This window comes from Mesorhizobium montanum, from assembly GCF_033977145.1.
GTDB lineage: Bacteria > Pseudomonadota > Alphaproteobacteria > Rhizobiales > Rhizobiaceae > Mesorhizobium > Mesorhizobium montanum.
This window is the reverse complement of the sequence record NZ_JAVIJF010000016.1, coordinates 1-55,771: the sequence shown is the minus strand read 5'-3', so window position 1 is coordinate 55,771 and position 55,771 is coordinate 1. Positions and strand designations below refer to the sequence as shown.

54 protein-coding genes and 1 tRNA gene (1 of these 55 cut by a window edge) are annotated in these 55,771 nt (G+C 64.4%); 32 read left to right on the top strand and 23 right to left on the bottom strand.

What is annotated here, in order from left to right; genetic code table 11:
* The 5 genes in view from RFM68_RS21560 to RFM68_RS21540 are tightly spaced (at most 26 nt apart) and all read right to left on the bottom strand, a layout consistent with a single transcriptional unit that may run on beyond the window.
* On the bottom strand, positions 1–123 hold the start of the coding sequence (locus RFM68_RS21560; protein WP_320235025.1) for an urease subunit beta. Its footprint begins 183 nt before the window's first position; the window shows 123 of its 306 coding nt (coding positions 1–123); its start codon is at positions 121–123; the stop codon falls past the left edge of the window.
* Positions 124–130: 7 nt separating this feature from the next.
* A complete protein-coding gene (locus tag RFM68_RS21555) occupies positions 131–721 on the bottom strand; it encodes a HupE/UreJ family protein (protein ID WP_320235024.1) in 591 nt (196 codons plus the stop codon).
* 26 nt (positions 722–747) lie between these two features.
* Positions 748–1,002 (bottom strand): DUF1272 domain-containing protein, encoded by a 255-nt coding sequence (locus RFM68_RS21550; RefSeq protein WP_320235023.1) that lies wholly within the window; start codon positions 1,000–1,002, stop codon positions 748–750.
* A 10-nt stretch (positions 1,003–1,012) separates the two neighbouring features.
* The gene (locus RFM68_RS21545) at positions 1,013–1,315 is read right to left on the bottom strand and encodes an urease subunit gamma (RefSeq protein ID WP_112097128.1); all 303 of its coding nucleotides are present in this window, start codon (positions 1,313–1,315) and stop codon (positions 1,013–1,015) included.
* 19 nt (positions 1,316–1,334) lie between these two features.
* A complete protein-coding gene (locus tag RFM68_RS21540; RefSeq protein ID WP_430694902.1) occupies positions 1,335–2,177 on the bottom strand; it encodes an urease accessory protein UreD in 843 nt (280 codons plus the stop codon).
* A gap of 244 nt (positions 2,178–2,421) precedes the next feature.
* Between RFM68_RS21540 and RFM68_RS21535 the strand changes: the two genes are divergently transcribed.
* The 3 genes from RFM68_RS21535 to RFM68_RS21525 all read left to right on the top strand — a co-directional run bounded on the left by RFM68_RS21535 (position 2,422) and on the right by RFM68_RS21525 (position 4,722).
* Entirely contained in the window at positions 2,422–2,676 is a 255-nt protein-coding gene (locus RFM68_RS21535; RefSeq protein ID WP_027167033.1) for an acyl carrier protein, read from the top strand.
* A 4-nt stretch (positions 2,677–2,680) separates the two neighbouring features.
* Positions 2,681–3,889 (top strand): beta-ketoacyl-[acyl-carrier-protein] synthase family protein, encoded by a 1,209-nt coding sequence (locus RFM68_RS21530; protein WP_320235021.1) that lies wholly within the window; start codon positions 2,681–2,683, stop codon positions 3,887–3,889.
* Positions 3,890–4,017: 128 nt separating this feature from the next.
* Positions 4,018–4,722, top strand: a complete 705-nt coding sequence (locus RFM68_RS21525; protein ID WP_320235020.1) for a glutathione S-transferase family protein — start codon at positions 4,018–4,020, stop codon at positions 4,720–4,722.
* A gap of 124 nt (positions 4,723–4,846) precedes the next feature.
* Here RFM68_RS21525 and RFM68_RS21520 read toward each other — a convergent pair whose 3' ends face one another.
* The 3 genes from RFM68_RS21520 to RFM68_RS21510 all read right to left on the bottom strand — a co-directional run bounded on the left by RFM68_RS21520 (position 4,847) and on the right by RFM68_RS21510 (position 7,413).
* Positions 4,847–5,173 carry a hypothetical protein gene (locus tag RFM68_RS21520; RefSeq protein WP_320235019.1) on the bottom strand — a complete coding sequence of 109 codons (327 nt, stop codon included), beginning with the start codon at positions 5,171–5,173 and terminating at the stop codon, positions 4,847–4,849.
* Positions 5,174–5,365: 192 nt separating this feature from the next.
* The gene (locus RFM68_RS21515; RefSeq protein ID WP_320235017.1) at positions 5,366–5,977 is read right to left on the bottom strand and encodes a nucleoside triphosphate hydrolase; all 612 of its coding nucleotides are present in this window, start codon (positions 5,975–5,977) and stop codon (positions 5,366–5,368) included.
* A gap of 335 nt (positions 5,978–6,312) precedes the next feature.
* Positions 6,313–7,413: a hypothetical protein gene (locus RFM68_RS21510; RefSeq protein WP_320235016.1), complete on the bottom strand. Its 1,101-nt coding sequence runs from the start codon at positions 7,411–7,413 to the stop codon at positions 6,313–6,315.
* Positions 7,414–7,792: 379 nt separating this feature from the next.
* Here RFM68_RS21510 and RFM68_RS21505 point away from each other — a divergent pair, with 379 nt between their 5' ends.
* Complete coding sequence (locus tag RFM68_RS21505) at positions 7,793–8,821, top strand: D-alanyl-D-alanine carboxypeptidase family protein (protein ID WP_320235015.1); 1,029 nt, start codon at positions 7,793–7,795, stop codon at positions 8,819–8,821.
* 492 nt (positions 8,822–9,313) lie between these two features.
* Here the strand turns inward: RFM68_RS21505 and RFM68_RS21500 are convergent, their stop codons facing one another.
* Positions 9,314–9,763 carry a universal stress protein gene (locus RFM68_RS21500; RefSeq protein WP_320235014.1) on the bottom strand — a complete coding sequence of 150 codons (450 nt, stop codon included), beginning with the start codon at positions 9,761–9,763 and terminating at the stop codon, positions 9,314–9,316.
* 493 nt (positions 9,764–10,256) lie between these two features.
* Between RFM68_RS21500 and RFM68_RS21495 the strand changes: the two genes are divergently transcribed.
* The 5 genes from RFM68_RS21495 to RFM68_RS21475 all read left to right on the top strand — a co-directional run bounded on the left by RFM68_RS21495 (position 10,257) and on the right by RFM68_RS21475 (position 12,704).
* Entirely contained in the window at positions 10,257–11,180 is a 924-nt protein-coding gene (locus tag RFM68_RS21495) for a DUF1003 domain-containing protein (RefSeq protein ID WP_320235013.1), read from the top strand.
* A 214-nt stretch (positions 11,181–11,394) separates the two neighbouring features.
* Positions 11,395–11,471: transfer RNA gene (locus RFM68_RS21490), tRNA-Arg, on the top strand.
* 133 nt (positions 11,472–11,604) lie between these two features.
* Positions 11,605–11,841, top strand: a complete 237-nt coding sequence (locus tag RFM68_RS21485) for a hypothetical protein (protein ID WP_320235012.1) — start codon at positions 11,605–11,607, stop codon at positions 11,839–11,841.
* 188 nt (positions 11,842–12,029) lie between these two features.
* Positions 12,030–12,380, top strand: coding sequence for a hypothetical protein (locus RFM68_RS21480; protein ID WP_320235011.1), 351 nt, complete (start codon positions 12,030–12,032; stop codon positions 12,378–12,380).
* A 42-nt stretch (positions 12,381–12,422) separates the two neighbouring features.
* Positions 12,423–12,704 carry a hypothetical protein gene (locus RFM68_RS21475; RefSeq protein WP_320235010.1) on the top strand — a complete coding sequence of 94 codons (282 nt, stop codon included), beginning with the start codon at positions 12,423–12,425 and terminating at the stop codon, positions 12,702–12,704.
* 1,910 nt (positions 12,705–14,614) lie between these two features.
* Here the strand turns inward: RFM68_RS21475 and mocR are convergent.
* The gene (gene mocR, locus RFM68_RS21470; RefSeq protein WP_320235009.1) at positions 14,615–16,087 is read right to left on the bottom strand and encodes a rhizopine catabolism transcriptional regulator MocR; all 1,473 of its coding nucleotides are present in this window, start codon (positions 16,085–16,087) and stop codon (positions 14,615–14,617) included.
* Between the two features lie 538 nt (positions 16,088–16,625).
* Here mocR and iolE (RFM68_RS21465) point away from each other — a divergent pair.
* The 7 genes from iolE (RFM68_RS21465) to RFM68_RS21435 are packed head-to-tail and all read left to right on the top strand — an operon-like array spanning position 16,626 to position 23,719.
* The gene (iolE, locus tag RFM68_RS21465; RefSeq protein ID WP_320235008.1) at positions 16,626–17,537 is read left to right on the top strand and encodes a myo-inosose-2 dehydratase; all 912 of its coding nucleotides are present in this window, start codon (positions 16,626–16,628) and stop codon (positions 17,535–17,537) included.
* A gap of 27 nt (positions 17,538–17,564) precedes the next feature.
* A complete protein-coding gene (locus tag RFM68_RS21460; RefSeq protein ID WP_320235007.1) occupies positions 17,565–18,665 on the top strand; it encodes an ABC transporter ATP-binding protein in 1,101 nt (366 codons plus the stop codon).
* Complete coding sequence (locus RFM68_RS21455; protein WP_320235006.1) at positions 18,662–19,975, top strand: extracellular solute-binding protein; 1,314 nt, start codon at positions 18,662–18,664, stop codon at positions 19,973–19,975. Before RFM68_RS21460 ends, RFM68_RS21455 begins: the two co-directional genes overlap by 4 nt.
* Positions 19,975–20,880, top strand: coding sequence for a carbohydrate ABC transporter permease (locus RFM68_RS21450; protein WP_320235005.1), 906 nt, complete (start codon positions 19,975–19,977; stop codon positions 20,878–20,880). The genes RFM68_RS21455 and RFM68_RS21450 overlap by 1 nt, the downstream gene beginning before the upstream one ends.
* Positions 20,877–21,695 carry a carbohydrate ABC transporter permease gene (locus RFM68_RS21445; protein ID WP_320235004.1) on the top strand — a complete coding sequence of 273 codons (819 nt, stop codon included), beginning with the start codon at positions 20,877–20,879 and terminating at the stop codon, positions 21,693–21,695. Before RFM68_RS21450 ends, RFM68_RS21445 begins: the two co-directional genes overlap by 4 nt.
* Before the next feature lie 59 nt (positions 21,696–21,754).
* Complete coding sequence (gene iolG, locus RFM68_RS21440; RefSeq protein WP_320235003.1) at positions 21,755–22,747, top strand: inositol 2-dehydrogenase; 993 nt, start codon at positions 21,755–21,757, stop codon at positions 22,745–22,747.
* Positions 22,748–22,780: 33 nt separating this feature from the next.
* Complete coding sequence (locus RFM68_RS21435; RefSeq protein WP_320235002.1) at positions 22,781–23,719, top strand: sugar phosphate isomerase/epimerase family protein; 939 nt, start codon at positions 22,781–22,783, stop codon at positions 23,717–23,719.
* A 166-nt stretch (positions 23,720–23,885) separates the two neighbouring features.
* Here the strand turns inward: RFM68_RS21435 and RFM68_RS21430 are convergent, their stop codons facing one another.
* On the bottom strand, positions 23,886–24,995 hold the full coding sequence (locus tag RFM68_RS21430; protein ID WP_320235001.1) for a Gfo/Idh/MocA family protein: 1,110 nt from the start codon (positions 24,993–24,995) through the stop codon (positions 23,886–23,888).
* 250 nt (positions 24,996–25,245) lie between these two features.
* Here RFM68_RS21430 and RFM68_RS21425 point away from each other — a divergent pair, with 250 nt between their 5' ends.
* From RFM68_RS21425 to phnN, 9 genes are all read left to right on the top strand, one after another.
* Positions 25,246–26,091 (top strand): MurR/RpiR family transcriptional regulator, encoded by an 846-nt coding sequence (locus RFM68_RS21425; RefSeq protein WP_320235128.1) that lies wholly within the window; start codon positions 25,246–25,248, stop codon positions 26,089–26,091.
* A 154-nt stretch (positions 26,092–26,245) separates the two neighbouring features.
* Positions 26,246–28,180, top strand: a complete 1,935-nt coding sequence (locus tag RFM68_RS21420) for a bifunctional 5-dehydro-2-deoxygluconokinase/5-dehydro-2-deoxyphosphogluconate aldolase (RefSeq protein WP_320235000.1) — start codon at positions 26,246–26,248, stop codon at positions 28,178–28,180.
* 21 nt (positions 28,181–28,201) lie between these two features.
* The gene (iolD, locus tag RFM68_RS21415) at positions 28,202–30,046 is read left to right on the top strand and encodes a 3D-(3,5/4)-trihydroxycyclohexane-1,2-dione acylhydrolase (decyclizing) (protein WP_320234999.1); all 1,845 of its coding nucleotides are present in this window, start codon (positions 28,202–28,204) and stop codon (positions 30,044–30,046) included.
* Positions 30,047–30,089: 43 nt separating this feature from the next.
* Positions 30,090–31,007, top strand: coding sequence for a myo-inosose-2 dehydratase (gene iolE / locus RFM68_RS21410; protein WP_320234998.1), 918 nt, complete (start codon positions 30,090–30,092; stop codon positions 31,005–31,007).
* Between the two features lie 64 nt (positions 31,008–31,071).
* Positions 31,072–31,284, top strand: coding sequence for a DUF3329 domain-containing protein (locus RFM68_RS21405; protein WP_320234997.1), 213 nt, complete (start codon positions 31,072–31,074; stop codon positions 31,282–31,284).
* A 249-nt stretch (positions 31,285–31,533) separates the two neighbouring features.
* Positions 31,534–32,346, top strand: coding sequence for a 5-deoxy-glucuronate isomerase (iolB, locus tag RFM68_RS21400; protein ID WP_320234996.1), 813 nt, complete (start codon positions 31,534–31,536; stop codon positions 32,344–32,346).
* 241 nt (positions 32,347–32,587) lie between these two features.
* Positions 32,588–33,295, top strand: a complete 708-nt coding sequence (locus RFM68_RS21395) for a DUF1045 domain-containing protein (protein ID WP_320234995.1) — start codon at positions 32,588–32,590, stop codon at positions 33,293–33,295.
* Positions 33,296–33,329: 34 nt separating this feature from the next.
* Positions 33,330–34,469 carry an alpha-D-ribose 1-methylphosphonate 5-triphosphate diphosphatase gene (locus RFM68_RS21390; protein ID WP_320234994.1) on the top strand — a complete coding sequence of 380 codons (1,140 nt, stop codon included), beginning with the start codon at positions 33,330–33,332 and terminating at the stop codon, positions 34,467–34,469.
* Complete coding sequence (phnN, locus tag RFM68_RS21385; RefSeq protein ID WP_320234993.1) at positions 34,466–35,092, top strand: phosphonate metabolism protein/1,5-bisphosphokinase (PRPP-forming) PhnN; 627 nt, start codon at positions 34,466–34,468, stop codon at positions 35,090–35,092. The genes RFM68_RS21390 and phnN overlap by 4 nt, the downstream gene beginning before the upstream one ends.
* Positions 35,093–35,270: 178 nt before the next feature.
* On the opposite strand, the gene RFM68_RS21380 is transcribed toward phnN, so the two are convergent.
* The 3 genes from RFM68_RS21380 to RFM68_RS21370 all read right to left on the bottom strand — a co-directional run bounded on the left by RFM68_RS21380 (position 35,271) and on the right by RFM68_RS21370 (position 38,913).
* Positions 35,271–36,266: an ABC transporter permease gene (locus tag RFM68_RS21380; RefSeq protein ID WP_320234992.1), complete on the bottom strand. Its 996-nt coding sequence runs from the start codon at positions 36,264–36,266 to the stop codon at positions 35,271–35,273.
* Positions 36,263–37,828, bottom strand: coding sequence for a sugar ABC transporter ATP-binding protein (locus RFM68_RS21375; protein ID WP_320234991.1), 1,566 nt, complete (start codon positions 37,826–37,828; stop codon positions 36,263–36,265). The genes RFM68_RS21380 and RFM68_RS21375 overlap by 4 nt, the downstream gene beginning before the upstream one ends.
* 122 nt (positions 37,829–37,950) lie before the next feature.
* Entirely contained in the window at positions 37,951–38,913 is a 963-nt protein-coding gene (locus tag RFM68_RS21370; RefSeq protein WP_320234990.1) for a sugar-binding protein, read from the bottom strand.
* A gap of 614 nt (positions 38,914–39,527) precedes the next feature.
* On the opposite strand from RFM68_RS21370, the gene RFM68_RS21365 reads away from it, so the two are divergent.
* The 3 genes from RFM68_RS21365 to RFM68_RS21355 all read left to right on the top strand — a co-directional run bounded on the left by RFM68_RS21365 (position 39,528) and on the right by RFM68_RS21355 (position 42,772).
* On the top strand, positions 39,528–40,643 hold the full coding sequence (locus RFM68_RS21365; protein WP_320234989.1) for a LacI family DNA-binding transcriptional regulator: 1,116 nt from the start codon (positions 39,528–39,530) through the stop codon (positions 40,641–40,643).
* Between the two features lie 66 nt (positions 40,644–40,709).
* Complete coding sequence (locus tag RFM68_RS21360) at positions 40,710–41,789, top strand: NAD(P)H-dependent flavin oxidoreductase (RefSeq protein ID WP_320234988.1); 1,080 nt, start codon at positions 40,710–40,712, stop codon at positions 41,787–41,789.
* 182 nt (positions 41,790–41,971) lie between these two features.
* Positions 41,972–42,772 (top strand): class I SAM-dependent methyltransferase, encoded by an 801-nt coding sequence (locus RFM68_RS21355; protein ID WP_320234987.1) that lies wholly within the window; start codon positions 41,972–41,974, stop codon positions 42,770–42,772.
* 77 nt (positions 42,773–42,849) lie between these two features.
* Here RFM68_RS21355 and RFM68_RS21350 read toward each other — a convergent pair whose 3' ends face one another.
* On the bottom strand, positions 42,850–43,551 hold the full coding sequence (locus RFM68_RS21350) for a helix-turn-helix transcriptional regulator (RefSeq protein ID WP_320234986.1): 702 nt from the start codon (positions 43,549–43,551) through the stop codon (positions 42,850–42,852).
* Positions 43,552–43,677: 126 nt separating this feature from the next.
* Here RFM68_RS21350 and RFM68_RS21345 point away from each other — a divergent pair, with 126 nt between their 5' ends.
* Positions 43,678–44,313 carry a LysE family translocator gene (locus tag RFM68_RS21345; protein ID WP_320234985.1) on the top strand — a complete coding sequence of 212 codons (636 nt, stop codon included), beginning with the start codon at positions 43,678–43,680 and terminating at the stop codon, positions 44,311–44,313.
* Between the two features lie 26 nt (positions 44,314–44,339).
* Here the strand turns inward: RFM68_RS21345 and RFM68_RS21340 are convergent, their stop codons facing one another.
* From RFM68_RS21340 to RFM68_RS21310, 7 genes are all read right to left on the bottom strand, one after another.
* Positions 44,340–45,431, bottom strand: coding sequence for a 3-deoxy-7-phosphoheptulonate synthase (locus RFM68_RS21340; RefSeq protein WP_320234984.1), 1,092 nt, complete (start codon positions 45,429–45,431; stop codon positions 44,340–44,342).
* A 194-nt stretch (positions 45,432–45,625) separates the two neighbouring features.
* On the bottom strand, positions 45,626–46,420 hold the full coding sequence (locus RFM68_RS21335; protein WP_320234983.1) for an SDR family oxidoreductase: 795 nt from the start codon (positions 46,418–46,420) through the stop codon (positions 45,626–45,628).
* 367 nt (positions 46,421–46,787) lie between these two features.
* Complete coding sequence (gene iolG / locus RFM68_RS21330) at positions 46,788–47,780, bottom strand: inositol 2-dehydrogenase (protein ID WP_320234982.1); 993 nt, start codon at positions 47,778–47,780, stop codon at positions 46,788–46,790.
* 81 nt (positions 47,781–47,861) lie between these two features.
* Positions 47,862–48,632: an ATP-binding cassette domain-containing protein gene (locus RFM68_RS21325; protein ID WP_320234981.1), complete on the bottom strand. Its 771-nt coding sequence runs from the start codon at positions 48,630–48,632 to the stop codon at positions 47,862–47,864.
* A 2-nt stretch (positions 48,633–48,634) separates the two neighbouring features.
* Complete coding sequence (locus RFM68_RS21320; protein ID WP_320234980.1) at positions 48,635–49,711, bottom strand: ABC transporter permease; 1,077 nt, start codon at positions 49,709–49,711, stop codon at positions 48,635–48,637.
* Positions 49,712–49,897: 186 nt separating this feature from the next.
* Positions 49,898–50,839 carry a sugar ABC transporter substrate-binding protein gene (locus RFM68_RS21315; protein ID WP_320234979.1) on the bottom strand — a complete coding sequence of 314 codons (942 nt, stop codon included), beginning with the start codon at positions 50,837–50,839 and terminating at the stop codon, positions 49,898–49,900.
* Between the two features lie 593 nt (positions 50,840–51,432).
* On the bottom strand, positions 51,433–52,464 hold the full coding sequence (locus RFM68_RS21310) for a LacI family DNA-binding transcriptional regulator (protein WP_320234978.1): 1,032 nt from the start codon (positions 52,462–52,464) through the stop codon (positions 51,433–51,435).
* Between the two features lie 173 nt (positions 52,465–52,637).
* Here RFM68_RS21310 and RFM68_RS21305 point away from each other — a divergent pair, with 173 nt between their 5' ends.
* The 3 genes from RFM68_RS21305 to RFM68_RS21295 are packed head-to-tail and all read left to right on the top strand — an operon-like array spanning position 52,638 to position 55,322.
* A complete protein-coding gene (locus RFM68_RS21305; RefSeq protein WP_320234977.1) occupies positions 52,638–53,744 on the top strand; it encodes a fatty acid desaturase family protein in 1,107 nt (368 codons plus the stop codon).
* A 28-nt stretch (positions 53,745–53,772) separates the two neighbouring features.
* Complete coding sequence (locus tag RFM68_RS21300) at positions 53,773–54,087, top strand: MocE family 2Fe-2S type ferredoxin (protein ID WP_320234975.1); 315 nt, start codon at positions 53,773–53,775, stop codon at positions 54,085–54,087.
* Between the two features lie 5 nt (positions 54,088–54,092).
* Positions 54,093–55,322: an NAD(P)/FAD-dependent oxidoreductase gene (locus RFM68_RS21295; RefSeq protein ID WP_320234974.1), complete on the top strand. Its 1,230-nt coding sequence runs from the start codon at positions 54,093–54,095 to the stop codon at positions 55,320–55,322.
* Between the two features lie 151 nt (positions 55,323–55,473).
* Here RFM68_RS21295 and RFM68_RS21290 read toward each other — a convergent pair whose 3' ends face one another.
* Complete coding sequence (locus RFM68_RS21290) at positions 55,474–55,761, bottom strand: GIY-YIG nuclease family protein (protein WP_320235127.1); 288 nt, start codon at positions 55,759–55,761, stop codon at positions 55,474–55,476.
* Between the last annotated feature and the right edge of the window lie 10 nt (positions 55,762–55,771).

Below are 55,771 nucleotides of genomic sequence, written 5' to 3'. Positions count from 1 at the left end.
ATGATAGTGGCTGCCGACCTGGATTGGCCGGTCGCCGCTGTTGGCGACCTTGAGCGTGACGGTCGGTCGGCCTTTGTTGAGTTCGATGTCGCCTTTGGCCGGGATAATTTCGCCGGGGATCATCGCACCCTCACAACATGCCGAAGGCCAAGCCGATGCCGGCCGCCGCGCAAGCGGCTCCGGCGGCGCGCGCCAGACCGCGGAAGCGCGGGCCAAGGCCGAGACCGGCCGCAATGCCGATGCCGTGGAGCAGCGCCGTGGCCATCGCGAAACCGGCCATATATTCAAGCCCGCCGGCATTTTCGGGCACTTCGGTGTCATGGGCGTGACCGTGGAACAACGCGAGCAGGGCGATGATGGCGACACCGGCGGAGACCGGCAGGTCGACCGCCAGCCCCACAAGGAGACCGAGCGCCACGACGGAAGCCAGGATGCCCGGCTCGACGAAAGGCAGCGGCGCATGCAGCATGCCAAGTGCTGCACCGACCAGCATGGCGCCGAGGAAGGCGAGCGGCCAGGCCCAGACCGCGCTGCCGCCCTTCATCGCCGCCCACAGGCCGACGGCGAGCATGACCGTCATGTGGTCGAGCCCCGACAGCGGATGCGCGAGACCGGCGGCGAAGGAAGAGGGCGTGCCAACGCCGACATGGGCGTAGGCGGGCATCGCCGCGGCCAACAGAATGGCGGCAAGCGAATTGCGTTTCGTCGAGGCGGAGATCATCGGTCTGCCCTTTCCAATTGACGTGGCTAAGCGGCCTTGCGCGGGCCGCAGCCTTCGGCCTTGAACACGCGTTTGGTCGATGGCGGATATTTCGAGAGCTTGGCCGCCGGCCGGATCGGCCGCGGCGAGAAATTGCCGCCGCAATTCGGGCAGACGCCGCCCAGCACATTGTCCACGCAGTCGGCGCAGAAGGTGCATTCGAAGGTGCAAATCAGCGCATCGGTCGCTTCCGGCGGCAGATCCTTGTCGCAGCACTCGCAATTGGGTCTCAATTCCAGCATCGGTCTCTCCTCAGCGGATCGGTTCATGCACGGTCACCAGCTTGGTGCCGTCGGGGAACGTCGCCTCGACCTGGACGTCGTGGATCATCTCGGCGATGCCGTCCATGACCTGGGCGCGGGTGATGACATGGGCGCCGGCCTCCATCAGCTCGGCGACCGGGCGGCCATCACGCGCGCCTTCGACGACGAAGTCGGTGATCAAAGCGATGGCCTCCGGATGGTTGAGCTTGACGCCACGCTCCAGCCGCTTGCGCGCCACCATAGCCGCCATGGCGATGAGCAGCTTGTCCTTTTCACGCGGCGTCAGATTCATGCGATTCCTGGCATTCGGATCAGAGTGACCATAATTTGGGCAGGCCCGCCCGCCCGTTGAGCAATTCGACGAGCGGAACCAGCCGCTCGCGCAACTGGTAGCCGTCGCTGGCACAGAGCCTCGCAAGAAGCTTGCCAGATCGGCCGACGCTCAAGAAACTGGCGCCGCCCCAGCCACCGATGCCGGGGTCGCCGACGATGGCGCGGGCCGGCTCCAGCAGGTTTTCCGCTTGCGGCGAAACGAGCAGCAACGTGGCGATGGCCAGCGCACCGCCGGCCGCCGCCCGCCGCTGGAGCGTTGCCGCGATATCCGGGCCGACCCGGAAATCCTCGGCATGGATCAGCGTGCCGTCCTGGTGGACCCGCCAGCGATCATGGAAACTGCCGTCGACTGCACGCTCGCCCATCGCAAGCCGGCCGAACAGCGTGGCTTCGAGCACCAACGCCTCGGCATCCCGCGCGAGTTCGACATCCAGCCTGCGGGCGAAGGCGGCACGATTGAAAACGATGGTTTCCTGCGGCAGCCAGGCGATGCGGCCGCCCGGAGCGACGCGCAGGCCGACGCTTGTCTCGGCCCGGTCGGCGGCGGCGCGATAGACCTTTTCGCAGGCCTGGGTGGTGATGCAGGCGGAAGCGTCGGCGCCAACCTCGATCGTCCAGCCGAGACGGTCGCCGCCGGTCAGCCCGCCGGCCGTGTTGATCAGCACCGCCTCGAGCGGATCGCCTTGCACCGCCGGAAGGCGGATCTTGGCCGACCCGTCCTGATAAAGCCGCCGCAAGCGCGTCCGGCCACCGCTTTTGCCGCACAAAAGCCTGCCCAGGCCGGCAACACGTTGCGCGGCAGGCAAAGGAGGGACAGCCAAAGGAGGCGCAGGTTGGGATGCCAAGGTGTTCTCGATCGTGTCCACGGCCCCAGGTTAAGCACTCCGACGGCTTTGTCGATATATCGCTTGTTGCTTGACATCGTTTCGGTTTCTATAGAGGGAAAGCCACCCTGGAGCGGTCGCGCGGTGCCTGGCGAGGTAAGGGCAATGGCGTTTGTTCGGATCCGGGGATCAAAAAGGGCGCCGATCAGTTGGCGTCGGGAAATGACAGGGAAGGAACCGAATGGCTGACCAGCTGACGACCGAGATCATCGAAAAGATCAAGGCGCACGCCGATACCGGCGGCGAGGAGATCACCACCAGCACCGATCTCAGCACGCTCGGCATCCATTCGCTGGAGCTGACGGAGATCATCTTCGATCTCGAGGAAAAGTATGGCATCGAGATCGAGATGAACACGGTCGACGCCTGGAGCAACCTCAAGAACGTCGGCGACATGGTCGAGGCGGTTCGCGAACTGATCGCGAAAAAAGCCTGACTGCATGCAAAAACGCGTCGTCATCACCGGCATCGGCGGGATTTGCGGGCTCGGCAACGATGTGCCGGCGATGTGGGACGCCATGCGCGCCGGCCGCTCGGCCATCGGCGCGATCGAGAACTCGTCCCTGCATGACCTCAAGGTCAAGGTCGGCTGCGAAGTCAAGACGTTGCCGGACCACGGCATCGACCGCAAGCAGCTGGTGTCGATGGATCGCTACAGCCTGCTGGCGGTGATCGCCGCCCGCGAAGCCATGCGACAGTCCGGATTGACGGCGCATGCCGACAACACCTACCGGATGGGCGCTGTCATCGGCGTCGGTGTCGCCGGTTTCGAGACCATCGAGGAGAATTACCGCGCGATCCTGGTCGAGGGACGCAACCGCGCCGCCATCTTCACGGTGCCGAAAGTGATGCCGGGCGCGGCGGCCGGCCAGGTCAGCATGAATCTCGGGCTGCGCGGCCCTGTTTTCGGCGCCACTTCGGCCTGCTCGTCGGCCAACCATGCGATTTCCTCGGCGATCGACCAGATCAGGCTCGGTCGCGCCGATGTGATGGTCGCCGGCGGCACCGAGGCGCCGCTGGTGTGGGGCGTGCTCAAGGGCTGGGAGGCGCTGCGCGTGCTCTCGCCCGATACCTGCCGGCCCTTCTCGGCCGACCGCCAAGGCCTTTCGCTCGGCGAAGGCGCCGGCATGGCGGTGCTGGAGAGCTACGATCACGCGATGGCGCGCGGCGCCACCATCTTGGCCGAGATCGCCGGCGTCGGCCTCTCGGCCGATGCCTCCGATATCGTCGCGCCGACCGTCGAAGGGCCGGAAGCGGCGATGCGTTTCTGCCTGGCGGATGCCGGGCTCAATCCGGAAGACGTCGACTACCTCAACGCGCACGGCACCGGCACCAAGGCCAACGACCAGATCGAGACCGCGGCGATCAAGCGCGTCTTCGGCGAGCATGCCCGGTCGCTTTCGGTGTCCTCGACCAAGTCGATGCATGCGCATTGCCTCGGCGCTTCCGGCGGGCTGGAGATGATCGCCTGCGTGATGGCGATCCGCGACGGCATCGTGCCGCCGACCGCCAATTACCGCGAGCCGGACCCTGAATGCGACCTCGACGTGACGCCCAACACGGCGCGGGAGCGCAAGGTGCGCGCCGCGCTCAGCAACAGCTTTGCCTTCGGCGGCACCAATGCGGTGCTGGCCTTCAAGGCGGTCTGATCACAGCCGCCCGGTGTGTGCATAGGGGGCCGGTTGCCGGGTGTATTGATCCCGGCCGGCCGGGATCCTAATTCTTTCCTCACCCGCCGTGAGCGCCGCCCGGCGCCGATCCGCATCCGGAGTTTCCGATGACCGACCTGTCCGCCTTTCCGATCGCCAAGCGCTGGCCGGCCAAGCACCCCGAGCGCCTGCAGCTTTATTCCGCCACGACGCCCAATGGCGTGAAGGCTTCGATCGCGCTGGAGGAGATCGGCCTGCCTTACGAGCCGCATTACGTCGACATCGGCAAGAATGAGAGCTGGACGCCGGAATTCCTGTCGCTCAACCCGAACGGCAAGATACCGGCGATCATCGATCCGGATGGCCCCGGCGGTAAGCCGATCGGCCTGTTCGAATCGGGCGCCATCCTGCTCTATCTGGCCGACAAGACCGGCAAGCTCATTCCCGCCGATCCGGCGCGGCGCTACGAAACGATCCAGTGGGTGTTCTTCCAGATGGCGGCGATCGGCCCGATCTTCGGTCAGGTCGGCTTCTTCCACAAATTCGCCGGGCGCGAGATTGCCGACAAGCGGCCGCTGGAACGTTACCGCGACGAGTCGCGGCGGCTGATCGGCGTGCTGGAGACGCGGTTGAAGGGCCGCAAGTGGATCATGGACGACGACTACACCATCGCCGACGTCTCGATGCTGGGCTGGGTGCGCAACCTGATCGGCTTCTACGAGGCGCGCGAACTGGTCGGCTTCGATGATTTCCCGACCGTCGCCGAATGGCTGGAGCGCGGTCTGTCACGGCCGGCGGTCAAGAGAGGTCTGACAATCCCCGCGAGAGGCTGAGCCCGCTTGGAGCGCCGTTTCGCGGAAACGCCAAACCCGCTCTCCTTGTTTTGACACAGTTCCGGACGGAAGGGCTACGGGGTAGGCGCCGAGCCAAACCGTTTCACATTTTCCCGGAGGTGCTTTATTTCGCCTTGGCCTTGGCGCCACCTCGGCCGAACACCGAGGCCGCAAGTCGTGCGGTAGCGACGACCGCCCCTGTCGCGACACTTGCCACCGTGCGGATCGGACCAGACTTCTTCGCCGCCGGCTTCGGATGCTTCACGCTCTTGGCCGCCACCTTGTGAGCCGCGCCAGGCGTCACTTTCTTCGGCGCCGCCTTGCCGAAAGCCGGCTTGGCATCTTTCGATCGCTCCGCAATCGCCGGGCCGGCGGCAGCCTTGACCTGCGTTGCCCTTGATTGGTTGGCCCTGGTTTTTTTGACCGCGGGTTTTCTGCTGTTGGTTGCCATCTGACGGCTCCTGCTATTTCTTTTCGCAATTCCGGACGGAAAGCGGTCGCTGCTCTCCTGGAATTGCTCCGGCGACGGACAATTCGGAATAGGGTCATAACGGTGTGAAAACCTTAAAGTTCCCGCCGGAAAATATTGAAAATTGAGCGGGTTAACCAATCACCACCAGGGTTATTGACCAATGACCAGTCATTAACCAATGACCATGTCGGCCGGCCGGCGCCGCGCCAACACCCGCTCGATGTTGGGCATGTCATTGGATGCGATCCATGCCAGGGCGTCCTCATCGGACTTGCCATGGGCGCGCCAGCGCTCCATCAGCCGGCGCTCGAGCTCGTTGCGCGGCACGTCGACAAAGATGGTGAAATCGAACAACGGCGCCAGCCGCGACCACGGCTCCTCGTCGAGCAGGAGATAGTTGCCCTCGACCAGGATGAACTTGGTGTCGGCGCCGATGATTTCGGCCGCCGCGCGCGACAGTTCGATGGTGCGATCGAACACCGGGATGGCGATGTCGGGTTCGCCGGAGCGGATGCGCTTCAACAGTGTCTCGAAGCCGGCGAAATCGAAGGTTTCCGGTGCGCCCTTGCGCGAGCGCAAGCCACGGCGGTCGAGAATGATGTCATCGAAATGGAAGCCGTCCATCGGCACGACCTCCGCGCTGCCCTCCGGCAGCAGCTCATGCAGCGAGGCGGACAATGTCGACTTGCCGGCGCCGGGCGGACCGGCAATGGCGACGATAAAGCGCTTGGCCTTGCCGGCGCGCTTGAAGATGGCGGCTGTGATATGGGCGATCTCGGACATCGGCGCCTTTCCGGTGCGGTTCGGCCCACATCTTGGCGGTGAAAGATGGAAATTTCAAACCTGGTTAGTCTGATGCCGAAGTTTCTGCGGCTTGCCGCCTTCGGGATTAGCCGAGGTTCCCATCCCATCGTCATCCACGGGCGAAGCAAGGAGCGAAGCGAAGCGCGCAGACCCGAGGATCCATTCCGTGACCTTGAGGTGTTGCGACGGCGCAGAATTCTGCTCCGCTGCACTCTTCGGCTAAAGTCACGGAATGGATTCCAGGGTCTGCGCGCGTCGCTTCGCTCCTTGCTCCGCCCTGGAATGACGAACTCTCCGGCGCTCTGACCCAAACCTCAGGCCGTACGCCCGATGCGCAGGAAGTCGCCGTCGAAAGGCACCTCCTTGGTCGTGCCGTTCGAAGCAAGCACACGCATGCGGTCGTGCGCAGTTTCGATATCGCGCGGAGGCTCGGCTTCTCCGAACGGAACGGCGCCGATGACGTGGCGGAACGAGACCGACCGTCCTTCGGCCAGCGCGAAGGCCGTCGCGACGCCTTCATGCTTCAGCCAGTTGTCGCCGAGCGAAGCGGCGTGGCCGACCGCGGCGCGGCCATCCTCGATGCCGAGCACCCCGAGATGGCGCCCGCTCCAGGGCGCGTAGTCGCGGCCGCCATTGCTGAACCACAACATGGTGACCGGCAGTTCGGCCGGGTTCTTCAGCACCAGCACCAGATCCTGCTCGGCGTGGCGGGCTATCGCCGTCCAGCCCGGGCCGCCGTGATCCGCCTCGACCAGGGTGATGAAATCCTCGCGTTTGTCCTCCATGCGATAATCGGTGAGGTCGGCGGTGCCTTCGGCGGCGAGCGGGAACCGGTTGAGATCGGTGGCGCGGGCGGGATAGGCCAGCATGAAGCGGCCGCGCGCCGGATCGGGCTCGAGCGGCGTGCCGGGCGTGACCGCCATGCGCTTTTGCGAGAAGGCGAGCCGACCGCCGTCCTGCATCGCCGTCATCGGGTGATGAGCGACGGAGATGGCGCCGGAGCCGCCGGAAAAGATGTGCTCCTGGTAGAGGAAGGGGTGGCCGTCACGCAGGGTGAAAACCTTGTCGATCGCCGCGCCCATCACCTTGCGGCGCAGCCGGAAGACGGCGCGCCAGCCGCCGGCAATGGCGCTGTTTTCGACGACGTCCCACTCGCTGTTGGCCGGCCAGCCATGCAGGGGTGCGGCCTCGACATCGCTGGCGGAGAACGGCGCGCAGAGGAAATCGCCGGACAGGCGCACGGTGCCTTCAGGGATGTTCGCGGGCAATGTCTCGCGCGGCGAGCCCACCCAGGGCGCGCGATGCAGCGGCTTCAGGATATGGCCGTCGATTTCGACCTGCATGGCGGCGATATGGCCGACGGCGAGATCAAGCGAAACCGAGACGCCCTTCGCGCCGATCGTGACCGTGTCCATGAATGCCTCCCGCGAATCTTTTCAGGACGGCAGAAAAGCCTGCCTGACGTTGGGTTTGCAAGCACGGTGATTGGCATTTCGCATCATTGCCGGGTCGCCAATCGTCGATATCGGCGCTGCCTCTCATCGCCCGCCGGGTCCCTTCTTACAACGTTGGCGATTGGCGAAACCCCGGACGACGGCGCCCCTCTCCCCGTCCCTATACGGGGAGAAAGGGCTGGCCGCAACGACGGCTCACTTCTTGCAACGCCGGCGGCGAAGGAAGGTGCAAATCCACGAAAACCTGGGCAAATGCCTTATTGCCGCCATTAACCAGTTGGACGCGGCGTATGCGGTACATTAGGTTCGCCGCATCTCAGCAACAGCTTTAGAAACGTCCTTGCCCGCTCCCTTCCCTATCCTCGTCAAACTGATCGCCGCGCTCGCGGTGTTGCTGCTGCTTGCCGGCTGCACGACGGCCGCGCCGCCTGAAAGCGTGCTGAGCGTGCCGGCGCAGCCGCAGAAATACGCGGCGATCGTGGTCGATGCCTCGACCGGCAAGACCTTGTTCGAGGTCAATTCCACGGCGCAGCGCTATCCGGCCTCGCTGACCAAGATGATGACGCTCTACATGCTGTTCGAAGCGATGGAGAGCGGCCGCGTCACCAAGCAGACGCAGATCCCCGTTTCCGAGCACGCCGCCTCGCAGCCGCCGACGAAACTGCGTTTCCGGCGCGGCGAAACGATCGACGTCGATTCCGCCATCCGCGCCATGGTGGTGAAGTCGGCGAACGACGTGGCGGTGGCGGTGGGCGAGTATCTGGGCGGCGGCAGCGAGGACCGGTTCGCCGCCATGATGACCGCCAAGGCGCATCAGCTCGGCATGAGCAGCACCAGTTTCCACAATGCCTGCGGCCTGCCCGACGATGCGCAGGTGACCACGGCGCGCGACATGGCGGTGCTGGGCCTGGCCCTTGAGCACCGCTTCCCGCAGCATTTCCACTATTTTTCCGAAAGCGACTTCATGTTCCGCGGCCGGCTGGTGCGCGGCCACAACGACATGCTGGGACGGGTGCGCGGCGTCGACGGCATCAAGACCGGCTACATAAGAGCCTCCGGCTACAACATCGTCACCTCCTACAATGCCGACGGCAGGCACCTGATCGCGGTGGTGATGGGCGCCGACAGCGCGCGCCAGCGCAACGCCCATGTCGAGCAACTGATCCAGCGCAGCCTGGCGCCGACAAGTGCCGATGCCAAGACGACGCTGATGTATGCCCAGCAACAGCAGGCCGCGACGCCGCTGCCGGGTTTGCCGGCGGCTGGTGCGACGGCGCCAGGCTCGTCGCTGCCGGGTTTGTCGGCGTCCGATCTGCCGTCGCCGGATTTGGCGTCGCCCAGCGCGCCGCTGATGCTGCCAGCGCAATAGAGCGTCGCGAAGGCTGTGCCTGCACGGGCTAACCTATCAGCCTCGTCATCCTAGCAGGGCAATCGCATATGATTCTTGCGAAGAAGGACCCCCACCCTAACCCTCCCCACAAAGGGGAGGGAACGCTGCCGCGCGCCTTTATTGACCATATCAGCGTCGAACTTTGGTAATTTGCCGAGATCAGCGTCCGCGAGGTGGGTGGGGGTATTCGTGGGGCGAAGGCCTCGGCCTTCCATGTGCGATTGCCCTCGTCATCCTAGGGCGGAGCAAGGAGCGAAGCGACGCGCGCAGACCCTGGGGTCCATGCCGCGACCTATGAGCGATGCGACGGTGCGGAGCTTGGCACCTGGCTGGCTGCGTAGACCTCTTCTTTCTGCTCCGCTGGTGTTCTGCGACAGGCGTCACGGCATGGATTCCAGGGTCTGCGCGCCGCTTCGCGTCGCTCCGCCCTGGAATGACGAGCTGACAGGAGGCGTCGCCCCACCGACCGTTTTACCTCACCACCAGCACCGGGATCTCCGTCAGCGACACCACCTCCGCCGTCTGGCTGCCGAGCACCAGGCGGCCGATGCCGCGGCGGCCGTGCGAGGCCATGACGATCAGGTCTGAGCCTTCGCTGCCGGCGACCTCGAGGATCGCTTCGGCGGGCGTCCGGTTCTCGACATGGAGGCCCTTGGAGCTGACAGCCTTCGCATCGGCCTCGGCCTTGCATTTGTCCAGCACCTCGCGGGCATATTTGCGCGCGCTTTCCTCGTAATTGGTGAGTTCGTCGGCGGCGACATAGCCGGCCATCGCGCCGCCCCAGGCGAGCGTCGGGAACTGCTCGGAGACGGTGACGAAGGTGACGGCGGCGCCGAGACCCTTGGCGAGTTCCAGGCCATGGGCGACGCCCTTGTGGGCGAGTTCCGAGCCGTCGGTGGCGATCAGGATTTTCCTGTACATGATGACGATCCCTCTTTCTTGCGTTGGCGGAAGCCCGGTGGGCAGGCTTAAGCTTGATGTAGTTCGCCGACCGGCGCGACCACAGGGCCAGGATGGTGCCAGCCGGTGGGGATCGTGGCGCCAGCGGGGGCGAGAAATCGCGAAAGGCGCTGCCCCCACTCCGTCTCGGGCTTTGCCCGAGCCACCTCTCCCCCACCAAATGGTGGGGGAGAGGAAATAAGGCCGAGCCTCGGCGATTGGCATTTCCTCTCCCTCGCGAAGCGGGGGGTCCGAAGGACGGGCGAGACCCGTGGCTCGCCCCGGAATGGTGGCTCGGCGAAGCCGAGACGGAGTGGGGGCGGCGCCGCCCTGTGCGATTGCACGCGTATCGCCGGGCGCCCTGCCCCCAGCCCCATCACAAGAACTTGTTCGGTCACACTAGATTCACACTCGGCATGGATATGCCGCCGGCTTGGCGTATCGTATCGCCAAGCCGGGAACAGGAGCACCGAGCATGGCCAGCGACCCCAAGGCGCAGAAGCAAGCCGACAACGAGAACGACATCGCCGGCGAGTATCTCGAGGCGGAGACCGTGGCGGAGGACCCGCACGAGGCGGCGGACGAGATCCTCGAAGCGCCGGAGGTGCCGGATTCCGAACCGCACGTTCCCGGCACATCCAGGGTCAAGCCGAAGAAGAAGCCCTCGGCGATCAGCGGCCGCAAATTCCGCAAGCGCGACCTGGTGCGGATCGACGACCTGAGGCCCAGCCTTGCCGACCGCATCCGCGCCGACCATCCGGACCTGCCGCGCGGCGCCCGCGTCAGCCGCGCCGAGCTCGGCCGCTACCGCATGCGCTACATGGAGGAATTGCTGCAGCAGGAGCATGGCGAATTCTCCGAGCTCGACCGCCAGGTGGTCGAATCGATCGCCAGGCAGGACACGATCTCGGAAAACTCGGAAGAGGAGTTCGAGGAGCATCGCTCCTTCGCCGACCGTGTCTCCGACGGCATGGCCGAATTCGGCGGCAGCTGGTGGTTCCTGATCTCGTTCGGCGGCGTGCTGCTGGTGTGGATCGGCATCAACCTTTTCGAGGGCATGTCGGGCGCCTTCGACCCCTACCCGTTCATCCTGCTCAACCTTTTGCTCTCCTGCATCGCAGCCATCCAGGCGCCGGTGATCATGATGAGCCAGAGGCGGCAAGAAGCCAAAGACCGGCTGCGCTCCTTCAACGACTACCGGGTGAACCTCAAGGCGGAGCTCGAAGTGCGGCACCTGCACGAAAAACTCGACTATCTGATCTCACGCCAATGGCAGCGGCTGGCCGAAATGCAGCAAATGCAGCTCGACGCGATGCACGAGCTGGCGAGCGCGAAGAAGCAGAAACGGGCGACGCACGGGGTGAGGCGCAGGGTGGCGAAGAGCGAGGTGCAGGGGTGAGGGGGAGGTGCTTGGGTTCCTCGCCCCCACGAAGTGGGGGAGAGGTGGCTCGGCGAAGCCGAGACGGAGAGGGGGAGCGCCATCTCCGATAGCCGATCGGTCAGAGAATCGACCCGTCAGACCGCCGCCATTCCAATTGGCCGTTGAAGCCCGGAGCGGCTTCCGCTAAGAAGCCGTGGCTGGCCAGCTCACCGGCCGGTTCGTTTTCCCGGAAGCACCCGTAGCTCAGCTGGATAGAGCGCTGCCCTCCGAAGGCAGAGGTCACAGGTTCGAATCCTGTCGGGTGCGCCAATCAAATCAATAAGTTACCCCGACTCTTCTATCATTTTCCGACTGCATCCCACATTGGCGTCCCACACAATCGCCGAGTTTTACGGGCCTACGGCCAGGACAGCGCGAGCCCGGCAAGCCGGCGTTCGCTCTGATGGCCGAGCGTGGGACCGGGCGCTATGTAGGAGCGGCTTTCATCACCTTGAACCGGGAAATACGCGAACGGCTCTGGCAGCGGGTGCAGGAGTATTCCGGGCCAGCGCCGGAGGGCATAAAGCGGCCGGCGACACAATGGGTCAAACCTGGCCTGGTCGGCCGCGTGAAGCATATGTGCGGCGAAGAGCATCTGCGCCACGCCTCCCTGCAGGACTTCCGCGAAGATGGAACATAAGGCACATAGCCGCCTTACTCCTCTCGGGTGGCGCACCGTCGCCAGATGGACGCGCTATCCTCAGGCTGCCCACAGCCTGAGAGCCCGCTATCGCCCCTCGCGGTGGCGGGCTCATGAGCGGAACCTAATGTTCACGTGCCGCTTATGCCGAGATGAGCACACGCGGCGCAAATTTCCTGGACAAATGGATGGCAGAGCATCTGCCGGATGTGGTGACCGACGACCCGGCCGCGATAAACGATCTAGCTGACCAAGCGATGGAAGCTGCGGACCAAGAGGGCATCGCGGTAAGCGAGATCTATGAGGAAGTCGGCAGTGTCTTCGAAGTGATCGCGGAGGCGATGCAGCACCGCGATGGCAGTTTGCCCGAGGCCGATCTCGCCGCCGTTGATCTCTTGGCCGGCCGGTTATCCCAAGAAGCAAACATCTCCAAGGAGCAGGCCCACGATCTGATCGGGCGTTTCGGCACCGATTGGGAATCGCTGCTCAACGAAGCCCATTTTATGAAAGAACTTGAAGACCGACTGGGGGAGGAATAAATCCCTAGGTGGTGCGGCGACCCCATTTCACGAGGATCGCCAATGTCGAACAAATATCCCTTCGTCGAAGACACGCTCGGTAAGAAGCTGGAGGCGGGTACGGGCCTTTCAGTGAACTGCCTCACGTGCAAGCGGCGTGCCGTCCTTGGCGTCGCCGAGTTGGTGAGCCGACTCGGGCCCGATCAGCCTTGCCTGCATTGGGATCTGATCAAGGCGATCTTCTGCCATGAATGCAGGGCGGCCGGCCGCGACGACAGGAACCTCCAGTTCACCAATCACGCCATGACGCCGGAGCAGCGCAAGAGCCGGACGCCGTGCCCGTAGCGGCCCGACAGTTCCGCGTTGGGGTGCGTTGGGTTGAACCGCCGGGCCTAACCGACTCATTACGGGGGGAGTCGGCTAAAGGCAGAGGCTAAATTAGCATTCCTGCATGGATGATAACTTTTGATGTCTTTCCACCGCTTTCGCCGACACCGGATAAGCGCAAAGGCCAGACGCCTTGCCCCGAACTCCGCGAGTGGCCCGGCCGGCAGCAGGGTGGGCCGCAAGCCGGCCTTTGACCGGTGGGCGGCAACTCAGGACATGCACCGGCTGAGGCCATTCTGTCAGCAGTCTCTAATATATCGCCATATGAACGGATGACGTGTATCAGCCCGAAACATCAAGCCCGGCATCGATTTTGCTTCACCATCTGATCGGCGGAGCAAGACGATGGTCCTTTCACGAGACCTGTTCGAATCTGACATAACCTTTCATTGCCCGGAGTGCCAAACCGCCGTGGTCCGAAAAGGATCGTGGATCAAGAGCGCCAAGCTCTTCATCTGCGACACCTGCAACACGCGAACCCGCCTCACATATGGACTCAAGCTCGCCATCTTTGATGCGCATCTGCATCCCAGTGCACAAGCTGCTAGCTTGCCAGTGCAAAGAAAGCCAAGCGGGCGATAATCCCGCTTCTCACGGTCCGCCAAGTGTCGCCTATTTTGCGACCTTGGCGAAGATCAGGCCGCCGACCCTAGTCCCAATCCTGATCTCTGGCGCGATGAACCGCCCACACTTTTCCCGGAATGCTCTGGCAGCGGGTGCAGGAGCATTCCGGGCCGGCGCCAAGGGAAGAAGAGCCTTGCCAGAGAGGGTATCAAGCCCGCGCGCAAGTCCGCCTAAGGGCCTGTCGCGCCAGAGCAATCTGTAAGTCCCTAGCATAGGGGAGGTCTGGCCGATTGGCGGTTTCAACCAAAACTGCCACCGCCTGCTCAACCTCGTCGACCGAATGGGCGACCTTATCCATACGCTTCACTACGCGGTTGCGCAGCATCGATAGCCGCGCGGCTCTATGGAGATCCATTCGTTTTTGGAATTGCATATCGAGGGGCTCAAACATCATGGGATGGATTCCTCAACAGTGGCGATCAACGATTCCGTCGAGTAATCAATCGCCGCTTACAGCTTTGGTTCCTGCGACACATCTCCAGGGGAAGGGTAGTCGCTGCCCAGCCTTGGGCGCGCGCTACAACGTCTCGCGCTACTACAAGCCATCCGAGCTTAGGGACGGCAAGGTCACGATCGACGAGATACGGGCAAAGATGCGCTGTCAGCAGTGAGGGAAGCGGGAGCGGGTGAGCGCGCAGCTATTTCATCCGACCGGAGAGCAAGCGCATACGATTCGGTTCCGGCGCCTGGTGGCTATCCGATGGGAGAAGCGCGTTATCTGACGCGATGGGGGAGCGGCCCGGCAGGCTGGCAGGGAGGCCAGCAAACGCCGGGCCTAACCGGCGGGGGCACCGGCTGACGGCAAATATCCGCCCCTCGTGAAATGATCGACACATGGGCGTAGCCCAAAGGCAGAGCTATCGCCCAAAGCACCAGCGTCGTTAATTCCCGCGCGATCTTGTTCTTGGTCCCGGCAGGCTTTCACACGGATTTGCGGCCAATCTGGCGGTTCGCGGATCGCTTAGCCACAATGTTTTCTTTCTTCTTTCCAGTATCTCGTTGCGATCGACATCAATGGCCGGTCGGCCTTTCGCCGCGGCGATCGCATAGTCAGCTCTGTTCGTTCGATAGTCTTCTTTTTTTGGGGCAGACATCGTTTTTCTCCCGGTCCGCAGCTTCCCTCCGATAGCCGGGACGGAGGCACTAGCTGCCGATGCATCACAGGAGTCTACAAATTGGAGATTGTATTAAAATGATACACTCCGCCCCCGGCGCCCACGAGAACGGCGTTGACCGATTTTCCCTCACCCCAGCGTCTCGCGTATCGCCGCCGCCAGCCTTTCCACCCCGTCCCGCATCTGCGCGGCGTCACACGCGGCGTAGCCCAGCACCAGCCCCTGCGTCGGCGCCGTGTTCTGGAAATATTTCGACAGCGGCGAGACGTTGATCGCCCTTCTTGCCGCCGCCTGGCTGACCTCGATGTCGTCGATGCCTTCCCTCAGATAGCCCACCACCTGGATGCCGGCTTCGGCGGGGGACAGCGTGATCTCGTCGCGCAGGCGCTCGGTCACGATCTCGCGGAAAAGCTGGCGGCGCTGGGCGTAGATGCGGCGCATGCGTTTGAGGTGCCGGCTCATATGGCCTTCGGTGATGAAATCGGCCAAGGCGGCCTGCAGCAGCAGCGGCGCGAACTGGCCGGTGGTGGAGAGCGCGTTGACGATGGGGCCGGCGAGCTCCGGCGGCAGCACCATGAAGCCCAGGCGCAGTGCGGGGAACAGCAGCTTGGCGAAGGTGCCGACATAGATGACGCGGCCGGAGCGGTCCATGCTCTGGATCGCCGGCACGGGGCGGCCTTGAAAGCGGTATTCGCCGTCGAAATCGTCCTCGATCACCCAGGAATTGCCGGTCTCGGCGATGTCGAGCAGGCGCAGCCGCTCCTCCATGCGCATGGTGATGCCGAGCGGATGCTGGCAGGCCGGCGTCACATAGATGAGGCGGGGCGAGAAGCTTGGTGTGTCGAGGCGCCAGCCGCGCTCCTGGTCGACCGGGATCGGCAGGATTTTCGCGCCGGCCACGGTGAAGGCGGCCTTGGCGCCGTAATAGCCGGGCTCCTCCATCCACACCGTGTCACCGGGGTCGAGCAGCAGGCGGGCCAGAAGATCGAAGGCGGCCTGCGCGCCGGTGGTGACGACGATCTGCTCTGGCCGGCAGCGCACGCCGCGCGCGGAATAAAGATAACCGGCGATCGCCTCTTTGAGCGCCGGATGTCCGGTGACGTCATAGGTGCCGAACAGGGTCTCGCCGCCATGGCTGGCGCGGCGCGCCACCAGCCGGCCCCAGACGCCGAAGGGAAAGCTCTGCGCATCCGGCATGCCGGGGTGGAAGGCGACGTGCCCCGGCCTGCCGTGATGATAGGGCTGGCGGAGCAGTTGCTGGCCGCGCAGCGAGGGCGCGCGCAAGGGCACGGGCGGCGCCTGTGTGAGTGTTTCGCGCGGACCATCCGGCAGGTCGACGATGACCGGGCGCGCGCCCTGGCGGTTGGCGAGATAGCCTTCGGTAGCGAGTTGGTCGTAGGCGGTGACGATGGTGTTGCGGCCAAGGCCGAGCTCGGCGGCCAAAGCGCGGGTGGAGGGAAGCTCCGAGCCGGGCGCCAGCGTGCGGTTGCGGATGATGGCGACGAGGCCGTGATAGAGCTGGCGGGAGAGATGCTCGGGGCTCGCGCGGTTCACGGCGAGCATGTCGAGGGGGAAGGCCTGGGGTTTGGGGTGGTGGCGCATGGTTTACACCCGCCCATAGGTGCGCTGGCGATGGCGTGCCGCGACACGCATGCCTGGCATAGTCGAGTTCCTTCGCGCCCCTCTCTGTCCTGCCGGACATCTCCCCCTCAAGGGGGGAGATCGGATGTCGCGCCGGCCTTCGCCAATCGCCAACGTCGCAAAGGGGCGCGCGACGGCGAAGCTGCCAATCTCCCCTCTTGAGGGGGAGATGCCCGGCAGGGCAGAGAGGGGGCCTCGCGCCACCGCTTGATGATTTCCAGATTTCCCATCTTCTCTCATCCTGCCACAGCCGCTGGCCGACGCAAACTGGTTCCTTCATTTTCCCGAAAACTGGACCTCGCGATGGAGACAGAGGGGGGTAGACTTCTCCTGCTGACGTTGGGGTAAGACGTCGACCAGGACATGTCGGGCAAGATGCCGGGAGGGCGCCTTGCCGGGCAGAAACGGCAAGGGCTTTGTGCCCCCGCCAGAACCGCAGCCATATCCTCCCGAGACCAACACCCCGCAGCCATCCCGGCTGCGGGGCGGAAAGCGAGCAATGACGACAGTTCGACTTGGCATCAATCCGATCACCTGGACCAATGACGACGTGCCGGAACTGGGCGGCGACACGCCGCTCGAGACGTGCCTCAGCGAGACAGCCGAGGCGGGCTATGCCGGCACCGAGCTTGGCGGCAAATTCCCGCGCGACAGCCGCGCGCTGAGGCCGATCCTCGACCGTTACGGGCTGGCGCTGGTCTCCGGATGGTATGACGGCCGCATCTGCGAGAAGGATGTAGACGAGGAATTCGAGGCGATCCGGCCGCATCTGACGCTGCTCAGGGACCTCGGCGCCAGGCGTGTCGTCTATGCCGACACCTCGCGCGGCCGGCATGGCGCCATCCACGACCCGATCTCGCAGCGGCCGAAGCTCATGGCGGAGGAATGGAAGGCCTACGGCGCCAAGATCACGCGGCTCGCGGAACGTTTTTCCGATTTCGGCGTCGGCATGGCCTTCCACCATCACATGGGCACGATCGTCGAGACCGACGATGAGATCGACAGGCTGATGCATAGCACCGGCGAGGCGGTCGGGCTGCTTTACGACACCGGCCACTGCGCCTTTTCGGGCGGCGACCCGGAGCAATTGCTGCGCCGGCATGTCGGGCGCGTCGTGCATGTCCATTGCAAGGATGTACGCCCGGCGATGCTCAAGAAGGCGCGCGCGGCCGACATGAGCTTCATGGGCGCGGTCATGGAAGGCATCTTCACCGTGCCCGGCGACGGCGCGATCGACTATGCGACGCTGCTCAAGATCCTCGCCGACAAGGGCTATTCCGGCTGGCTGGTGGTCGAGGCCGAGCAGGACCCGGCCAAGGCGCATCCCTTGACGTATGCCACGATGGGGTATCGCAATCTGAAGAGGCTGGCGCAAGGCGCGGGCTTCTACGTGCACGAGCGCAAGGCCTGAAGGCAGGATGGGGCGCCAGGGAGGGAAATGAGCTCGGTTCTGTACCAGAAGGTGGTCAAGAATTTCGGCGCGCTCAACGTGTTGCGATCGCTCGACCTTGCCGTGCCCGACCACAAATTCCTCGCGCTGCTCGGCCCGTCGGGCTGCGGCAAGACGACGGCGCTGCGCATCCTGGCGGGGCTCGACATGCCGACCGAAGGCAAGGTCTTCATCGGCGAGCGCGACGTCACCCGGCTGCAGCCGCGCGACCGCGACATCGCCATGGTCTTCCAGAGCTACGCGCTTTACCCGCAGATGACGGTCGCCGAGAACATCGGCTATCCGCTGTGGATCCGCGGCACGCCCGACGCCGGGCGCAAGGCCAAGATCGGCGAGGTCGCCGCCATCCTCGAGATCGGCCATCTGCTCGACCGGCGGCCGCGCCAGCTCTCGGGCGGCCAGCGCCAGCGCGTGGCGCTGGCGCGGGCGATCGTGCGCGACCCGGCCGCCTTCCTCATGGACGAGCCCCTGTCCAACCTCGACGCGCGGCTGCGGCTCACCATGCGCGGCGAGATCAAGCGGCTGTGCCAGCGCCTCAGCGCCACCACGATCTACGTCACCCACGACCAGGTCGAGGCCCTGACGATGGCCGACTTCGTCGCCGTCATGCATGGCGGCGAGCTGCAGCAGATGGCGCCGCCCATCGAGATATACGACCGCCCGGCAAACCGTTTCGTCGCCACCTTCGTCGGCAATCCGCCGATGAACATCCTGCCGGTCGCGCTTGCCGAGCAAGGCGTGATGACGGGCGGAAAGATCGTTGCGCTGGAGCGGACGCGGCTCGCCGAGTGCCGCCTTGCCGAGATCGTCGAGATCGGGCTGAGACCGGAAGATTGCAGCGTCGCCCAATCCGACGCGCCGAACGCGCTGCCCGGCGAAATCTATGTCGTCGAGCCGATGGGCAACGAGACGCTGGTCAACGTACGCCTGGACGGCGGCAACGTCCAGGTGCGCGCCGGGCGCGATTTCCGGGGTTTGGTGGGTGAAAGCATCGGCGTCGCCTTCGACCCGGCGAACGCCTGTTTCTTCAATTCGGCGGGCCTTACCGCCGTCCACAGGGTCGACAACAACAATGGGAGAGTGAAATGACGCATTCCAGCAGACTTACTCGCCGCTCCGTCATCAAGGGCGGGCTCGGCCTGCCCTTGGCCAGCACGGCCCTCACCATGCTCGGCATGCCGATGCCGGCGCGCGCCGCCAACAAGAAGGTCATCATCGGCGCCTTCGCCGATGGCGGCCTGACACCGTTCAAGCAGAAGATCATCCCGCTCGCGAAGGAGCAGGGCTTCGACATCGAGTTCCTCGAGGATGAATATGGCGTGACGCTGGAGAAGTGGTTCGCCGACGCCCAGAGCGGCGCCGGCCAGTACGACCTCTATCTCCTCGACGATCCATGGGTGCCGCAGTTCGGCGCCGCCAACGTGCTCGAAGATCTGGGCGCTGGCGGCATCGACGGCGCCGACAAGGACTGGATCGGCCCGATGATCGACATGGGCTACTGGCCGCCGCAGCAGGGGCCGCGCGTCAAGGGCTTCGAGAACGCCAAGCCGACGCTGATCTGCGTGCCCTTCGTCGGCGATTTGCAGACGCTCACCTACCGCAACGACGTCTTCACCGGCGGCGCGCCCAAGACCTGGGACGAGGTGATCGCCAAGGGCAAGGAAGGGGTGGCGGCCGGCAAGATCAAATACCCGGTCGTCTTCCGCGGCGTTACGGGCAATCCGATCGTCACCAGCTGGTATCCGATCTTCCTGTCGTTCGGCGGCTCCTTCTTCGACGACAAGTGGAACCCGATCTTCAATTCGGCGGAAGGCAAGGCATCGGCCGATTTCTTCGTCGGCACGATGAAGCAGAACGCGCCGAGCGGCGTGGTCGAGTTCGACTCCGACCAGGAGGGTGCGGCGATCCTCGGCGGCGACGCGGGCGCCATCATCCAGTATTCGGGCAACGCACTGAAGGCCGACGATCCGGCGCAGACCAAGGTCGCCGGCAAGCTCGATTTCGGCGTCGTGCCTAGCCAAGAAAAGGCGATCGCCCAGATGGGCATCTTCATCGCCGGCGTGCCGAAATCGGCGCCCAACAAGGCGAACTCGATCGAGTTCCTGAAGTGGTATGTCAGCGCCGAGGCGCAAGCGAAGCTGTCGGAAGCGGGCTCGATCCCGGTCAAGCGCAGCGCCTTCGGCATCGCCAAGCCGGGCAACCGGCTGATCCCGGTCGCCCTGCAGCAGCTCGACGCCGGCGCGCTGCCGAGGCCGCGCACGCCCGACTGGGCCAAGGTCGAGGAACTGCTCGGCATCGAGCTCAACAAGGCTCTGCAGGCCGGTTCGGGCGGCGGTGCCGCGCTCGACACGGCCGCCAAGCAGGTCAAGGACTATCTCGCCACTGCCGGTTACTACTGATGCAAAGCGCGACGCAGGCACGCAAATATCGCCTGCGGGGGGCGGGGCTCGACCTCGCCCTCCCGTATCTCATGCTGGCGCCGGGCCTGACGATCGTGCTCGGCGTTCTGGTCTATCCGCTCTGGGACGGCCTCAGGGCCAGCACCAGAGCCTACCGCTACGGCTCGCCCATCTCCGATGTCGGCCTGCAAAACTATGTGCATCTTTGGAGCGACGCGCAGTTCCTGAATTCGCTCTGGGTCACGGTGAAGTTCGTCGCGCTGTCGGTGTCCTTCGAGGCGGTGCTCGGCTTTGCGCTCGCGCTGTTTTGCCTGCGCGAATTTCGCGGCATCCGTCTGCTCAGGACAGTGCTCATCATCCCGATGGTGGTCACGCCGGTCGTTGTCGCCATCGTTTTCCGCCTGATCTACGCCAGCGACGCCGGCATGCTGACGGCGCTCTCGCAAGCCATGGGCGGCGGCGGGGTGCAAATCCTCGGCAACCCGCTCAACGCCTTCATCGGCCTTGTCGTGCTCGATGTCTGGGAATGGACGCCGCTGATGTTCCTGATCCTGCTCGCCGGGCTGCAATCGCTGCCGCACGAGCCGTTCGAGGCCGCGCGCGTCGACGGCGCCGGCGCGTGGCGCGTCTTCGCCGACCTCACCTTCCCCATGATGCGGCCGGTGCTGGCGGTGGCGATCGTTCTCAGGACCATCGATGCCTTCGGCACCTTCGACCAGGTCTTCGTGCTGACCCGTGGCGGGCCGGGCGAAGCGACGAGGCTGATCTCGATCTACGGCTACGACACCGCGTTCAAGTTCCAGCAGACCGGATATGCGGCGGCGCTGTTCGTGACGATCGGCCTCGTCGTGCTCGCGCTCGCCTTCAGCGCCATCAGGCTGCTGCGCAGGATCGACGCGTCATGAGCACTCGTCTCGCCCGCATCCTGACGACGATCCTGGTGCTGGCGGTCGTGCTCTTGCCGATCTACTGGCTGGTCTCGACCTCGCTCAAGTCCAACCGCGAGATCACGCAGGAAGGCACGCTCTACCCGCATGTGCCGACGCTCGACAACTATGTCAGGCTGTTCACCGAAAAGCAGTTTGGCTCCTACCTGACGAACTCGCTGGTGGTGACTTTCTTCTCCGTCACCATCGCGCTGGTCGTCGGCGCGATGGGCGCCTATGCGATCGCCCGATTCCGCCTGCCTTTCGCCGCGGAGCGCAAGGTCGGCCTGTTCCTGCTGACACTGCGCATCATCCCGCCGGTCGTCATCCTGATCCCCGTCTATCTGCTGATGCTCCGCCTCGGCCTATTGGACAGCTGGCTTGGACTGATCGCCACCTACACAGCCTTCAACGTCACCTTCTGCGTCTGGATGATGGAGAGCTTCTTCCGCGAGATCCCCGTCGATCTCGAGGAGGCGGCCATGGTCGACGGCGATTCCCGCTTCGGCGCGTTCCGCCGCATCACGCTGCCGCTGGCCGCGCCGGGGCTGGCGGCCACCGCCATCTTCGCGGTGCTGGTCACCTTCAACGAATTCCTCTTCGCGCTGGCGCTGACCGCGACGCCGCGGGCGATGACCATGCCGCGCGGCACCGCCACGCTCATCGGGCGCATCGATACCGACTGGGCCTCGATGGCGGCCGCCGGCGTCATCGGCGCGCTGCCGATCGTCTTCTTCGCGCTGCTGGTGCAGCGGCACCTGGTTCGCGGCCTGACGATGGGCGCCGTCAAGTGACCGCGGGCCTGGCATGTTGAACTGGCCGTTCCGGACGGCCGCACAGGAAAGTTGAACGCATGATGGATGTTTGTCTGTTCGGGGTGGGACTGATCGGAAGGGTGCATGCCGGCAACCTCGCGCGTCACTCGAAGGTGCGGCTGCGCTACATCGTCGATCCCAATCAGGAGGCCGCGGCCAAGGTCGCGGCCGCGACCGGTGCCGAGATCGCCGACACCTGGTCCGTGATGAACGATCCGTCGGTGAAGATGGTGTTCATCGCATCGGCGACGCGCACGCATGCCGAGCTCGCCATGGCCGCGGCGGCGAAAGGCAAGGCAATCTTCTGCGAGAAGCCGATCGATCTCGATCTCAAGCGCACAGACGAGTGCCTGGCCGCGGTCGAGAAAGCGGGCGTGCCGTTCCAGATCGGCTTCAACCGCCGCTTCGATCCGAGCTTCCGGGCGCTGAAGGAGCGCCTTGACGGCGGCGAGATCGGGGCCGTCGAGCAGGTCATCATCACCAGCCGCGACCCCGAACCCGAAACCGAGGAAGCGCTGGCGGGAGGCGGCGGCGTCTTTCGCGAGATGACTATCCACGATTTCGACATGGCGCGGAACCTGCTCGACGAGGAGCCGGTCGAACTCTTCGCGACCGGATCCTCGCTGGTAGCGCCGCAGTACAGGAAGCTCGGCGACTACGACACCGCGATGTTCATCCTGCGAACGGCCTCCGGCCGGCAATGCCACATAAACAACAGCGTCAGGGCCGCCTATGGCTACGACCAGCGCATCGAGGTCCATGGCGCCGACGGCATGCTGCAGGCCGGCAACCGGCTGCCGACCTCGGTGGAGATGTATGGGGGCAAGGGCATATCGCGTGACAAGCCCTACTATTTTTTCGTCGAGCGCTATGCGGAATCCTATGCAGCCGAGGTCGATCACTTCATTTCCTGCGTGGAGACGGGGAGGAAGCCCGCCGTCACGGCGAGCGATGGCCGCAAGGCGATGATCCTTTGCGAGGCAGCGCTTGCCTCCGCCAGGTCCGGCAGGTTCGAGCCTGTAAGGCTCTGAGCGGATGGTCTGAAATGAACCGGGAGCCCCGAAATGAAGATTGGCATGATCACCGACAGCCTGGGCAATCTGTCGTTTGACGAGATGCTGCGCGCGTCGGCCGAGCTCGGCCTGGAGACGCTGGAGTTCGCCTGCGGCAACTGGTCGTCCGCGCCGCATATCGATCTCGCGGCCATGCTGGACAGTGCGGCGACCCGGGCTGACTTCGTCGCCAAGGTCCGCGACCACGGGCTGACGATCGCGGCGCTCAACTGCTCGGGCAATCCGCTGCATCCGGGACCGCAGGGCAAGAAGCACCATCAGGTTACGCAGGACACGATCCGGCTGGCGAGCCTGATGGGCATCGATCGCGTGGTGATGATGTCCGGGTTGCCCGGCGGCCCAGGCGATGCCAACCCCAACTGGATCATCACCGACTGGCCGCCCGAATGCGCCGACATCCAGCGCTACCAGTGGGACGACCGCATTATCCCCTACTGGCGCGATCTCGTTAAGTTCGCGAACAATCTCGGCATAGGCAAATTGTGTCTGGAACTGCATGGCCATCAGGCAGTCTACAACGTGCAGACACTGTTTAGGCTTCGCGATGACGTCGGCGAAACCGTTGGCGCGAACTATGACCCCAGCCACCCGATCTGGATGGGCGCAGATCCCATCGCCGCCATACGCAAGCTTGGCTCGGCCATCTACTATGTGCACGCCAAGGACACGCGCATCGAGCCGATACCGGCGGCCATCGACGGCATGCTCGATGCGCGTCCGCCAAACCACTATGCCGACCGGGCCTGGAATTACATCACGCTGGGCTACGGCCACGGTGAGACCTGGTGGCGGCAGTTCTGCACCGCGCTGAAGCAGGTCGGTTACGACGACGTGCTCTCGATCGAGCACGAGGACATGATGCTTTCGCCCATGGAAGGCATGCGCAAATCCGTGGCGTTGCTGCGCAACGTCGCCATCAACCTGGCTTGAAATGGGCCAATACGACCGCCTGAAGACGGTCCGCCCCGGGGCTCACGCCGCACGCAATCCGCAGGTTTGAAAGCGAATGTCGAGTTGCGCGCACCAGCTTCGGCATCCCGCAGACCGCTGCCGCCACCGGCGCCTGTCGTTGCGCCGGTTTGGGCATCCGGCTGGACTATCTCACATCCACCCAGCGCTGCTCCTGGAACGAGCGCGCCATCGCATGCACGGTGCGCTCGATCTCCAGTCCTTCATCGAAGTCGATGATCCGGGCCGGCTTGCCGGCGATGCGCATCAACAGTTCGCGGCATTCGATCATCTTGAGGTCGTTGAAGCCGAGGCCATGGCCGGGCGCCGGCAGGAAGGAATCGTAAGGCTTGTGGTGCGGCGCCACCAGGACGGTGCGGTAGCCCTGCTCGGTCGGCCGGTCGGCGGTGAGGTAGAGCTGGAATTCGTTCATCCGCTCCTGGTCGTAGAGGATCGAGCCCTTCGAGCCGAAAATCTGGATGGCGATGCGGCCCTTGCGGCCCCAGGCCGAGCGGTTGACCAAGAGCGTGCCGGCGACGCCGTTTTCGAGGTGCATGAGCACGCTGGCGATATCGTAGGTCTCGACCGCGCGGCGGCCGCCGGAAGCGACCTTGCGGTCGGCATAGGGTTTTGCCATGTCGCACATGACGCGGACGACGCGGCCGAACAGCGCCTTGATCAGCGACAGCGGATGTACAGCGAAATCGTCGAGCGCGCCGTAGCCGGAAGCCGCCTCATGCTTCCAGAAGAACAGCGCTTCCGGGTCGGCCATGAAATCCTCGTCCATCTCGATGCGCACGAGGTTGACGTCGCCGATGATCTTTTCCTCGAGCAGCGCGCCGATATGGCGGATGGCGGGGTTCTGGATGTAGTTGTAGCCGAGCACGGCGACCTTGCCGGATGTCTTCGCCGCCTTCGCCATCGCCTCGGCCTCGGCAAAGCTCGGCGCCATCGGCTTCTCGCACCACAGATGCTTGCCGGCTTCCAGAATGGCGATCGCCATTTCCGGGTGGAACTGGTTGGGCGTGGTCAGCGAGACGATGTCGACGTCCGGATCGTTGACCACGGCGCGCCAGTCGCCGGACCCTTTGGCGAAGCCGAACTCGCCGGCCTTGTGCCGGGCAAGCTCGTCATTCACCTCGCCCAGATGCACCAGCCTCGGTTTTTCGACATCGGGAAAGACGGTACCGACCGCGTTCCAGGCAATGGCGTGGCACTTGCCCATGAAGCCCGTGCCGATGAGGCCCACTCCGACCATGTCGATTTGTCTCCGCGACCGAGCAATTCCAGGAAAAGTGTCAAGCGGTTTTCCGTCCGGAATTGCGTCAACAAACAGATGGAGCGGTTCCGTGGAAGCGGAATCGCTCCGGGGAAGAAATTGATATGGATGAATTAGTCCATTTCAGCAAAGAATGGAACATCCAAATCATTTTTTATGGTGTTCTTGCGCGAACTCGCTATGATGAGGCAGGAGAGGGACAGATTTCATGGCCGTGGTCGGAGCGACGATGGACGAACGGGTGCCTCGCGATTTCGAAACGCTGCGCGCGACGATCCTGGACAGGCGCGCGAGCCTGCCCAAGCGTATCGCGCAGATCGCGGCTTACGCGCTTGACAATCCCGACGACATCGCTTTCGGCACGGCGGCAAGCATTGCCGCTTCGGCCGGCGTCCAACCCTCGACGCTGATCCGTTTTGCCCAGCAGCTCGGCTTCGACGGCTTCACCAGCCTGCAGCAGGTTTTCCGCGAGCGGCTGCGCGAGCGCAATTCCTCCTATGACGAGCGGCTGGCGGCGCTGCGCGCCAAGGCCGAGGAAGGCGCCGGTCACCGGGCGATCTTCGACGGCTTCGTCGCTGCCGCCAGCACCTCGCTCAGCGACATTTCGCGTTCGCTCAACGATGCGCATTTCGAGGAGGCGGTCACCCTGCTGGCGAAAGCCGAGACCATCTATGTGCTGGCCAAGCGCCGCTCCTATCCGGTCGCGTCCTACATCGCCTATGCGCTGGGCAAGCTCAAGATCCGCAACCAGCTGGTGGAATCGGCCGCCGGCCTGAACGCCGAGATGATCGGCTTCGCCACGCCGCGCGACGCCGTCATCGCCATCAGCTTCTCGCCCTATGCGCCTGCGACCATCGAGGAGACGCGCTCGATCGCGGAACAGGGCGTGCCGATCGTGGCCATCACCGACTCATCGTTTTCGCCGCTGGCGCAATTCGCCAAGGTCTGGTTCGAGGTCGCCGAGGCCGATTTCGGCGGCTTCCGCTCGATCTCGGCAACCATGGCGCTGGCCATGGCGCTGACTGTCGCCGTCGGCGAGAAGCGCCGCGAGGCCGGGCGCCGGCGCAAGGGCTGAGCCTCGCCGTCGAGCGCTTTTCGCCTTGGGAACGCTCATTCCATATTGACCGTAGATTGGAATTAATATTTCATATTGACGGCACCACGTCGTCGCTTGCGCGTGCTGTCCAAAACGACGCTGCTCTGCACAACAAGGCCGATGGGAGGTTCGAATGGGCGAAGCCGTGGAAGGGAAATACCCGCCGCTCGACGTCATAACCATCGGCCGCGCCTCGGTCGACCTCTATGGCCAGCAGATAGGCTCGCGGCTGGAGGACATCACCTCCTTCGCCAAGTCGGTCGGCGGCTGTCCGGCCAATATTTCCGTCGGCACGGCAAGGCTCGGGCTGCGCTCGGCGCTGCTCACCCGCGTCGGCGACGAGCAGATGGGACGCTTCATCCGCGAACAGCTGCGACGCGAGGGCGTCTCGGTCGACGGTTTGAAAACCGACACGGAGCGGCTGACCGCGCTGGTTCTGCTTTCGGTCGAGAGCGAGGGCGTCTCGCCGATGATTTTCTACCGTTCCGACTGCGCCGACATGGCGCTGGCCGGAGGGGATATCGACGATGCATTCATCGCCTCGGCGCGCTCCGTCGTCGTCACCGGCACGCATTTCTCGCGACCCAACTCCGATGCCGCGCAGCGCAAGGCGATCCGCCTCATGAAGGCCAAGGGCGGCAAGGTAGTGTTCGACATCGACTATCGCCCGAACCTCTGGGGCCTTGCCGGCCATGCCGAGGGTTTCGAGCGGTATGTAAAATCCGACCGCGTCTCGGCGCAGCTGAAGACGGTGCTGCCCGATTGCGATCTCATCGTCGGCACCGAGGAAGAGATCATGATCGCGTCGGGCGCCGACGATTGCCTGAGCGCGCTGAAGACGATCCGCGCGCTGTCGTCGGCCACCATCGTCCTGAAGCGCGGTGCCATGGGTTGCATCGTCTATGACGGGCCGATCAGCGACGACCTGGAGGACGGCATCGTCGGCAAGGGTTTTCCGATCGAGGTCTACAATGTGCTGGGCGCCGGCGATGCTTTCATGTCGGGTTTCCTGCGCGGCTGGCTCGGCGGCGAAAGCTTTGCCACCGCCGCCACCTGGGCCAATGCCTGCGGCGCTTTTGCCGTGTCGCGCCTGCTCTGCGCACCGGAATATCCGACCTTCGAGGAGCTGCAGTTCTTCCTCAAGCACGGCAGCAGGCATCTGGCGCTGCGCAAGGACGAGGCGATCAACCACATCCATTGGGCGACGACGCGCCGGCGCGACATTCCTTCGCTGATGGCTTTAGCCTGCGACCATCGCGTCCAGCTGGAGGATGTCGCGGCAAAAGTCGGCGCCGACGTGGCGCGCATTCCCGACTTCAAGGTGCTGACCGTCAAGGCCGCGGCAAAAGTCGCGGCCGGCCGCGACGGCTACGGCATGCTGGTCGACGAGAAATACGGCCGCGACGCGATGTTCGAATTCGCCCGCCATCCGTTCGCCTGGCTCGGTCGTCCGGTCGAGCTGCCCGGATCGCGGCCGCTGCGCTTCGAATTCTCGCAGGATATCGGCTCGCAGCTCACTGAATGGCCGGTCGACCATTGCATCAAATGCCTGTGCTTCTACCACCCGGACGACCCGGAGGCGCTGAAGGCGGAACAACAGCAGAAGCTGCGCGCGCTGTTCGAGGCCGCGCGGAAAGTTGGCCGCGAACTGCTGGTCGAGATCATTGCCGGCAAGCACGGCAAGCTCGACGACACCACCATTCCGCGCGCGCTGGAGGAGCTCTATGCGCTTGGCATCAAGCCCGACTGGTGGAAGCTCGAGCCGCAGGCTTCGGCCAATGCCTGGGCGAAGATCGAACAAGTGATCGTCAGGAACGATCCATGGTGCCGCGGCGTCGTGCTGCTCGGGCTCGAGGCACCGCAGGACGAGCTGGTCGCTGCCTTTGCCGCAACCAGCAATGCGCCCATCGTCAAAGGATTTGCCGTCGGTCGCACCATCTTCATCAACGCGGCCGAAAAATGGCTGGCCGGCAGGATGTCGGATGATGAGGCTATCGCCGACATGGCCGCGCGCTTCGAGCAGCTGACCGAGGCATGGCTTGCCGCGCGCGGCCGCAAAGCGGCATAAGGAAAGCCGGAGGAGACGACAATGACCAAGACCGTTCGCCTGACCATGGCGCAGGCGCTGACCCACTTTCTCAGCCGGCAAATGACCGAGATCGATGGCGAGAAAATGCCGATCTTCGGCGGGGTCTGGGCGATCTTCGGCCACGGCAATGTCGCCGGCGTCGGCGAAGCGCTCTACCAGGTGCGCGACGAGTTGCCGACCTTCCGTGCCCATAACGAGCAGGCGATGGCGCATGCGGCGATCGCCTATGGCAAGGCGAATTTCCGCCGCCGCTTCATGGCCGCCACCACCTCGATCGGTCCAGGCGCGCTGAACATGGTGACGGCCGCCGCGCTCGCGCATGTAAACCGGTTGCCCGTCCTGTTTTTGCCGGGCGATGTCTTCGCCAACCGCCTGCCGGACCCGGTGCTGCAGCAGGCCGAGGATTTCTCCGACGGCACGGCAAGCGTCAACGACTGCTTCCGCCCGGTATCGCGCTATTTCGACCGCATCACGCGGCCGGAGCAGATCATCCCGGCGCTGAACCGCGCCATGCAGGTGCTGACCGATCCGGCCGAATGCGGCCCGGTGACGCTGTCGCTCTGCCAGGACGTGCAGGCCGAAGCCTATGATTATCCCGAAAACCTGTTCGCCGAGCGTGTCTGGACGCCGCGCCGGCTGCGTCCGGATCGCCAAGAGTTGGCCGCCGCCATTGCAGCGTTGAAGGGCGCCAGGAAGCCGCTGGTGATCGCCGGCGGCGGCGTTCTCTATTCGCAGGCCTCGGACGAGCTCGCCAAGCTGGCGCAGGGCGCCGGCATTCCGGTCTGCGAAACGCAGGGCGGCAAATCCTCCTTGCCCGATGACCATCCGCTCAACATGGCGGCGGTCGGCGTCACCGGCACTTCGGCCGCCAACCGGCTGGCGGAAGAGGCCGATGTCGTGCTGGCCGTCGGGACGAGACTGCAGGATTTCACCACCGGCTCCTGGGCGCTGTTCAAGAATGCCGGCCGCACCATCATCGGGCTGAACACGCAAGGTTTCGATGCCGGCAAGCATTGGGCGCGGCCGCTGGTCGCCGACGCGGCCGAAGGCTTGGCGGAACTGTCCGAAGCGCTGAAGGGCTGGAAGGCGCCGGCCGCCTGGACCGACAATGCGCTGAAGGGCAAGGAGGAGTGGCGGGCCGCGGCCGCCAAGGTGACGGCATCGACCAATGCCGCCTATCCTTCCGATGCGCAGGTGATCGGCGCCGTGCAGCGCGCCATGGGCTCGGGCGTCACTCTTCTGCATGCCGCGGGCGGACTGCCGGGCGAGTTGCATAAGCTCTGGCAGGCAGGCGAGCCCGGCTCCTACCACGCCGAATACGGCTTCTCGACCATGGGCTACGAGATCGCCGGCGGGCTCGGCGTCAAGATGGCGAAGCCCGACCAGGAGGTCGTCGTCATGGTCGGCGACGGCTCCTATCTGATGCTCAATTCCGAGATCGCGACCTCGGTGATGCTTGGCCTCAAGCTCACCATCGTGCTGCTCGACAATCGCGGATATGGCTGCATCAACCGGCTGCAGATGGCGACCGGCGGCGCCAACTTCAACAATCTCTTGAAGGACGCCCGTCACGAGGTGATGCCCGACGTCGACTTCGCCGCCCATGCGGCCAGCCTCGGCGCCATTGCCGAGAAGGTGGCGTCGATCGCCGAGCTGGAGACGACGCTGGCCAAGGCCAAAAACAACGACAAGACCACCGTGCTGGTCATCGACACCGATCCGCTGGTGTCGACCGAGGCAGGCGGCCATTGGTGGGACGTCGCCGTGCCGGAAGTCTCGTCGCGGCCACAGGTGAATGCCGCGCGCAAGAAATATGAGGAAGCCGTGGGCGGCCGGCAGGGCTGAGCTGCGTCGGCCTCGCAACGAACCGACACATTGGAGTGACGACTTGAAAGCCAAACTGGGCATGTCCCCCATCGCATGGTGGAACGACGATCTCGTGGAATTGAGCGATGACGTGTCGCTGGAGGAGTGCTTGGCGCAGTCGCGCTCGGCCGGCTTCACCGGCATGGAGATGGGCCGCCGCTTCCCCAACGATCCGAAGGTGATGCTGCCGATCCTGAAAGAGGCCGACGTCACGCTTTGCGGCGGCTGGTTCTCCGGCACGCTGGTCAACGAGGATATGTCCAGGAACAAGGACCGCATCCAGCCGATGATCGACCTGTTCAAGGCCGTCAACGCGCCCTGCATCGTCTATGGCGAGGTCGGCCGCTCCATCCAGGGCGATCGCTCGAAGCCTCTAGCCACCAAGCCGAAACTCACCGGTGACGAGATGAAGGCCTATGGCCGCCGTGTCACCGAGTTCGGCGAATGGTGCGCCGAGCAGGGCATGCCGCTCTCCTACCACCATCACATGGCGGCGGTGGTCGAGACTGAGCCGGAACTAGACGCCTTCATGCGCCATTCCGGCGAGGGTATTCCGCTGCTGCTCGACGCCGGTCATCTCGCCTTTGCCGGAGGCGACGTGCTGCGCGCCATCGACAATCATCACAAGCGCATCAACCATGTCCATGTGAAGGACGTGCGCATGGGCGTGATCGATGGTCTCGACCGCGCCAAGCAGTCCTTCCTCGACGCCGTGGCGCTCGGCGCCTTCACCGTGCCGGGCGACGGCTCGCTCGATTTCGGCGCCATCGTCCAGCGCTTCGCCGATCACGGCTATGAAGGCTGGTTCGTGGTCGAGGCCGAGCAGGATCCGAAGAAGAACCCGCCGCTGAAAATGGCGCAGGTCGGCCACAAGGAGCTGATGCGGGTGATGACGGCCGCCGGCTACACGGTTGAGACGCAAGGCTTCCCTAATACCTGAACGGTGGATTCGCCACGGCGGTCGGTTTATCTGATGCGCTTTGGACAAATCCTGGATTGGCGCGATGAAAGACTATGAGCACCCCTTCTTCCGGCCGCTGTGGCGCCGCATCGCCGTCGTCGCGGTTTGCCTGGTCTGGTCGGTGATAGAGTTCGCCTCCGGCACGCCGTTCTGGGGCGTCATTGCGCTCGGCTTCGCCGGCTATGCGGTGTGGCAGTTCTTCTACCTCTACAAGCCGGCCGAGGGAGCGAAGCCCCCGGCCGAGCCGAAGGAATGACTGGAATGCACGGAGCAGAGGTTTTGGGGATCGGATACTGCGTGCATGGCGGATCGCATACGGTTGGCCGGAACGCCCCTCGCTTCGTCATCCTAGGGTCTCCGCGACGGAGCTTCGCTCCTGCTTCGCCCTAGGATGACGACGTTGAGAGAGATCCGGCCAATCTCCGAGGTTTCGCGACAAGTCCATCGACTGGAATGGTTGCAAAAAGCCTGAGAATCGAAGTGTCGGGTAACCAGGGAGACAAAAATGTCGAAACTGCTCGTCAAGGCCGACAAGGGCCACGGCCATGTCGCTCACGTCACGCCGCAAAGCGCCGGCTGGACCTATGTCGGCTTCGATCTGCATCGGCTCAAGCCTGGCGAGACGGCCTCCGGCAAGACCGGCGACCGCGAGGTCTGCCTGGTGTTTGTCACCGGCAAGGGCAAGGCCTCGGCCGGCGGCAAGGAACTTGGCCTGCTCGGCGGGCGCATGTCGCCCTTCGAGGGCAAGCCATGGTCGGTCTATGTGCCGCAAGGCGCCGACTGGTCGGTGACCGCCGACACCGAACTGGAGCTCGCCGTCTGCTCCGCGCCGGGCCTCGGCGGCGGCCTGCCCGTCCGCGTCATCCGGCCTGACGATCTCGGCCAGGAGGTGCGCGGCAAGGGCACCAACACGCGCTACGTCACCAACATCCTGCCCGAGGGAAAGCCGGCCGACTCGCTGCTGGTGGTCGAGGTGATCACCCCCGGCGGCCACACATCGAGCTATCCGCCGCACAAGCACGACCAGGACAATCTGCCGGCGGAGTCCTATCTCGAGGAGACTTATTACCACCGGCTCAACCCGCCGCAGGGCTTTGCCTTCCAGCGCGTCTACACCGACGCCGACCGCAACGGCGTGCGCGAGCTGGACGAAGCGATGGCCATCGAGGACGGCGACGTCGTGCTGGTGCCGAAGGGCTATCATCCCTGCGCCGCCTGCCACGGCTACGATCTCTATTACCTCAATGTCATGGCCGGACCGAAGCGGACGTGGAAATTCCACAACGCGGCCGAGCACGAGTGGCTGATGAAGGCCTGATCGGGCAGCACGGCCAAGCCGTTGGTCCAGTCCCGGAAAAATCGTCGGCTAACGACCTTGAGACTGGACCTGCCTTCGAAAACCCATGAAAGCTTCGTCAATCCGTCATGGAAATCACCTATGGCAGCGGGTCTGATGCACGTTGCCGAAGCGCCTGAGCGTTTTTGGGACTTGCCAAAAACCAGGACTTGAAGCGCGTCGCATAATCCTTCGGGCGCAGCGCGCTTGATGAGGAACGCCCATGCGCTACGCCATCTACTTCACCCCGAGGCAGGACGAGCCACTGGCGCGCATTGCCGCCAACTGGCTGGGCCGCGACCCGTTTGGCGCGGCGACACGGCCGGTCGAGGCGGTGGGTGATTTGTCGGCCGCGGAAGTCGCCTTTCACACCGCCTCGGCCAGGCGTTACGGGTTCCATGCGACGCTGAAGGCGCCGTTCCGGCTGGCGCCGAGCGAGACGGAAGCTTCGCTGCGCGCCGCGCTCGACACTTTTGCCGAGGCGACGCCGCCGGTCGTCATTCCACGCCTCGTCATCGGCCAGATCGACGACTTCTTCGCGCTGGTGCCGGAAACGCAGTTTGCGCCGCTCAACAGCTTCGCCGGTGAGGTGGTGCGTGCCTTCGACCGGTTCCGCGCGCCCTTGACCGAGGCCGAGATCGAGCGGCGCAGCCCGGACGCGCTGAGACCGGACGAGTTCCGTAACCTCTGCCAATGGGGCTATCCTTACGTCTTCGACACATTCCGCTTCCACATGACGCTTTCGGGGCGCGTCGGGCCACAGGAAAGCCCACGTCTTCGTGCAGCGATCGACAGCCTGTTCGCCGATGTGCTGCGGCGGCCGGTGGCGGTCGATGCGCTGACATTGTTTGTCGAAAACGAGCCCGGTGCCCCGTTCATGGTGCTTTCCCACCATGCGCTTGGCCGCGGCCCGGCCCGTAAGACCGCCTGATAGATCGCCGACCGCTCGAGATAGGACCGCCGAGATGACCGCCGAAACCGTTCTCACCAATGCCTGCATCGTGCTGCCCGACGAAATCGTCGAGGGTTCGCTGCTGTTGCGCGATGGCCTGATTGCCGCCATTGAGCCGGGTGCTGCCCGCACCGGCGAGGATATGGGCGGCGATTATATCATCCCGGGTCTGGTCGAGCTTCACACCGATCATCTCGAAGGCCATTATGCGCCGCGTCCCAAGGTGCGCTGGAATCCGATCGCCGCCGTGCTTGCCCATGACGCTCAGATCGCGACCGCCGGCATCACCACGGTTCTCGACGCATTGCGGGTCGGCATGGACGAAGATGCCGACCTGACTTCCGACGACATCCGCAAGCTCGCCGACGCGATCGAGGACAGCGTGCGCGAAGACCGCCTGCGCGCAGATCATTTCATCCACCTGCGCTGTGAAGTCTCGGCGCCGGACTGCCTCAAGGCCTTCGCCAATTTCGAAACCGACGACCGGGTGAAGCTCGCCTCGCTGATGGATCATGCGCCTGGACAGCGCCAGTTCGTCAACCTCGAGACCTATGCCTACTACTACCAGCGCAAGCTGAAGCTGACGGATCGCGACTTCCAGAAATTCTGCGAAAAGCGGATGGGCGAATCGGACCGCAATTCCGGCCCGAACCGCGTCTTCATCTCGGCCGCCTGCCATGAGCGCGGCATCGTGCTGGCGAGCCATGACGACGCCACCACCGGCCATGTCGAGGAAGCGATCGAACAGGGTGTGCGCGTCGCCGAGTTCCCGACCACCGAAGAGGCGGCCAAGGCCTCCAAGGCGGCAGGCCTCGGCGTGCTGATGGGCGCGCCGAACGTCATGCGCGGCGCATCGCATTCCGGCAATGTATCGGCCCGCACGCTTGCCGCCGACGGCCTGCTCGACATCCTGTCGTCCGACTACATTCCCTTCAGCCTGATCCAGTCGGCCTTCTTCCTCGGCGATGTCGTCGAGGGCATCACCCTGCCCCAGGCTGTCGCGATGGTGACGAAGAACCCGGCCGAGGCGATCGGCCTCGCCGATCGCGGCGTCATCGAGCCCGGCCGGCGCGCCGACCTGGTGCGCGTGCGCGTCGACGACCATGTGCCGGTCGTGCGCACCGTGTGGCGTCAGGGCAGCCGGGTCGCATGATGGTCTCGGCCCTCATCGAGCGCGAGCTGGCCGAGAGCCTGCCGATCCGCAACGGCGTCTTCGTCGCGGTCGTCGGCCCGAGCGGCGCCGGCAAGGATACGGTGATCGGCTATGCCAAGGCGCGCTTTGCCGGCGAGACGCGGCTGGAATTCGTGCGCCGAGTCATCACCAGGCCGAGCGACGCGGCGAGCGAGGACCACGATACGCTGGCCGATGCCGCCTTTGCCGAAGCGGAGGCCGACGGCGCCTTCTCGCTTTGCTGGGACGCGCACGGCCTGCGCTACGGCTTGCCGGCCGATGTCGACTGGGCCGTGGCGAACGGTCATGTGGCGGTCGCCAATGTGTCGCGCGCAGTCATCCCGGCGCTGCGTGAACGCTACGCCAATCTGGCGGTGGTCGAGATCACCGCGGCGCCTGAGATCCTCGCCGAACGGCTGGCGGCGCGCGGCCGTGAATCGCGCGGCGAAGTGCTTGCCCGGCTGGCGCGCAGCACGAGCGTCAAGCTGACGGGGCCGGATGTCACCTCGATCGACAACGGCGGCGACAAGGAAATCGCCGGCGAACGCTTTGCCGAGGTGCTGCGCAAGGCGATGGCGTTTTCGGATTTGTCGGACATGATCTAGAGCCTTCCCCTTCTCCCACTTGTGGGAGAAGGTGGATCGGCGCGAAGCGCCGAGACGGATGAGGGTGCTCCAGCTTGGCGACAGGCTTGAAATTGGCCCCGCCTCACTTCGTCCAGCACCCCTCATCCGGCCGCTTCGCGGCCACCTTCTCCCACAAGGGGAGAAGGGGGATGCAGAGCTACTCCGCAGGCGCGCCGGCAACGTTGCGGCGCGTCGCTTCCATCATGCGGCGGCGGGCACGGAAGACACCCCATTGCTGGTCGACCAGCACGCCGATCAGGATCACGCCGCCCATCACCGCGAAGTTGAGCGAGGACGGGATGCCGAGCAGGTTGACCAGGTTCTGCAGTTCCTGCAGCAGCACCGTGCCGAGGATGACGCCGACCAGCGAGCCTTCGCCGCCGCGCAGCGAGAAGCCGCCCAGCACCGCCGCGGCGATGGCATAGAGCTCGTAGAACTGGCCGTGGCTCGCCGGCGAGATCGAGCGCGTATACATGGCGAAATAGATCGCCGACAGCGCCGTCAGCACGCCGCAGATGACATAGGCTGCGATGATCACCCGGCCGGTGCGGATGCCCGAGTATTTCGCCGCTTCCTCGTTCTTGCCGATCGCATAGAGGTAGCGGCCGAACACCGAGCGGTGCAGCACCACCCACGTGACGACGGCGATGACGATGAGCGCGATGAAGCTGTTCGGCACGCCGTAGGAACGGCCGGCCGTCAGGAATTCAAGGTCCGGAAAATTCTGACCGAAGGCGAAGCCCGCCGTGCCGTCGGCGGTGTAGAAGCGCGCCACGCCGCGATAGATGAGCAGACCGCAGAGCGTCACCACGAAGGGCTGCAATTTCAGCCGCGTGATGAGCCAGCCATGCACGAAGCCGATGATCGCGCCGAGCACGATGATCAGCATGAAGGCCAATGGCCAGCCCACCTCGCGCACGGCGATGAAGTCGATGAACAACGTGCCGAGCAGCGCGACCAGCGAGCCGACCGAGAGCTCGATGCCGCCGGTGATGATGACGAAGGCCTGGCCGATGGAAAGAATGCCGAACAGGCCAATCAGGTTGGAGGTGTTGGCCAGGTTGATCGGCAGCAGGAAGCGCGGGTTGATGGCCGTCACCACCGCGCCGACCACCAGGATCAGAATCAGCAGGCCGAGATCTTTCTTGCTCATTGCGCTCCTCCCGCCGCTTGCAGCAATTTCGGCTTCTTGCCGACCGCCAGCAAGAGCACGTTCTCCTGACTGAAATCGTCTTTGTCGAGAATGCCGGAGATCTGCCCCTCATGCATGACCGCGATGCGGTCCGAGACGCCGATCACCTCTTCCATGTCGCTGGAGATCATCAGCACCGCGACGCCGGCATCGGCCAGCGCCCGCATCAGCCCGTAGATTTCGGCCTTGGCGCCGATGTCGATGCCGCGGGTCGGCTCGTCCAGGATCATCACCTTCGGGTTCATCGCCAGCCATTTGGCCAGAACCACTTTCTGCTGGTTGCCGCCCGACAGCGTGCCGGTGCGGGTCAGGACCGACGGCGCCTTGATGCCGAGGTTCTTCTTCTGCTTTTCAGCAGTGGCAAGCTCGGCGTTGGCCGAGACCAGCGAACGCCTGGCGTGCGCCGGCAGATTGGGCAGCGAAATGTTCTGCGCGATCGAGAGATCGAGCAGGATGCCGGTCAGCTTGCGGTCTTCCGGCACGAGAAAGATGCCGTTCGCCACCGCATCGGCGGCGGAGCCGACATCGAGCGGCTTGCCGTCGAGCGTGACGCTGCCGGCCAATCGCTCGTCGATACCGAACAGCACGCGTGCGAGCTCGGTGCGGCCGGAACCGACAAGGCCTGCGAGGCCGAGGATCTCCGCCCGCCTCAGCTCCAAGCTGACCGGCCGATCCGGGTAGGTGCTGGTGCGGATGGCATCGGCGGACAGGGCTACGCTGCCCGGAGCCCGCGTGGCTTCGCCCGCCTTCTCGCGCTCCTTCAGCATGCGGCCGATCATCAGCCTGACCATCTCGTCGTGATTGATCTGGGCCCTCGCCAGCGTGCCGGCCAGCGTGCCGTCGCGCAGCACCACGACGCGGTCGGCGACGCGCTCGATCTCATGCAGCCGGTGCGAGATGAAGATGACGCTGATGCCTTGCGCCTTCAGCCCCTTGATGACGTCGAGCAGCTTTTCGGTCTCGGCGATCGGCAGACTGGAGGTCGGCTCGTCGAGGATAACCAGCCGCGCCTTGATCGACAGCGCCTTGGCGATCTCGACCATCTGCTGCTGGGCGAGCGACAGAGATGCGACCGGCGTATCGGCCGAGAAATTGGCGCCGACGCGCTTCAAGAGCGGCGCCACCATTTCGCGCAGCTTGGCGCGGTCGACCAGCTTCAGCGGCCAGGCGCGCAGCGGCTCGCGGCCGAAGAAGATGTTGGCGGCGACGTCGAGGTTATCGAACAGATTGAGTTCCTGGTGCACGAAGGCGATGCCGGAGCCGATGCTGGCTTCCACTGTCAGTCCGTCATGGGCGACGCCGTCGACGGTGATGCTGCCGCTGTCCGGCCGCGTCACGCCGCCGAGGATCTTCATCAGCGTCGACTTGCCAGCGCCGTTTTCGCCGACCAGGCCGATGACCTCTCCCGGCCTGACCTCCATCGAAAACCTGTCCAGCGCCACAACACCCGGATAGGTCTTGCGCACGCCTTCCAGGCTCAGGAACGGAGCGGTGATTGGTTGAGTGGTGTCGGTAGAGGTCATCACGCCATAGTTTACCGCACGGGGCAGCAGCCGGTGGGCCACAGACTGACGGGCCTTGGCAGGTCCGTCAATACGAACGCCGGCTCAAGGCGAACCCTGAGCCGGCGCGATTGCTCGTCCGGTCAGTTGCCGGACATCGCCTTGAGGTTTGCGGCGTAGGCGTCGACGTCATCCTTACCGATGATCTTGGTCGGGATGATGATCAGGCCCTTCTCCGGAATGCCGGACTTGTCGCCCTTGAGGTAGGAAGCCATCAGCTTCATGCCCTGATAGGCCCATTCGAACGGCTGCTGCACCACGGTCGCGGCGACGGTGCCTTCCTTGACGCCGCCCAGCGTGATCGGATCGTCGTCGAAGCCGACGACGGTGATCTGGCCGAGCTTGCCGGCATCGCGCAGCGCTTCATAGATGCGCGGCGTGTTGTAGGAGTAGAAGCCGACCATGCAGGTGATGTCGGGGCTGGCGACCAGCGCGTCCTCGACATTCTTCTTGGCACGCGCCTGGTCGATGTCGTCGCCACGCACGTCGACCAGCTCGATCTTGCTGCCGGCGAGCCCGTCCTTCATGCCCTGGATGCGTTCCTTGGCGTTGTCGGCGCCGAGCAGGCCGACGAAGCCGAGGCACTTGCCGCCGTTCGGCATCGCCTTTTTGGCGATCTCGGCCGCCTGCTTGCCGGCATCCACGTTGGACGAGCCGATATAGGCGACGCGCTTGGTCTGCGGCGCATCCGAGTCGGTGGTGAACAGCGCCGTTTCCGACGCGATCTTGTTCAGCCCGTCGGTCGAGGTCTTGGGATCGACGGCCGAGACCATGATGCCCTTGACGCCTGCCGTCACCAGGTCGTCCATCAGCCGCTGCTGGATGGCGACCGAGGACTGTTCCGGATATTTGAGCTCGAGATTGTAGTCGGGCAATTCGCCCTGCGCCTTCTTGACGCCGGCTTCCGCCGCCTTCCAGAAGTCTGACGCGCCGTTGACGACGAAGGCCAGCGTCGGCTTGTCGTCGGCGCGCACGCTGGCGCTTACCGACAGGCCGATGAGCAAGGCCGCCGTGGCGACGGATGCATTACGGATCATGGATTTCATAGTTCAACCTCCCTTGTAGAACTCGTCGCTGACGTCTCAACCGCGGCCCGGATAACCCTCCTCCTCAAGGGTGCGGCGAAAGTCCGCCGACTTAAGAACGGTGCCGATATCCGGCCGCGGTCGAGACACTAGACACAGATGTGGCGTTCGTAAATAGTCCGATTTGTCTGACATTTTCGTGAGATGGGATGCAAGCCCACTCCGGCGCTGGCGTCGGGATATCGAGCGAGCATCCTTCGCACCTGCCGGCGCCGATCCGGAGTCCGGATGGTTACGACGAGTTGACACTAGAACGCCTGCGGCTATTAGTAAATAGTATTAGTTATGAAGCCAAGGCGCGCGCTTTCGAAGCGGAGGAGACGCTGTTCGCAAGACGCGCCGGGAGTGAGGAGAGTGAGGCGGCAAGGCTTGCCGCCCCGCGGAAAACACAGGAATGTCAGCACTACTGACCTTGTCTGATCGGTTTCGTCGCGATGCGTCGCGGCTGGCAATTTGTATGCCGCACGTGATAATATCTATTAGCACGGTGCGTTTTCGTTAAGGGCGCCGACCTCGACCATCTTGCCGTTGCCGCCGGCCTTTGCTTTAGAGCCGGCTGGGTTTGGGAACCGATCATGAGCGAACCGACGGAACTGCGCGACCCTCCCGAGGCTTCCAGGCGACGCAAGCCGGCCGCCAAGCCCAAGGGACGTGTCACGATGACCGACATTGCGAGAGCCGCCGGCTGCTCGCAGGCGACGGTGTCGTTCGTGCTCAACGATTCGCCCGGCATCAGGCTGTCGCAGCAGACGCGCGACCGGGTGATCGAGGCGGCTCGGGCGCTGGGCTATTCGCCACCGGTCTTTTCAGCGCTCCGGCCGCCGGTGACGCCCTTCGAAGGCCTTGATGGCGTCATCGGCTTCGCGGTCGACCAGCTTGCCACCAGCCCCGAGGCGGTGGTCGCCATCGAGGGCGCGCGGCAGGCTTCATGGAACGCCGGCAACGTGCTTCTGGTGGCGCAGACGATGGGCGACGCTGTGATGGAGCCGCGCGCTATTTCGGCTCTCACGAGGCGCGGCATCTCGGCGCTGATCTACATGACCATCTTCACCCGCGAGATCGCCGCGCCCGATTTCCTCTACAGCCTCGAGATGCCGGTCATCCTGCTCAATTGCTACACCGCCGATTATGCCTTCCCGGCCGTGGTTCCCTCCGAGATCGCCGGCGGCCAGAGCGCGACAAGGCATCTTATCAGCCATGGCCATCGCCGCATCGCCACCATCACCGGCGAGCCGTGGATGCAGGCGGCGCAGGATCGGCTCAAGGGCTACCGCCGCGCTTTGGCCACGGCCGATGTCCCGTTCGACCCTGAACTGGTTGTCGAGGGCGACTGGTCGGCCAGCGCGGGCTACGCCGCGACGGTCAAGCTGCTTGGACTGAGGGAGCGACCCACCGCCATCTTCTGCCAGAACGACCGCACGGCGATCGGCTGCTACGAAGCGCTGAAGGAAGCGGGCCTGCACATCCCGCAGGACATTTCCGTGGTCGGCTATGACGACGAGGAAATCGCCCGCCATCTGTTCCCGCCGCTGACGACCTCAATCCTGCCGCATCTGGCGATGGGCCAATGGGCGATCGAACAGCTCGAAACGCCGCCAACGCCCGGCCGCGGCCGCTATCCCATCACCAAGCTCGAATGTCCGCTGGTGGAGCGGGAGAGCGTGGGCAGCGTGCCTGCACAATTGCGATGACCAGGCCCTGACATAGGCCTATGCTGGGCGGGCGTATGTTCCTTCCTCGACAGAGGCAAGACGCTCATGTGGCCGAACCGTCGTTTATGCGATCTGCTGAAGGTCGAGCATCCCATCATCCAGGCTCCGATGGCCGGCTCGGCAACACCGGAACTCGCCGCAGCGGTGAGCAACGCCGGTGGGCTGGGATCGCTCGGATGTGCTTCGATGCTGCCGGATGGCCTGCGCAACGTCGCACGCCAGTTGCGCGCCTGGACCAACCATCCGTTCAACCTCAATTTCTTTGTTTTTCCACAACCCAGTACCAGCAACGCAGTGCTGACACGGGCCATCGAAAGGCTGCGGCCCTACTACGGGGAGCTTTCGCTCGGCGAGCCGCCGACGAGGCTTCCACCGATCGGGCCGGGTTTCGACGACGAAAAGCTTAATCTGGTGCTCGAGATCCGGCCGCCGGTCGTCAGCTTCCATTTCGGCATGCCGGACGCGGCTAAGGTCGCTAGGTTGAAGCAGGCCGGGATCGCAATCATCAGCACCGCGACAAACGTCGCCGAGGCGCGCAAGCTCGCCGAAAGTGGGGCCGACGCGATCATAGCCCAGGGATGGGAAGCGGGAGGCCACCGCGGCTCACATGTTCCGACCGATCCGGGTGACGGCGTAGGAACGATGGCACTGGTCCCCCAGGTCGTCGATGCCGTCAAGCTCCCTGTCATTGCCGCGGGCGGCATTGCCGACGGCCGAGGCATAGCGGCCGCTTTCGCACTTGGCGCCAGCGGCGTGCAGATCGGCACCGGCTTTCTGTCCTGCGACGAAGCCGGGACAGACGGCCCGCGCCGCGCCCTGATCCGCTCCGCGACGGATATGGACACGATGGTCACCGATGCCTTCTCGGGCCGTGCCGCGCGGGCGAAACGCACGCGCTATGCCCTGGAGATGGAGGGGAGCCGGACACCTCTTCCGGATTTTCCGCAAATGTATGCGCTGAGCAGCCCGCTCGGCGACGCCGGTCATGCCAAGGAAGACTTTGCGTTTCATCTGTATGGACAGGCGGCCGCGTTGAACAGGGAGCTTCCTGCGGGGCAACTGATGCATACGCTCGTGGCCGAGGCGAAGGGGATATTCGATACGCTCTCGACGTCGTCGGCGTGAAGACATCCGTTCGCAGAAACCCACCACCAAAGCTGGAGTGTTCGCGACCGTGGCGGCCGTGAAGTCGCCCACATTAGCGCCACCACAGGCCGCGCTATCCTTGCCCGACGACTTTGATTGCTCTGCGCCTTGGCATCAAATCCGTGGCGGTCTAGCTTGAGCTCACAAGTGGGGAACATCCGATGACATCTATCTTCACCGTGCATGCAGCGTCCGGCTATGAGCAGCTCATGGGGCGCTGGAGCCGGAGACTTGCACCCAAATTCATCGATTTCGCGGGGCTGGCCACCGGCGAGAAAATCCTCGATGTCGGCTGCGGCACCGGCAGCCTGACCTTCGAGCTGGCAAAATCCGCCGATCTCGCCGAGATCCAGGCCATCGACTTTTCGCCCGTCTTCGTCGAGGCGGCGAGAGAGCGCAACACCGATCCGCGCGTCACCATCAGCCAGGCCGACGCCACGGCGCTGCCATTCGCGGACGATGCGTTCGACCGCGCGCTGGCGTTGCTGGTGCTCCACTTCGTGCCGGAAGCCGGCAAGGCGGTGGCCGAGATGCGCCGCGTGGTGCGGCCGGGCGGCGTGGCCGCTGCCGTGGTCTGGGACCATTACGGCGGCATGCCCGGCATGCGCATGATGATCGACACGGTGGCGGCGCTCAGCGAGAGCGGGCGGCAGATGCGCAGCCGCTATTGTTTCCAGCCGATGATGCAGCCGGGCGAGATGAAGCGGACCTTTGTGGAGCAGGGTCTCGTCGACGTTACCGAGGCCGAACTGATGATCCGCATGGATTACGCGGATTTCGACGACTTCTGGGCGCCGATCGGTGCCGGCGAAGGCCCGCTCGGCAAATATATGACCACGCTGGATGCGGCCGAGCGGGAGCGCGTCGAGGCCGCCGTCCGCGATGCCTATCAGGCCGGCCGGCCCCATGGTCCGCGATCGTTCGTCAGCGTCGCCTGGGCCTGTCGCGGCATCGTGCCCTGAAGTCGCGGCGGCACAGCCGGGCAGCGCCAGCAGTCCGATCAGCGTGGAACACCTGGCCTGTCGAAAGCCCGCACGCGTCAGCTGCCGGCTGCGGAAGCATTGATCTCCCAGCCGTCGACCCATACCTGCCGCAGCCGGTCGCCGTCGCCCTTGAACCACAAGCCCGCTGGCCGACAATCCTCGGTGCGGTCGCTGCGGAAGTTGCGAATGGCCTGACGCAGTTCGCACCAGGCGACGATGTTGGCGGCCTCGGCATAATAGATCAGCGCGACTGGGCGGATGATGCGTTCGGTCGCCCGTCCCGCCTCGTCGCGATAGGATAGGGCCAGTTTCTCCTCGTCGCGGATGGCGCGGCGGACCAGCGCGAGGTCGACGGCGGAAGCGGAAGGTGCTGCAAATCCCCAGGCGTGCAGCGCATTGGCGTTGAGCGTTTGCCGCAAGGGCGGCGGCACCGCGCGGGCGATCTTGGCGCCGACGCGTTTGGCAGCCTGCTTGAGCTCGTCGTCACCGGTGCGCTCGAGCAGCGCCAGCGACAGCACGATCGCCTCCATCTCTTCGATGGAGAACATCAGCGGCGGCAGGTCGAAGCCGGGGCGCAGGATGTAGCCGATGCCGCGTCCGCCCTCGATCGGCACGCGCATGGCCTGCAGGGCGGCGATGTCGCGATAGACCGAGCGCACCGTCACCTCCAGCCGCTCGGCGATCGTCGCCGCCGTCACCGGTTTTCGGGCCAGACGCAGGATCTGGATGATCTCGAACAGGCGCGAGGCCTTGCGCATTTCCTCACTCAGCCGAAACGCAACTGACACACCCTCGTCAGTTGGGGTGGCCTATAGGGCCGCCTACACGCTTGAAAATCAACAGATTCCTTTGGACACTCGCGGGTGAGGCGACAGGCAACTGACATGAGCTATAGTGAAAACCTCTGGCTGTTCTTCGTGCTTTTGTTCGGCATCATCGCTGTTCCGGGCATGGATATGCTGTTCGTTTTGGCCAATGCGCTGACCGGCGGCAGCAACAGGGGCCTGGCTGCGACCGCCGGCATCATGCTCGGCGGCGCCGTGCACACGCTGAACGGCGCGATCGGCGTCGGGCTGCTCATGCATTTCGTGCCGGTCCTGTTCACGCCGCTGCTGGTCGCCGGCGCCGCCTATATGGCCTATATCGGTATTTCGCTGATGCGCAGTTCCATCACCGTCGGCGATGACGGACCCGCCGGCAGCCGCTCAGCCTGGAAGGCCTTTCGGCAAGGCATGGTCACCTGCCTGATCAATCCTAAGGCCTATCTCTTCATCCTTGCCGTCTATCCGCAATTCCTGAAGCCGGCTTACGGTCCGATCTGGATGCAGGCGACAATCATGGGATTGCTGACGGTCGCCACGCAGGCGGGGATCTATGGCGGGCTTGCTGTCACCGCCGGGCGCAGCCGGGGGCTGCTGGTTGCCAATCCCGGCGCAACCGTTCTGGCAGGACGCATGGCAGGGCTGCTGCTGTTCGCGGTATCGATATTCACCGCGTGGGAGGGATTGAGGGCGGCATAACCGCCGCCCTCTCGACGACACTCCGCTCAGGCCGCGCCCTGACGGCTGGCAAGCATTTCGCGCTTCACCGATCGGCGCCATTCGACGGCGCCGGCGAGGCCGTGCAGCACCGTCTCGGTGGTCGCCCAGTCGATGCAGCCGTCGGTGATGCTCTGGCCGTAGGTGAGCGGCTTGCCGGGCACGACGTCCTGACGGCCGGCGACGAGATTGCTCTCGATCATGACGCCGATGATGCGCTCGTCACCCGCCGCGACCTGGCCGGCCACATCGGCGGCGACCTTCGGCTGGTTCTCCGGCTTCTTGGCGCTGTTGGCGTGGCTGACATCGATCATCAGCCGAGGCGCGACGCCGATGCGGCCGAGCTCGGCAGCAGCCGCGTCGACGCTTGCGGCATCATAGTTCGGCGTGATGCCGCCGCGCAGGATGACGTGGCAATCCTCATTGCCGGTGGTCTCGGCGATCGCGCTGCGTCCACCCTTGGTCACCGCCATGAAATGATGCGGCTGGGCGGCAGACTTCACCGCTTCGCCGGCGATCCTGAGATTGCCGTCGGTGCCGTTCTTGAAGCCGACCGGGCAGGAGAGGCCCGACGCCAGCTCGCGATGGATCTGGCTTTCGGTGGTGCGGGCGCCGATGGCACCCCAGGCGACGAGGTCGGCAATGTATTGCGGCGTCGTCATGTCGAGGAATTCGGTCGCCGCCGGCAGGCCGAGATTGTTGACGGCCGACAGCACGTTGCGCGCCATGCGCAACCCTTTGTCGATGTTGAAGCTGCCGTCGAGATCGGGATCGTTGATGAGGCCCTTCCAGCCGACCGTGGTGCGCGGCTTCTCAAAATAGACGCGCATGACGATCTCGAGCCGGTCGGCCAGGGCCTCACGCAGCGCCGCCAGACGGCTGGCGTAGTCCACGGCGGCGACCGGATCATGGATGGAACAAGGACCGACGATGACCACCAGTCGATCGTCGGCCCCCGACAGGATGGAATGGATGGCGTTGCGCGAAGCGGCAACGGTGCGCGTCGCCGTGAGCGAGCGCGGTATCTCGCGCATCACCTCTTCCGGCGTGGTCAGTACCTTGAGTTCCCTGACCCGAAGGTCGTCTGTGGTGGTCAACACGGCTTTCTGCTCCTGGTTAGGAGACCTGCCGGCTGAAACGAAAAAGCCGCCAGGTCTGGCGGCTTGTCGGACTGTTTTGCTGCAATCTTCAGATCGAGCGCAATCCTCCCGCCGCCAGCGAGCTCCTAAAGTACCAATACGTGGCGGTCAGGTTGATCATGCGGCTCATATAGTGGAAGCGAAGGCGATTGTCACTACTCCCCGATGACGCCGGCTATGTTCTGGTCGTAATCCACCAGCGAACCCGTCATGACGCCGGCCTGCTGGCTCAGCATATAGCTGATCAGCCGCGCGAGCTGGTCCGGCTTTACCAACTGGCCCATCGGCTGCGCCGCCTCGGCCTTCGCCAGCCAATCATCGGGCGCATCGTGCCATTTCTTCTGCACGATGTCCTCGCCTTCGGTGTCCATCCAACCGGGCAGCACGGCGTTGCAGCGGATGCGGTTGAAGCGATAGGCGTTGGCGACATTCTTGGTCAGCGTCATCAGCGCGCCCTTGCTGGTCGAATAGGGCGTCAGGAAGGACTGGCCTGCATGCGCCGACATCGACAGCACGTTGACGATCGAGCCCGGTGCCTTTTTGTCCAGCAGATGCGCCACCACGCCCTGCATCAGGAAAAACGGGCCGCGCACATTGGTGTCGAAGATCGTATCGAAAAGCTCTTCGCTGGTCTCGACCAGCGAGCCGCGCGCCGACGTCGCGGCGGCGTTGACCAGCGCGTTGACGCTGCTGAAATGCGAGAGCGCGGTGGCGACTGCACGCTTGCAGTCGGCCACCTTCGAGACATCGGCGCTGATGAAGATCGCGTCGACGCCTGATGTCTTGAAATGGGCAACAGCCTTGTCGCCCTTCTCCTGCGAGCGGCCGATCAGCGCCAGCGCGCGGCAGCCCTCATCCGCCAAGGCCTCGGCAACCGCGAAGCCGATGCCCTGCGCGCCGCCGGTGACGATGGCGCGCGTTTGTGAATTGCGACCGGCTGATCCGCTCATCGCTCTCTCCTGTGTTTTTGATTACCAATGGTTTTCCGATATTCATTGAGGTTCCGACCGGTTTCCCGGTGCCTTGCCCCAACGTTGTCCAAGCATCCTCAACGTCGTCATCCTGGGGCGAAGCAGGAGCGAAGCTCCGTCGCGAAGACCCTAGGATCCATGCCGTGCCCCCGGCCGAAGAAAGCGGCGGAGCAGGATTCTGCACCGTTGGCACCACTCCGATGTAACGGAATGGATCCTGGGGTCTGCGCCGCGTCGCTCCGCTTCTTGCTCCGCTCGTGGATGACGACGTGATAGGCCTTCCGGCTAATCGCCAAGCGTTGGAGACAGACAATCCGACCGCCATCGAAATACCTGCCTCTTCGAGTCAATCGACCCGAACGGTCTTGCCTGTCGCCGCCGACTTCAGTGCCGCATCGGCCAGCTTCAGCGCGATCAGCCCGTCCTTGCCGCTTGGCGCCGCCTTCTTGCCGGATGTCGTCGCGGTGATGAAGGACGCAATCTCGTTGGCGTAGGCGTCGATGTAGCGGGTCATGAAGAAGTCGTGCAGCGGCGGGCGGGTGTAGCCCTTGTCGTTGGCGAGCTCGATCGACACCGGCCGCTGGTTCTCGGCCGCGACCATGCCCTTGGAGCCATGCACCTCGATGCGCTGGTCATAGCCATAGGTGGCGCGGCGCGAATTGGAGATGACGGCCTGCTTGCCGGACGCGGTTTCGAGGATAACGCTGACCGAGTCGAAATCGCCGGCTTCGCCGATCTTCTTGTCGACCAGAACCGAGGCATGCGCGCTGACGGCAACCGGCTCCTCGCCGAGCAGGAAGCGCGCCATGTCGAAATCGTGGATGGTCATGTCGCGGAAAATGCCGCCGGAGCGGGCGATGTAATCGAGCGGCGGGGCGCCGGGATCGCGCGACGTGATGGTGACCATCTCGACCGTGCCGATGGCGCCGTCGTCGATCGCCTTGCGCACGGCGGCGAAATGCGGGTCGAAGCGGCGGTTGAAGCCGACCATCAGCGTTGCCTTGGTCTTCTCGACCACGGCCAGGCACTTTTCCACGCGCTTGACCGAGAGATCGATCGGCTTCTCGCAGAAGATCGCCTTGCCGGCCTTGGCGAAGCGCTCGATCAGATCGGCATGGGTATCGGTCGGCGTGCAGATGATGACGGCGTCGATATCCTTGGCCTTCTCTATTGCCGCGATGTCGCGCACTTCGGCGCCATAGGCGGAGGCCAGGTCCGTCGCCGCTCTCTCGAAGGCATCGGCAACGGCGACCAGCTTGGCCTGCGGGTTGGAACCAACGGCGCGGGCATGCACCTTGCCGATGCGGCCGGCGCCGAGGAGAGCGAAGCGGAGTGTCATGGAATGTCCTTCGAGGGTGGGTTTTACAGGCGTGTCCGCGCCTGTCGGCGCGGATGATCGATTTGTCCGTCGTGGCGCCCGTCAGGCGGCCTGAAGTTCCGCCTGCCCGGTCTTGGCGCCGGTGATGTAGGCGACGATGTCGTTGCCGTCGGTGTCTTGCTTGCGCAGATTGGCAACGATCTTGCCGCGGCGGAAGACGACGATGCGGTCGACCAGATCGAACACCTGGCGCATGTTGTGGCTGACCAGGATCAGCGGCTCGCCGTTTTCCTTCAGCGTGCGGATGATGTTTTCGACCTGCGCCGTCTCCTGCACGCCGAGCGCCGCCGTCGGCTCGTCCATGATGATCAGCTTGGAGGCGAAGGTCGCGGTCCTGGCTATGGCCACGCACTGGCGCTGGCCGCCCGACATGTGGCGGATGGTGCTCGAAAGGTTCGGGATCTTCACCGCGGTGCGGACCAGCGCCGCCTCGGTCGCCTTGCGCATATACTTGCGGTCGAGGATCGAGAACGGGCCGAGGTTGAACAGCACCTTCTCGCGGCCGAGGAACAGGTTCGACGGCACGTCGAGATCGTCGGCCAGAGCGAGGTTCTGGAACACGGTCTCGATGCCCGCCTCGCGCGCCTCGATCGGGCCGGCGAAGTTCACTTCCTTGCCGTCGAACCAGATCTTGCCCTCGGTGCGCTGCTCGACGCCGGTGATCTGGCGCACGAAGGTCGACTTGCCGGCGCCGTTGTCGCCCATGATGGCGACATGCTCGCCCTTGCGCAGCTCGAAATTCGCCTCCTGCAGGGCGTGCACGCCGCCATAGTGCTTGGTGAGGTTTTCGGTCTTCAGAACGATGTCGGACATGCTCAAGCTCCTATCGCCCGGCGGCGCTGGCGCCATTGATCGAGAACGACTGCGCCGACGATGATCACGCCCTTGACCATCTCCTGATAGTAGGCGTCGAGGCGCAGGAAGGTGAAGCCGGAAATGATGACGCCGAAGATCAGCGAGCCGATCACGGTGCCGATGATCGAGCCCCGGCCGCCCGACAGCGAAACGCCGCCGATGACCGCCATGGCGATGGCGTCGAGCTCGTACATAACGCCCATGCCGGCCTGGGCGGTGAGGTTCTTGGAGGACAGCACCACGGCGGCGATCGCTGCCAGGATACCGGCGATGGCATAGACCAGCACCTTGTGGTTGGCGATCTTGATGCCGGACATGCGAGCGGCGTCTTCGTTCGAGCCGATGGCGTAGCAGTGCTTGCCGTATTTCGTGTAGGTCAGGATGAGCTGGAACAGGATCGCCAGAGAGATGAAGATGACGACCGGCATCAGGCCCTTGCCGATGGCCGCGAAGCTGTCGGTCGGGAACGAGATCGGCTGGCCCTTCGACCACCATTTGGCGATGCCGCGGGCGGTGACCATCATGCCGAGCGTGGCAATGAAGGGGGGAATTCGGGTGTAGGCGATCAGCAGACCATTGATCAGGCCGGCGATCAGGCCGCAGCCGACCGCGACCAGCAGCGGCACGATGACCGGCAGGTCGGTCCAGCCATAGTCGATGAACATCGCCTTGGGATTGGGATTGCCGTTGACGGTCGCAACCTGTGCGAAGCTCATGGCGATCATGGCGGTGGCGCCGACGATCGAGCCCGAGGACAGGTCGATGCCGCCGCAGATGATGACCTGGGTGACGCCGATGGCGATGATGCCGACGATCGACACCTGCAGGATGATGATTTCCAGACGCTGCTGGTTGAAGATCGCGTTGACGTTCTCGCGGGTGTTGAACAGGAAGCTGTCGCCGAGGAAGACGCGGCCGATCAGCTCGAACGCGGCGACGAGGATGACCAGCGCCAGGAACACGTTGAACTCTGCAGGCCAGGCGCGCTTCTTGGCGTCATAGCTTAGCCCGCCAATGCCATGCGATGTCTGTGACACGTCTTCTTCCTCCGAATGACCGCGCCCATTCTCCCGCCCGGTGGGGCGGGAGAAGGAAGAGAGCGGCGCCGCTTCAACAGCAGCCGATTTCAGCCGGTCCGATGCGTCGGTGCGCCAGTTTGGTCTTTACGCAATTCCGTACGGAAAACCGCGGCACGCTTTTCCTGGAACTGCGTTGGCGCAGCCTCAGTTCTTCTTCAGGAACTTGTCGATGTTCGCCGGGGTGACAAGCTGGAAGGGCACATAGACCTTGTGCTCGACCTTCTCACCCTTGGAGAGCTTCAGCGCCGCGTCGAGCGCGCCCGCACCCTGGCCGGCGGCGTCCTGGAACACCGTCACATCGAGATCGCCCGCCTGCATCGCGGCCAGCGCATCCTGGGTGGCGTCGACACCGCCGACGATCACCGACTTCATGTCGACATTGGCAGCCTTCATCGCCTGGATGGCGCCGATGGCGCTTTCGTCGTTGTTGGCGATGACGCCGTCGAACGCCTTGCCCGACGACAGCCAGTTGGTCATCAGGTTCTGTGCCTGGTCGCGATCCCAGTTCGAGGTCTGTTTGTCGATGATCTTGATGAAGCTGCAGTCCGGGGTGGCGATCACTTCCTCGATGTCCTTGGTGCGCTGCACCGCGGCCTGGTTGGAAAGCTCGCCCATGATCACATAGACATTGGCTTCCTTCTTGCCGGCTTCCTTGAACAGGCGGCAGGCTTCCTTGGTCTCGAGCGTGCCGGATTCGGCTTCGTTCGAAGCGACGAAAGCCTGGTTGTCAGGCAGCGTATCGACATTGACCGGCTGGCGGTTGACATAGACCAGCGGGATCTTGGCGGCGGCGGCCGCGTCCGACATCGCCTGCGTGGCCGAGGTGTCGACCGGATTGACGATGATGGCGTCGACGCCCGAGGCGGCGAAGTTCTTGATCTGGTCAAGCTGCTTGGCCACGTCGTTCTGCGCGTCCTCGACCTGCAGCTCGACACCGCTCATGCCCTTGGCCTGCGCGATCATGCCATTGCGCAGCACGGTCAGGAAGTTGTCGTCGAACTTGGCCATCGAGACGCCGATCTTGGCGGCGAAGGCGGATGAGCACATCAGCGCCGACAGCGCGACGCCCAAAATAAGTTTCTTCATTTTATCTCTCCTCCACTTGGTGTCCGGCTGCACCCATTGAACCGGAATCTCCGGTTTGCCCGGAGAATCTCTCCCTGCGGCCATGCGGCGTTACCCATTCCGTGGAACGCCTCATCCTTCGTTCGAACAGAGGCTCCGGAACGAAAGAACCAAAAAGCCTATCTAGTGAAATATTTATTCCATTTCATTTGGGAACGTCAAGGGTGATTCCGACCGGGGCCGCCGGTTTTTCGATCGCGATCACCGTGACGAAGACCCCGATCGTCGAATCCCGCGGCCGAACCGCGGCGAACCGTCGTGAAAGAATCCATCAGCCTGATGGATTCTTTCACACCGATCCCGCCGTTCCGGGGTTAGTTCCCGGACGCAGGGATTTTTAAAAGGTTGCCGTTTGTCTTGGTGCAAGATTTTCCGTTCATTTCCGTGAAATCAGCGCAAATGCCGGGGATTGGTTGAAGCCGCCCCAACCTCGTCATTCTATGGCGGAGCAAGGAGCGAAGCGACGCGGCGCAGACCATAGAATGACGACGGGGTGGGCATGCCGCCTGCCAACGCAAACAGCGCCGACCGATCAAAATCCCTGTGCTGGAGATCTAGATGTTCTCCGGCAGATAGATGTCGAAGGGCAGGAAGGTCTGTCCCGGCGCATTGGCGGCGCCGCTTTCGATGGCATGTGCCATCAGCCCGACGAGTTCCCGGCAGAGCACCGCAAGCGGCGTCGAGATCACCATGGTGAGGATGTTGTCGGCGAGCGCGGCGCGTGAGACGGCGTTGATCTCGTTGCAGATGACGACCGGCATCTCAACCGGGCTCGCCGTTCTCAGCGCCGAGACCGCGCCTTCCATGCCGCCGCCGGCGACGTAGCAGCCGGCAAGGTCGCGATGGCGCGCCAGGAGATCGAGCATGGCATCATGCGTCACATCGTTGGCCTCGAGGTTGACCAGCGTTTCCATCACGGTGAAGTCCGGCGCGTGCTCGCGAAAGAAAGAGCGGAAACCGATCTCGCGCAGCTCATGGCCGTGAAAGCGGTGGCTGCCGACGAAGAGCGCGACCTTGCCCGGCTTCCTGGCGGCCTTGGCGATCATCCATGCCGCGCTGCGCCCGACCTTGCGGTTATCGAGACCGACATAGCCCTCGCGGATGCCGGCGGCAAAGTCGGACAGCAGCGAGAAGACCGGCTGCCCCCTCGCTTTCAGCGCCTCCACGACCGCCGTCAGCGTCGGGTGATCCGGGCCGACGACGGCGATGGCCCGCGATTTGGCCGCCAGCTTGCGCATCTGGGCGGCGATCTCGTCGGGCGCCAGCGAAGCGGCGAAGTCGATCGTCGCGGTGCCGCGGAAACGTTGCGACTGCGCGACAGCCAGCTCGAGCTCCCTGGCGAAATCGCCATAGAAGACATCGTTGCCCCTGAGCAGCAGGAAGCCGAGCCGGTATTCCGGCAATTCCTGGCGCATGCGCTGCTTGATCAGGCCCGCCGCGTGGTAGCCGATCTCGGTGGCGGCCTCGTAGACCCGGCGCGCCGTCTCCTGGCGCACCGGCAGGCGGCGGTTCAGCACCCGGTCGACGGTGGCGACGCTGACGCCCGAAGCGCGCGCGAGATCGGTAATGGTCGGTCGCTTTGCCATGAATGCCCCATCGCTTGTCCGACAGAAGATATCTCATTCTGAGAGGAAATGATAGAAACTATCTTTCTGATGTTGAGACTATCATAGGCTGGCGGTATGTTGGAGTGGAAGCCAGCCATGGACGAGCCTCGACTTATCCGAGCCGCTCGCCGGATGCTGATGGAGGAACCTCAATGACGGCCATGACGTCTTCCGCGGCGTCGCCACGCGACTACAGCCTGATCGGCCGCGACGCAAAACGCGCTGTCGAGAGCGGGCTGGCGGCGGCCGGGTGGTACCACACCGAAATCCCGCGCAAGCAGATGAAGGAATTGATGCAGCGCTCGGACCAGCCGGCGATCCGCGATACCGTCATCTGGCTCGGCGCCATGGTCCTCAGTGGCGTCGGCGGCGTGTGGTTCTGGGGCACCTGGTGGTGCGTCCCCTTCTTCTTCGTCTATGGCACGCTCTACGGCTCCTCGACCGATTCCCGCTGGCACGAATGCGGCCACGGCACGGCCTTCCGCACCCAGTGGATGAACGACGCCGTCTACCAGATCGCCTGCTTCATGATCATGCGCAATCCCGTGACATGGCGCTGGAGCCACACGCGCCACCACACCGACACCATCATCGTCGGCCGCGATCCCGAAATCGCCGTCATGCGGCCGCCGGACCTGCTGCGCGTGGTGCTCAACTTCTTCGGCATCCTCGATGCCTGGCATGCGATGACCGACATGCTGCGCAACGCCGCCGGCATTGTCAGCGCCGCGGAAGCGACTTTCATTCCCGAGCAGGAGCAGCCGAAGGCGATCCGTATCGCCCGCGTCTGGACGGCGATCTACGCCGCGACGATCGCGCTGGCGCTCTATTCCGGCTCGTTCCTGCCGCTGATGCTGGTCGGGCTGCCCCGGCTCTACGGTGCCTGGCATCACGTCATGACCGGACTGCTGCAGCATGGCGGACTGGCCGAGAATGTCACCGATCACCGGCTGAACAGCCGCACCGTCTACATGAACCCGATCAGCCGCTTCATCTACTGGAACATGAACTACCATGTGGAGCACCACATGTTCCCGATGGTGCCCTATCACGCGCTGCCGAAGCTGCATGACATGATCAAGCACGATTTGCCGGCGCCGACGCCGTCGATCCTGGCCGGCTATCGCGAAATGATCCCGGCCTTCCTGCGCCAGCTGCGCAACGAGGATTATTTCATCAAGCGCGAGCTGCCGCCGACGGCGCGGCCCTATCGCGAGGAACTGCATAACGACATTCCGATGGCTGCCGCCGCGGAGTGAGGCTCAAGACATTTTGCCGGAGGACACGATGAGCGACTGGGTCGAGGCTTGCGCGGCCGGAGACATCGACGAAGAGGACGTGATGCGGTTCGACCATGCCGGCCGCACCTTCGCCATCTATCGCAGCCCGGACGATGAATATTTCGCCACCGACGGCCTGTGCTCGCACGAAAAGGTGCACCTGGCCGACGGGCTGGTGATGGACGACATCATCGAGTGCCCGAAGCACAATGGCCGCTTCAACTACAAGACCGGCGACGCGCGCGGCGCGCCGGTCTGCGTCAATCTCAAGACCTATCCGGTTAAGGTCGATGCCGGCAAAGTCCTCATTCAGGTCGGGTGACGACGATGACGGGAGGAATGGTGATCATCGGCGCCGGCGAGTGCGGCGGCCGCGCCGCGCTTGCGCTGCGCGATCTCGGTTATGAAGGACCGGTGACCTTGGTCGGCGACGAGCCGCACCTGCCCTATGAGCGGCCGCCGCTGTCGAAGGAGGCGATGACCAGCGAGGCACCGCTCATCAAGGCGATCGCAAGCGACGAGCTATTGGCCGAACGCTCGATCCGGCACATCCATTCGGTCCGGGCCGTTGCGATCGACCGCGGCGCGCATGCCGTGCGCCTATCGGACGGCTCTTCCCTTCCCTACCACAAGCTGCTGCTGGCGATCGGGTCCGTGCCGCGCAAGCTGCCGATGCCAGGCCTCGGTGGACGCTGCGTCTATCTCAGGACCTTCAACGACGCGCTGGCCATCCGTGCCCATCTCAGCGCCGGAAACCGCGTCGCCATCATCGGCGGCGGTTTCATCGGCCTCGAGCTGGCCGCCTCGGCGCGCAAGCTCGGCGCTACCGTCACCGTCATCGAGGCGCAGCCGCGCATCCTGATGCGCGGCGTGCCGGCCGAGATCGCGGAGATCGTCCACAAGGCGCATGAGGCCGAGGGCGTTTGGATCCGCACCGGCCAGGGCATCGCGGCGATTGCCGATGATGGCGCGGAGGTCGCCATAACGCTGGCGGACGGGCAGAAGGTCGTCGCCGATCTCGCGGTGATCGGCATCGGCGCCGTGCCGGTGACGGCGCTTGCCGCCGAAGCGGGGCTCGCAATCGACAACGGCGTCGCCGTCGACGAGCGTCTGCGCACCGCCGACCCGGATATCTTCGCCGCCGGCGATTGCTGCTCGTTCCCGCTCGCCGTCTATGGCGGCCGGCGTGTGCGGCTCGAAGCCTGGCGCAATGCGCAGGAGCACGGCGCGCTCGCGGCCAAGAACATGCTGGGCGCCAATGAGGCGCATGCCGCCGTGCCGTGGTTCTGGTCGGATCAGTACGGCCTCACTTTGCAGATCGCCGGGCTTTCGGACGAAGGCCGGGCGATGGTGCGGCGCGACCTCGACGACGGCGCCTTCATCCTGTTCCATCTGGCCGAGGGCGGCAGGCTGGTCGCCGCCAGCGGCATCGGCCCCGGCAATGCAGTGGCGCGCGACATCCGACTGGCGGAAATGCTGATCGCCAAGCGGGCAACGCCGGCGCCGGAGGCGCTGGGATCGCAAGCGGTCAAGCTGAAGTCGCTGCTGGCGGCGTGAACTGTCGCGCCAATTGTTGATCGCGGCGCTGCCTCTCATCTGCCTGCCGGCGTATCCTTCGTCATTCTAGGGCGGAGCAAGGAGCAGAGCGACGCGCGCAGACCCTAGAATCCATGCCGTGACGGTTGAGCGCCGCCACGCTGCAGAACGCTCACCAGCCAATCCCGCGAAACAACTCGAACCATTCCGGATTGGTCTTCTCGATGAGTTCGATCTTCCATTGCCGCAGCCAGCGCTTCAATGACGTCTCACGCTGGATGGCCTCAGTGATGTCGAAATACTCCTCGTACCAGACGAGACGCTGCACGTCGTAACGGCTGGTGAAGCTGGAGCCTTGGCCGGTCTTGTGCTCGGGCATCCGACGAGCAAGGTCGTTGGTGACGCCGATATAGATCGTGCCGCCTTTCTGGCTTGCGGTCATGTAGACGTAGCCGGTCATCTGGCGATCT

Coding starts and splice junctions, on each gene's coding strand:
- RFM68_RS21555 (WP_320235024.1), bottom strand. CDS start 721: ATGATCTCCGCCTCGACGAAACGCAATTCGCTTGCCGCCATTCTGTTG.
- RFM68_RS21550 (WP_320235023.1), bottom strand. CDS start 1,002: ATGCTGGAATTGAGACCCAATTGCGAGTGCTGCGACAAGGATCTGCCG.
- RFM68_RS21545 (WP_112097128.1), bottom strand. CDS start 1,315: ATGAATCTGACGCCGCGTGAAAAGGACAAGCTGCTCATCGCCATGGCG.
- RFM68_RS21535 (WP_027167033.1), top strand. CDS start 2,422: ATGGCTGACCAGCTGACGACCGAGATCATCGAAAAGATCAAGGCGCAC.
- RFM68_RS21530 (WP_320235021.1), top strand. CDS start 2,681: ATGCAAAAACGCGTCGTCATCACCGGCATCGGCGGGATTTGCGGGCTC.
- RFM68_RS21525 (WP_320235020.1), top strand. CDS start 4,018: ATGACCGACCTGTCCGCCTTTCCGATCGCCAAGCGCTGGCCGGCCAAG.
- RFM68_RS21520 (WP_320235019.1), bottom strand. CDS start 5,173: ATGGCAACCAACAGCAGAAAACCCGCGGTCAAAAAAACCAGGGCCAAC.
- RFM68_RS21515 (WP_320235017.1), bottom strand. CDS start 5,977: ATGTCCGAGATCGCCCATATCACAGCCGCCATCTTCAAGCGCGCCGGC.
- RFM68_RS21510 (WP_320235016.1), bottom strand. CDS start 7,413: ATGGACACGGTCACGATCGGCGCGAAGGGCGTCTCGGTTTCGCTTGAT.
- RFM68_RS21500 (WP_320235014.1), bottom strand. CDS start 9,763: ATGTACAGGAAAATCCTGATCGCCACCGACGGCTCGGAACTCGCCCAC.
- RFM68_RS21495 (WP_320235013.1), top strand. CDS start 10,257: ATGGCCAGCGACCCCAAGGCGCAGAAGCAAGCCGACAACGAGAACGAC.
- RFM68_RS21485 (WP_320235012.1), top strand. CDS start 11,605: ATGGCCGAGCGTGGGACCGGGCGCTATGTAGGAGCGGCTTTCATCACC.
- RFM68_RS21480 (WP_320235011.1), top strand. CDS start 12,030: ATGGCAGAGCATCTGCCGGATGTGGTGACCGACGACCCGGCCGCGATA.
- RFM68_RS21475 (WP_320235010.1), top strand. CDS start 12,423: ATGTCGAACAAATATCCCTTCGTCGAAGACACGCTCGGTAAGAAGCTG.
- mocR (WP_320235009.1), bottom strand. CDS start 16,087: ATGCGCCACCACCCCAAACCCCAGGCCTTCCCCCTCGACATGCTCGCC.
- iolE (WP_320235008.1), top strand. CDS start 16,626: ATGACGACAGTTCGACTTGGCATCAATCCGATCACCTGGACCAATGAC.
- RFM68_RS21460 (WP_320235007.1), top strand. CDS start 17,565: ATGAGCTCGGTTCTGTACCAGAAGGTGGTCAAGAATTTCGGCGCGCTC.
- RFM68_RS21455 (WP_320235006.1), top strand. CDS start 18,662: ATGACGCATTCCAGCAGACTTACTCGCCGCTCCGTCATCAAGGGCGGG.
- RFM68_RS21450 (WP_320235005.1), top strand. CDS start 19,975: ATGCAAAGCGCGACGCAGGCACGCAAATATCGCCTGCGGGGGGCGGGG.
- RFM68_RS21445 (WP_320235004.1), top strand. CDS start 20,877: ATGAGCACTCGTCTCGCCCGCATCCTGACGACGATCCTGGTGCTGGCG.
- iolG (WP_320235003.1), top strand. CDS start 21,755: ATGATGGATGTTTGTCTGTTCGGGGTGGGACTGATCGGAAGGGTGCAT.
- RFM68_RS21435 (WP_320235002.1), top strand. CDS start 22,781: ATGAAGATTGGCATGATCACCGACAGCCTGGGCAATCTGTCGTTTGAC.
- RFM68_RS21430 (WP_320235001.1), bottom strand. CDS start 24,995: ATGGTCGGAGTGGGCCTCATCGGCACGGGCTTCATGGGCAAGTGCCAC.
- RFM68_RS21425 (WP_320235128.1), top strand. CDS start 25,246: ATGGACGAACGGGTGCCTCGCGATTTCGAAACGCTGCGCGCGACGATC.
- RFM68_RS21420 (WP_320235000.1), top strand. CDS start 26,246: ATGGGCGAAGCCGTGGAAGGGAAATACCCGCCGCTCGACGTCATAACC.
- iolD (WP_320234999.1), top strand. CDS start 28,202: ATGACCAAGACCGTTCGCCTGACCATGGCGCAGGCGCTGACCCACTTT.
- RFM68_RS21405 (WP_320234997.1), top strand. CDS start 31,072: ATGAAAGACTATGAGCACCCCTTCTTCCGGCCGCTGTGGCGCCGCATC.
- iolB (WP_320234996.1), top strand. CDS start 31,534: ATGTCGAAACTGCTCGTCAAGGCCGACAAGGGCCACGGCCATGTCGCT.
- RFM68_RS21395 (WP_320234995.1), top strand. CDS start 32,588: ATGCGCTACGCCATCTACTTCACCCCGAGGCAGGACGAGCCACTGGCG.
- RFM68_RS21390 (WP_320234994.1), top strand. CDS start 33,330: ATGACCGCCGAAACCGTTCTCACCAATGCCTGCATCGTGCTGCCCGAC.
- phnN (WP_320234993.1), top strand. CDS start 34,466: ATGATGGTCTCGGCCCTCATCGAGCGCGAGCTGGCCGAGAGCCTGCCG.
- RFM68_RS21380 (WP_320234992.1), bottom strand. CDS start 36,266: ATGAGCAAGAAAGATCTCGGCCTGCTGATTCTGATCCTGGTGGTCGGC.
- RFM68_RS21375 (WP_320234991.1), bottom strand. CDS start 37,828: ATGACCTCTACCGACACCACTCAACCAATCACCGCTCCGTTCCTGAGC.
- RFM68_RS21370 (WP_320234990.1), bottom strand. CDS start 38,913: ATGAAATCCATGATCCGTAATGCATCCGTCGCCACGGCGGCCTTGCTC.
- RFM68_RS21365 (WP_320234989.1), top strand. CDS start 39,528: ATGAGCGAACCGACGGAACTGCGCGACCCTCCCGAGGCTTCCAGGCGA.
- RFM68_RS21360 (WP_320234988.1), top strand. CDS start 40,710: ATGTGGCCGAACCGTCGTTTATGCGATCTGCTGAAGGTCGAGCATCCC.
- RFM68_RS21355 (WP_320234987.1), top strand. CDS start 41,972: ATGACATCTATCTTCACCGTGCATGCAGCGTCCGGCTATGAGCAGCTC.
- RFM68_RS21350 (WP_320234986.1), bottom strand. CDS start 43,551: ATGCGCAAGGCCTCGCGCCTGTTCGAGATCATCCAGATCCTGCGTCTG.
- RFM68_RS21345 (WP_320234985.1), top strand. CDS start 43,678: ATGAGCTATAGTGAAAACCTCTGGCTGTTCTTCGTGCTTTTGTTCGGC.
- RFM68_RS21335 (WP_320234983.1), bottom strand. CDS start 46,420: ATGAGCGGATCAGCCGGTCGCAATTCACAAACGCGCGCCATCGTCACC.
- iolG (WP_320234982.1), bottom strand. CDS start 47,780: ATGACACTCCGCTTCGCTCTCCTCGGCGCCGGCCGCATCGGCAAGGTG.
- RFM68_RS21325 (WP_320234981.1), bottom strand. CDS start 48,632: ATGTCCGACATCGTTCTGAAGACCGAAAACCTCACCAAGCACTATGGC.
- RFM68_RS21315 (WP_320234979.1), bottom strand. CDS start 50,839: ATGAAGAAACTTATTTTGGGCGTCGCGCTGTCGGCGCTGATGTGCTCA.
- RFM68_RS21310 (WP_320234978.1), bottom strand. CDS start 52,464: ATGGCAAAGCGACCGACCATTACCGATCTCGCGCGCGCTTCGGGCGTC.
- RFM68_RS21305 (WP_320234977.1), top strand. CDS start 52,638: ATGACGGCCATGACGTCTTCCGCGGCGTCGCCACGCGACTACAGCCTG.
- RFM68_RS21300 (WP_320234975.1), top strand. CDS start 53,773: ATGAGCGACTGGGTCGAGGCTTGCGCGGCCGGAGACATCGACGAAGAG.
- RFM68_RS21295 (WP_320234974.1), top strand. CDS start 54,093: ATGACGGGAGGAATGGTGATCATCGGCGCCGGCGAGTGCGGCGGCCGC.
- RFM68_RS21290 (WP_320235127.1), bottom strand. CDS start 55,761: ATGACCGGCTACGTCTACATGACCGCAAGCCAGAAAGGCGGCACGATC.